Below are 57671 nucleotides of genomic sequence, written 5' to 3' on the forward strand. Positions count from 1 at the left end.
ATGCTACTAATGCCCCAAGAAATTGTATACTAACAATACGATGAGAATGCCTCCTCTTACGAAAACTACTAGGCGAAAGATGAACATATTTAGTAAAGGTTTTCCCCAAATATGAACCGTCAGCGAATCCTGTTTTCAACGCAATATCCTGCAATTTGTCATTTGTTCCTAGTAGCAGAAGCTTTGCTTGATCTACCCGAATTTGATTCACATACTCAGCAAAGCTCCACCCTGTTTCCTTCTTAAACAGCGAGGAGAAATAGCTTTCGTTAAAGCCAGTCATATCGGCCATAAAAGAACGCGTTAGCGGTGCTGCAAAATGTTGTTTGATATATGTAACAGCCTGTTGTATTGCTTGATCGTTCGTCACAAAACTGTTATCAATACTCTTTCTTTCAAAAATGGTATCGAGTAATTCGTGCAGAAGCAAATGAAGCTTAGGGGTTGTATTTAGGTTTTGCGTTTGCTGGAACTGTTCCAGCAAATTTTTAAGCAAACCTTCTGCATACCGAGGAAATTCCATGATCTGCCCATGTGCAGGCAAATGCGTTAAATCAATCACATATAACAGCTCATCCTTCTCCCGTTTTGCCAACCGGTAACTAGTAAATGAGATGCTGTAAACAGGTGCAAAGCCCTCACTAGCGTTTGGAACTAGATAGATATCCTGCTCTTGGTGTAAAAGCAAGACAAATTGCCCTTTACCTATTCGATAAATACCTTTCTCTGTTCGAATAGATACGGGCTGTGTCGGAATGATAACCATAGGAAATGGGCCTGCCAGCACAACAGGGCTAATCGTTCCCTCGTCTGCTAGAAGCATTGTGTCCAGAAGCTCATATGTCAACATTTCATTGAAATCCCCCATTCTATTTTTTGCAAAACAATCTTTATGTACAGTGTTGTCAGACAGCAAGTGTGACCCAATCATTGAGGCCTAACCAACTAAATTGTAATCTACCATAAATAAAACAAATCCAAAAGGGGTTCCAAACTAACTTAATTAGCTCATTTACAGTTTCTCGCCCATCTATTTTAATTGATCTTGTTATTCATTTTATAAGAAAAAATTGCGTTAGCTTATATAAGCTTTGCTCCAATAATCAACTCAAAAAAGCCCAAGTCCCGTCCTGAACGCGAGCCTGGGGCTTATTAAGCCTAATCAAGTTCATGCTTTATCTGAAATGCAAATTCTTCAATCGTTTTTCGATCTTGATAAATGGTAATTCCAATCCCAGAACGAGTAGATCGACTTGACATATATTCACCAGCATCTATCCAACATTGAAATTGGTAAATTTGTTCTTCAATCAACTCACTTTTGTTTGCCGAGATAGACAATGAAAAGGAAGGATCCGTTGAATCCCATACTCCTGCTTCTAATAATTCTTCCCAATTTCTTAGAATTAACGTATGTAACATCATCAGGTCACTTCGTAAAACGAAAAATGTATAATCCAAATGATGATTACCACAATAAAAATGAATATTAATTGTACTAGAAACAGCATCCGTTTCCACTATCTTAAACTCCATACTTGTTCTCGAGGCACTAAATGATCTATCTTTTATAATGGCCATTCATTTTCACTTCCATTACTAGTATAAATTTTAAAGCAATCACTCCAGAATCAAGTTTACCACTTTTGGAATTTTCTACATAAAGGAAATGAAAATTTTATCTTTGTATAAGTATACTTGTCCATAGATTTTTCGACCCTCTGCGACCTCCTGATAAGAACTGTTCATATTCATTTACTATACATAAAGTTCACCACTGCTAGAATTATCTAATTTCTACACATACACAAAAACAACAATATAAATTAATATGGCAGGAATTACGTAAGAGGAAATACCCATCAAATTCCATTTGTCTTCATCAAGTGACCAAAGATAAAGAAATAAAGTTATCATCGTAATCCCAAAAGCGCTCATAAGAATATTTAATAATCCAATAATCCCCATCCCCTTTTCTATCCTTTACATTACATCTAGTATATTCTTTAACCATTTAGACCATGCTACCCGTCTTTTCATATTCGAAGCATCCTTTACAATAGTGTTCCAGCCAATTTTGACATATGTCTCTTGCCAATTAATGAATAATGTCAGTGCTTCCATGGATATACATGCCCATTCACTCAACTTCGTGCTGCTATCTATTTTTATAACAAAAAAGTATTTGTCCTTTTACACCAATATTATAATACAAAAGAAAAACTGCCTATCACGACGCAGCCTATAATAAACATACTATTTTCCAAGTGAGTCTAATTTTTTGAGCGTAAGTAATACTTGCTAAATAAATGACGTTCCATTATTATAAAACGCTTGTTGAAAAAATTTGAAATAAACGAGGGATATTTAATTGGATACGTTAAATAATATCTTTAGGAGGTGTCAAAAATGAAAAGAGATAAGAAAAATACAGAATTTGCAACCGATGAGCCAACAAAACAAGCATTTTCTAGGGAAGCAGATCCAAGCAATATGAAAGAATCTAATGGGCGTAAGGGATCTACTGAACTCCCTCACCCAGATAAAGAAGACCTTATTATTGATGAGAAAAAAGGTAAGTCCACTTCATTATAATTTAAGACTATTTAACGTTTTATCTATTCAGACCGCTCATTTGAAGTGGTCTTTTTTTTATACTAGTTTTTAGTTTTATTAATGAGTCAAAGAATCCTACTAATGACAACAGACATTGACCATAGCAAGTTGCCATAATAGATTGCTGTCCACCTCAGTAAGAAGTTCAATCTCCTTCAATTTACTGGTTTGCCCCATTGACTGACCAATATGGGAATGAAGAAATAGGAGAAGTGTAATGGTATTTTCTTTGATACCGAAACCTTTAAAAAAGTTAATTGGGATAACTATGAGAAGTTAGATTTAGAAGCGATTGCTCCAGGTTACAAACAGCATGAATCATTGAAAGACTAAGGTCACTCAAACGAGTGGCTTTTTAATTATCAAAAATAACCGATTATTATCATGGTAAATAAGTACCATAATGGTTAAAGTTGTTTTTATAGGTTATTTATAATAGCCTTGTTAATTTAAAGGAGGATACATAAGTGGTTAATTTATTAAAAAAGAGTTTTATTTATTTAACGTTAGTGCTGCTATCATTAGTTAGCTTTAGTGTTGAAAGTGCATCTGCAGCAGAAGTAGTAGATTATGAAGAAGGGGTAACTAATTTAAATAATACACCTGAAAACAGTGCGGTAATCGGTGATCAGTTGCTTAAACCTGAAAAAGGATGGAAGCGATATGATGATTCAAACCCATTAATAAATTATTCAAACATGTATCGATTTTCGCACGAAGACTTGTATAAAAAAAGTCGAGTACAAGGTTATAATAAAGATATGAGTTTAACCTTCTATTTTGTGGGAACTAAATTTATGTTATTAGATTACATTGCTTATAATAGGGTGGATTTCACAATTACTATTGACGGTGTTTCTGAAGCAGCTACGGCAAAAGGTTATGGTATAAAAAGTCAGTCTATATACTATAAAAAAGTAGATTTACCTTATGGTAAACACAAAGTAGAGATAAACATAACAAATAATGTAAACAACGATACTTTTGCTCTAGATGCTATTGATGTGGACGGATTTTTAATATCAGAAAATGATGTTCCGAATATTGAATCCATAACTTTAGACAAAAATAATCTAGAATTACTTGAAGGTAGCCAAGATAAGCTAATAGCAACAACTACACCTGATACTGCAAAAGTAATCTGGTCATCAAGTGATGAAACAATTGCTACTGTAGAGCAGGATGGTAATGTTACGGCCCTTCATGAAGGTGAAGCAATAATTACTGCCAAAATTGAAGGTACTGATATTACAGCCACTAGTACAGTAATTGTTAAGAAACCAAACAATGAATTTTCAAATGCTATTTTAAGCATTACATTAGTAAACGGTATAACAAAAGAATATGATGTTACAAATACCGTTTTAAACAACTACTTAAATTGGTTTGAAAGTGCACAAGGTACATCAACATTCAAATTTTCTAAAACAATCTCACCTTATAAAAAAGTAACAGAATATATTGTACATGATAAAATTGCTTCTTTTGAAGTAAGAGAATATTAAACAAAAATTGACCAGGTACTCATCTTCCATTGAGCGCATGGTCTTTATTTTGGTGACTGATTAATAATTTTTCTACCTGAGTTTTCAAAGCCATATTAGCATATCTGAGTACCACATCATTACCTCCGTTGCAATTTGGACATCGCTAAAGTATTCGTCTATCTTTTTCACTTTTACTAATCTTATTTTTTCTTTTGCTAACAGTCTTTTCGAATCGTAATAATCATGTGTTATGTCTTTTAGTAATCTTTCAAGTATGGGTAAATAAACTTTACTCATTTTCAAATTTTCAATTACGGAGAAGTCACGTTGCAATGATTGAACTGCCATTTCTAGTATTAAAAATTTATGAAATAGTCGCCGTTGTTCAGGATTCAACATACAACTTCTTCCCCTCAACAAGAACGTTCGTTTGTATTTTTTCAGAACAATTATTTGCATTTTGACAAGTATTAATTTGTGGAAATAAAAAAGCCCAGGCTCAAATTAATGAGTACCTGGGAATCTTTCTATTATTCAGCTATTCCGCTTTAGATATTTCTTTAATATTCTCATCAAATTTAACTGGTGAAAGTATTAGACCACCGTTTTCATCAAATAAATAAGAAGTGTTATCGCCCCACCCATAAACATTGCCACTTTCTCCTAATGCAATTACAAATTGTTCACCAATAATAATATCAATTACTGGTTCTGGGATTGATATTTTCTCTTTACTAGTGATTGTTCTTTTTTTAGTATCACCTAAGCCTAGTTGTCCGTATTCATTACTTCCCCAACCATAAAGGTCTCCGTTTGCTTGTAACTTATAAAATGCCTTGTTACCAACAAACAATTGAGATATTGTTTGTACAGGTTTCTCAGGCTCCACTGGCTCTTCCTGCGGTGGTAGTAATTCGCCGTTTTCATCAATATCTAATGCATCCAAGTTTATACCTTTTGAATAACCTTCTGCTACTCGGATTATAGCACTATGTCTTTTATTTTCTAAACCTGTGACTTCAGCTATTAACGTCTGATTTTGTGTTGGTCCATGTATAGAAAATGTTTGTTTTACTTCTCCATCTATAACCAATTCTACTTTTTCAGCGTAATAATTACTTGTGTTCCATCTACGCACGATAATTCGAACTTTATCTCCTGTGAAATCAAATAATACAGGTTTATCATTTGCAGATGTATAAGAATAGCTACCGTTATACGGAGCACCATCTTTTGTGCTTTCGTATCCTTTTTTTATAATAGCTGGATGAGAATCGTCGTATCTTTTCCAACCAATTTCCGGTTCCTTTAATTGTTCTCCAATAGACGCTGCTTTAGCTTTGTTTCCCTCGATATCTAGAAGTGAGAAACTAAATAGTATAGCTATAGCTGCTGATACTATCATTAAAATCTTTTTCATAGTAATCCTCCAAAGTGATATTAATAGATTAATTATCCTATTTTTAAAATAATATAATTGACTTAATTATTATTCATTTTATTACATATTTCAACATATATTTCATCATATAACAAATGCATGTTAATACTTTTAATTAATACGCTGAGCAATAATGATTTTCAAACCTTCAAAATCACCACTTGTCATCGTGCCTTGGTCGAATTTATCAAGCCACGACTTATCAATTTTCTTTTTATCCACTGATTGTTTAATGTAGTCACGTACAGCAGCCTTCGTTGTGTCATTAGTGAATAACATTTTATCATCATCCTTTGCTATTGGTTTAGTTGTATTGCCTTCCACAATTAATTGCACTTGGTATTTACTATTGATTGGAATAATCACTTGTCCTTCAATTTTGTACCCCTTTGGCATAATCCAAGTTTGGCTTGACCCCGAAATGAGGACGATCAATATTACCTGTCCAATCTCCTCCCCATGTGGTGCCTAGATTACGTGCAATAGCACCTACTCGGCTTAGGGTTGCTACATCATATAAATCCTGTGGAGGACCAACAGCAATATCCCACGCTAATCGTGACTTATGATTGCTGTCTAGTGTCCAAGTAACAATTTGTCCCGGTCGAGTTCTTCCCTGTGCAAAAAGGTACTTCTGTCGTTCCTGTGAGCGATATGTTTCAGTAATAAAGACGTTCTTAATGCCTGCCTTAAAGCACTCTTGGAATATCAATCGACAGGCTGTTTGTGCAGCTGGTAATAGTTCAGAAATCTCTCGGCAGGTTGTTGTAATGCTTGTCATTTCACATCCCCCTTTGGTTTGTCATAATTCAATGCTTGCTCGCTGTCTGAGGTACCTTTGGTAGTCGGGTCGATAATAATACCGAGTAAACCTAAAATGCTTAATACAGTTTCTGAAATGGCTGTGATTTGAGCATTGTAAATCGTAATATCGACATTAAAAATGCCCGCTGTTTGATTAGCGAGTACTAGTAGTAAAGCGATTAATGACACCCAAAATTGTTTATGTTGTAAACGAACTTTCCAATTAATTTTCATGCTGATTCCTCCATTTATAGTTTCATAAAGTTTAGTACAAGGGCAATGATTGCTATTGCCCAGCCACCTCAGTTCTGTATAGCTTCTAGTACTTTGTTTTTACCAATGGAAACAGCTTCAATCTGCACCATCAATTCTTTAACTTGATCAACCTCAAGTTTTAATCCTTGGTACTCTTCACGCAATCCATTGTACTGTTTTATCAAATTACGAGTCTCTTGCATTTCCCCACATAAAGCATTTATTTGTTCGAATAATTCTTTATTCGAATACCATTCTTCCCCCATCTTTGACACCTACCTTACAAATAAAAATAGCACTGTTCGGCACAGTGCATTGCTTTGGTCTTGTTGTATAAAAATAGCCCTCCACAATTATCTGTGGAAGGCTTTAAAAAAGATTCACCACCAAATGGTGAGGTTTAATAATTAGTTGTCAACATTTATTACGTACCTACCTGTAACACCCTTACTATCTATATAATCTACTGTTATTACTGAACTTCCAGTTGATACCTTATTTATCTTTAGTGCAGCACCATTTTCTAAAGATACTGTTACTACTGATGAATTCGAAGATGTTGGATTTCTAAATGTAACGGTCCCTCCTGAGTTTTCAAATATTATTGCTTCTAAATAATAAACAGTAACACTATTTATGGACATAGAACGTGCATGTCCACTCTCAAATCCAGGCATTATTGTTACATTCGGTGTTGATGGTTCGCTATTCTCGTCTTATACCATTTTATCTCGGTTTTATAACGAGCCTTCACCGAGCAGGCGACTTTCATCGCACACGGCGATCCGTCAACAATAAATATCTAAAACTTATTTCCCCACTTTAACTATATGCATATCTATAAAAATAAAATATTGAGGAATGTTAATAAGTTTTTCAAAAATGTTAGTGGTTTAGATATAAAAAATAACGCTAGCTAATGCTGCGTTTACTTGTAAAACATGATTATGTATGTAAAAAAGAAAACGGCGAACATTGTACGCCAAATGTCATTAAATATAATACTAGTAAAATAAGCGAAAAGATAAATATTAGTTTTAACTTTCATTCCTTACGCCACACACATGTAAGCAACAGCTTAATCCAAAACGGTACATCTGTTTAACAGTAGAAAAAAGATTAGGACATAGTCGAACTGCAGTAACAGAAGATCGCTATGTCCACCTCAGAGAGAAAATGGTCAAGGGTGCTACATACTCTTTGACTCATTCGCTCACGCTTTATAAAAATTACTAGTGGTAGACCCACTTTACTGATAAAAAAACACTCGTTTTATTCAATGCTGTTAAACCAATATTACTTCGTATCATCCATCTTCAGTACAGCCATGAATGCCTCTTGTGGGACTTCGACTGAACCTACTTGTTTCATACGTTTTTTACCTTCTTTTTGTTTATCAAGAAGCTTGCGTTTACGTGAGATATCCCCACCGTAACATTTTGCTAAAACGTTTTTACGGATCGCTTTAATTGTTGAACGTGCCACAATTTTTTGGCCAACTGCTGCTTGAATTGGGACTTCAAATTGTTGACGTGGGATTAATTCTTTTAATTTTTCAACGATAATTTTACCACGATCATAGGCAAAATCACGGTGTACGATAAAGCTTAGTGCATCGACTTGCTCACCATTCAATAAAATATCCATTTTCACTAATTTTGATTGCTGGTAACCGATTAATTCGTAGTCAAATGATGCATAGCCTTTTGTATTTGATTTCAAATAATCGAAGAAATCATACACGATTTCTGATAGAGGCATTTCATAAATAATACTTACACGAGTTGTATCGATATAATCCATTGTCATGAAGTTACCACGTTTCATTTGACATAGCTCCATGACCGCTCCTACATAATCATTTGGCACCATAATTGTTGCTTTTACATATGGCTCCTCTACACGATCAATTTTTTGTGGATCTGGCATAAAGGAAGGATTATCTACTTTGATGGAAGAGCCATCTGTCATATGGACTTCGTAAATTACCGAAGGCGCAGTTGTAATTAGGTCAATATTAAATTCACGCTCAATTCGCTCCTGAATAATCTCCATATGTAGTAATCCTAAGAATCCACAACGGAAACCAAAACCAAGTGCTTGAGATGTCTCAGGCTCATACTGTAGAGCCGAGTCATTTAACTCTAATTTTTCTAAGGCTTCACGTAAATCATTGTATTTGGCTGTATCGATTGGGTATAAACCACAGTATACCATTGGATTTAAGCGACGGTACCCTGCTAGTGGCTCAGTAGCTGGACGGTTTGCATAGGTTACTGTATCCCCTACTCGTGTGTCCCCTACATTTTTAATAGATGCTGTTAAATAGCCTACATCCCCAACCGTTAATTCAGATTGTGGCACAACTTTTGGTGTATGTACCCCAACTTCAATGACTTCGAATTCCGCTCCTGTTGCCATCATGCGGATTTTATCTCCAGGCTTGACAGTCCCGTTGATAACACGAATGGAGATGATAACGCCTTTATAGGCATCATAAATTGAGTCAAAGATTAAGGCTTGTAGAGGTGCATCTGGATCACCTGTTGGTGCTGGTACCTTTTCAACGATTTGCTCTAAAATATCCTCAATCCCAATTCCTGCCTTAGCAGAAGCTAATACTGCTTCTGATGCATCTAACCCGATGACATCCTCCACTTCTTGACGTACGCGTTCAGGATCTGCTGCTGGTAAATCAATTTTATTAATAACAGGTAAAATTTCTAGATCATTATCAAGAGCTAAATAAACATTTGCCAGTGTTTGCGCTTCAATACCTTGTGCAGCATCCACTACTAAAATGGCGCCCTCACAAGCAGCTAAACTACGGGAAACCTCATATGTGAAATCGACATGTCCTGGTGTATCGATTAAATGAAATGTATATACTTCACCGTTTTTTGCTTCGTACTTTAATTGAACTGCATTTAATTTAATCGTAATGCCTCGCTCACGCTCTAAATCCATTGAGTCGAGGAGCTGTGCTTTCATTTCACGGGATGTTAATGATTTTGTTTGCTCTAAAAGACGGTCTGCAAGCGTTGATTTCCCGTGGTCAATATGTGCAATAATAGAGAAATTTCGTATATTCTCTTGTCGTTTTAAACGTGCTTCTCGGTTCATCTTTTCCACTCCTAATTAAACTATAATGAATTATACTATGAACGCTACTCAAAGTACAACAGCAACTAGACTAGAAAGCCTATAATATCAATACTTTCAATGTTCGCTACCGCAATTAAATTTCATATTTTTAAGTATATAAATACAGTGGGATTAGACTCCTTAATAAGAATTGATTGAAAAAAATATTATATTCTACGAAATAAAAAAAGTCAGCTACACAGACAAAAGCTGTATATACTGACTTTTTTATTCATTTATTTGTTGATGGATTGTTGAATAAGATTTGTTAAAACTTCTACACCCTTTTTCTCTAAATGAACACCATCTGGAGCGAAGTACTCTGGATGATTAAGGGCTGCCGCATGCCAGTCAATGAGTGTAATATTTTCATGTTCCTCTGACTTTTGGAGTAAAGACGCATTCACTTTCCCTTCCCATGAACGAGGCACACGTGTATTTACTAAATAAATATCTGCATGAGCAAATGCAGCAAGAAGTGTATCTATTTGGTCATTCGTAAAATAGCCATTTGTCCCTAATTGGATGATTATCGCATTATTAGATTGATTAAAACTCGCATAATTTGGTGCTAGCTTGACAGCTTGTGAAACTTGACGACCTATCTTCCCATCAATTGTAATGTTCGGAAAAACCTTATGTAAGCTCGTTGCTATATCGATCATAACAGAATCACCAATTGCTAGTATGTTTTGATAAGCATCCTCTTTCTCAGGCACAACATTTGTTTCATTTTCTTCTGGCTTTGGTGTTTCTATATCTGGAACCTCAACTACTTCTTCCTTACTAGGTGAAGGATTGTCAGTCGTTTTGTCCGTTTCTTTTATTGGATTAGCAGTAGGTTCATTACCATTAATTTTAATGGCAGTTGGATACGAATCCTTTGAACTTTGCTGGCCTTCTCCCACGACCCCTGTAATCCCTGTGAAAAATACAAGAAGGAAAAGTGGAACCATGACAGTAGATACTTTTCTTGAAAATGTGAGGCTTCCCCATTTCTTTTTATTGAATACGAAATATTTCCGATAATAGGCCCAGAACCCTTCTTTACGAATCGGCATTTCAATAAAGCGATAGGAGCATTCTGCAATCGTCACGATGAGTACTAGCTGAAGTGCAATTCGCCAATAGGAGGGGTTTCCAATTTCATGAATAGGTGTGCCTAATACCATGACGGGGTAGTGCCAAAGATAAATACCGTAGGATCGTGAGCCAATCCAACATAGTGGTTTCCACGCAAGTATTCTTCCTAAAATACTAACTGGGTGACAAACACAAGCAATTAATACGGCTGCATTCAAGCAAAATAGGAACATTCCGCCTCTATAAAGGAACGTTTGAAATTCATCCACATACATAATGCTGACAAGAAAAATAGTAAACGAAATAAAGCTAATACTATTTAATTTCTTCATATGGCTAGTTGATAATTTTTGTGATGATAGTCTTTTCATTGGCCAAATAAGCGCTAACCAACAGCCAATTAATAATTCAAAACAGCGTGTGTCCGTTCCATAATATACACGACTCGGATCAGCACCTGGCTGGTAAAGTATCGCCATTAATAGGGCCGAGCAAATAGCTCCAATAAAAACAACCTTTGCTAGTTTACTTTGTTTTTTTACAACATACAGTCCTATCATTAAAAGCAATGGCCAAATTACATAAAATTGTTCTTCAATAGCTAATGACCATAAATTCTTTAAGGGTGATGGAGAACCGAAACTATCAAAATAAGAAAGTTTATGAAAGATGAACCACCAATTACTTGAATAGAAAATAGAAGACAGTGCATCTCCACGTAATGTATGAAGGAGCTCTTTATGAAAGAGCATGGCCCAAACAAATGATGTAATAATCATAACGTAGGCAGCCGGTAGTAACCGTCTAAATCGTCCAATCCAAAATTTCTTTAGACTGACTGTTAATTGGTTGCCCTTTAAAGGTAACATGGTAGAGGTGATTAAATAGCCTGATAGTACAAAAAAGATATCAACTCCTAAAAAGCCACCTCTAGCCCAACTGAAGTTAAAATGATAAGCAATAACTGCTAATACAGCTAATGCTCGAATCCCGTCTAGTCCAGGAATGTAACGATGATTTAATGACTTGCCTGACATACTATTCCTTCCTTCAATAATCTATAAAACCCATTGTCAAGTAATGTGAAACCTTGATTAAAACCATCCCCTCTCAAATGATTAGTTTGTTCACTTATATGTTTGACGTTTGAGAAACGATAAAAGTTTTAGAGAAATATTGAATGTCATTACTTTTCTAGTCTCTTATAAAATTCATTCTCTACATATGTATTTCTAAAAAGTCATTTCCATAAATGGTAGATACTACAAAAGCTCTTTCACCCTGTTAGCATATGCCTTCATTCATTATAAAATCGTGAGCCAACTTGAAAATTATAAGGCAAGAATTGAGCAATGGAAAGCCCAATAATTAGATTTTTTTCTGGAAATTTTTATTATAATAAAATATCAAAAAGCGAGCCTATAGGAGACTCACTTTTTGATTACTATGTTTATTTTTTTGAATCATTAACAAATGCCTTTGATATGGCTTTCCCGATGACTGCAATCGTGCGATTTACCTCTTCTTCTGTATTGCCAATCCCACCGATTTCAATAATCATCATTTGCTTAGCTAAATCTTGATTATATCTCCCATCGACACCATCTCCACTTTTGGAAATAACACCTTTTGATATTTTCGGAACGATGGCATTCAATGTGGAAGATAAACTTTCTGCATAAGCTGTGTTCCAGCGGTAATTAGCATGCTCTGCCCCAACGACGATAGCGATTTTCGCGTAGTTTTCCCCATTATAGGAGATCGTTGTAAGATCATGTTTTAAGGAATCACGATGTAAATCTAGTATTAAATCATAATTATTGGTTTCTAAATGTTTACTAAGAAAAGGTCTTATTACATCATAGGATTGATGATAGCCCTTCCCCTGTGCTTGTAATTCCTTCATAGTATCTACATCAAGAATATCCGTCTTTAAACCATTGACATTAAAATGATTCACAATCTTATCCTTCAAGCTCATAATGTTGACCGTTTCATGAGAAGTCGCTACCTTACCACTCACAGCTTTCACCATCGGTTCGTATGCTTCATGAGTATGCGTAAATAATACTAACACCTTAAACGGATCTAAATCTGGTTCGGGCTCTTTCGTTTGTTCAAGTACATTCTGTTCTTCTAAATTAGTAGCGGCAAACACGACTTGTTTATCTTCAGGTTGTTTAATCGGAGTCGATGCTTGCTTGTTGAACGGAAGTTGCCCAGCAATGACAGGTAATACGAAAAAGAACAATAATATACCAAATGACCATTGTAGTTTTTTTAGCAAAGTCACACCCTCCTCCCCATATCGTATGGAGGGGGGGTGTCATTTAGAACGTAAAAATTTTTCCTGATTTATGCATAATGGTAGCTAATTTTTATAAGTCACTGGCCCAGTTCATTAGCATTGAAGCGACTAAATTTGCGTAACGATCAATCCAGTAATCCGCTTCTTTAGGCGTTACCATCAATTGTCTATGTGAGGCAGCAAAGGTTTCTTCAAACAATTGCTGACGTTCCTCTCTCGTCCATGTTGCCCATTCCCCGAAAATAGGTTCTACCAATGACATATCTAGCTCCTTGTCGATATTCGGCTGCCATGAGGATAATGATAGCTTCGATGAAGGATTACTACGTTCAGCTACGCGAGCCGCTATTGATCGCAGCATCACTTCTACCGCATCAGCAATTAAAACAGGCGCATCTACCACTGTCGGTATACCAATGGCTGTTACAGGAATGCCAAGCATTTCATAGGAGATTTCTTGCCTTTGATTCCCTACACCTGACCCTGGATGTATACCAGTATTCGTTAATTGAATGGTTTTGCAAAGTCGATTACTAGCTCTTGTCGCAAGCGCATCAACGACAATGACTAATTTTGGCTTTAATCGCTCAGCAATTGCGGCTACAAACTCTCCCGTTTCATAGCCCGTTTGTCCAGTGACACCTGGGGCATACATAACAAATTTATCATCAATCACATCTAAACTATGCAAATGATCAATTAGATACGGACCAATCGCATCAGGTGTAATCGTGCGATTACCCAAACCAATAATTAAAATTTTATCGTCCTCTTGCCAGGAGAGCGATTCATGTAATTTTTTAAAATTCTCTAGCAATTCTTGCTCCAGCTGTACAAATCCGTCCTGATCTTCTAATGTCAGTGTCGGAACAGAAAGGGTAATATATTGGCCTTCTTTTTTGCCAATTTGCTTCTCCCCTTCACCATCCACTAGCACATCCGTAATTTTCACTCGACCGGCTGTTCGGTCTTCAATTTGAACGCCACTCGATTGTTTAAGCTTTTCTTTTTGCTCCTTCGTTTGATGGACAACTACCTCTTCAGATTCATCGATTAAATCTGTCCGATACCAGTTAAAATTTTGCATACAAATCACCTCAAGCAGTAGTTTGTTCAAACTGTCAAGTAAATATTCTTTGCATTTATCTATTGCAATTTAGCCAAGCGTTTGTTAAAATGATTTTTGTTGTATTGACACAAGAAATCAATGAGAAGATATCATCTCGTACCTAATTTAGGAGGTGAAATATATGCCAAACATTAAATCTGCGATTAAACGCGTAAAAGTTAACGAAAAAGCTAACATTGCTAATTCTCAAGCTAAATCTGCTATGCGTACTACAGTGAAAAAAGCTGAAAACGCTGTTGCTGACAATGCTGAAAACAAACAAGAACTTTTACAAGCAGCTTTCAAATCATTAGATAAAGCAGCTTCAAAAGGACTTATCCACAAAAACGCGGCGGCTCGTAAAAAGTCTCGCCTTGCTAAAAAAGCGTAATTGTTTAAAGGATCAGATACTCTATTAAGAGTAGCTGGTCTTTTTAATTTTTATAGAAAATATAAAAGCTGTCCGCTATTGGACAGCTTTTGTATTAAAGTTGACGAAGTAAAAAGAGCTCCAAATATCGTTCGCGATTACCACCTGTTGATTTCAACTGTAAATCTACCTCCGCTAGTTGATATAAGGCTCTCAGTAAACTTTCTTCTGACGGACGATTACGTTGCTCCGTCATTAATTTGACACGATACGGATGTATTTTTAAATTTTTGGCGATTTGCTGCGGATGGTACCCTTTTTTCAATAAATAAAAAACATTCGACATCGTGCGAACATTAGATGCCAGTAGTCCAACAAGCATAATCGGCTCTTGCTTTTGTCGCAATAAATCATGATAAATCGACAAAGCGCTGACCGAATCATTAGCCAAATAGGCGTTGAGCATTTTAAAGGCGTCCTGCTCCAATGTTTTTGCTACTAAATCCTCCACTAGCGATACCGTAATTTCTCCGCCTTCACCAAGATAAAGGGTAAGCTTGTCTATTTCCATTTGTAATTGAAGCATGTTCGCCCCAACCATCGTCACAAGAAGCTCGATCGCATCCTGTGTGATGCTATTGCCCTGTGCCTTAACATTACTTTGAATCCAAACAGCTAAATCCTGTTCTTTAGGTGTTTCTGCTTCCACCAGTAATGCATGCTCTTTCATCATTTTTGTCACTTTTTTACGCTCATCTAACTTTTCATATGGAGCAATAAAAACGGTTACGGAAAAATCAGAAGGGTTGGACAACCATGCCTCCAGTCGTTTCACATCATGGTCAATCTTTTCTTTTCCTTTTTCTGTTGCCTTTAAAAACGAAGCATTTTTGGCAATAATGAGCTTTTGCTCAGAAAAAAAGGGAATGGTATCCGCTTCATCCATAACTGCATCAACAGGCACTTCATCTAAATCAAAAGTGGTCATTTCCAGCTCATCTTCTGGTCCCATCGCTTCTTTTATACGCTTAATGGTTTCATCTATAAAATAGCTTTCTTCACCAACTAGTAGATATACTGGTGCCAGCTCACCTTTTTTTATTGTTTTCCAAACCGTTGAAATCATAATTTTCCCTCCATCTAGCAATACTATAAGTATACATGATTTTATCTGCCTTGAGCAGGCTACAGCCTTGATAGATGCCATACTTATATGCCTTTCATTTGGTAAGCCAATCCAAGATTACATTTCTATCGAGCAATCACCAAGCTATCTTAGGTGTCCTGTAGTGAGTTTGACCGAATTGTGTCGATTCCTTGCCAGACAGGGAATTCTCCTTTTCGATATAGCTTTTATGTACATGTTGTCTTATAATAAATAACAGAATTGGAGGGATAACAATGAATCCATTTGAAGGAAAAAACATACAATGTCGACGTAACGATGCAATCGATTCTGGTGTTGGTTTCGGTGTATCATTTGGCGTTTTCACACTAATGTTTATTATCGCCACAATAGTAGAGTTCGTATCACAGTAATCAGACTTAAATACGAAGGAAAAAGACCTTGATCATTGGACAAGGTCTTTTTCTTGTGATGTAACTGTCAAACGATTCCCCCGAATACGTACTTCGATTGTGCCATCCACCCCCGTTGTCCAGGTAGCTAAATTACGATTGACAAATCGCTCAACTACCTCTTCATGTGGATGACCATAACGATTTTGAAGCCCCGCACTGAAAACGGTGAATTGAGGTTGTACGAGCTCTACAAATGATTCGATACTAGATGTTTTACTGCCATGATGACCAGCCTTCAAAAGGGTTATATTAGCTATTAGAGGTCCATAATGCATCATTAGCTGTTGTTCGCCATATTTCTCTAAATCACCTGTAAATAACGCTGTAAACGCCTTCTGACGCATGTATAAAACAAGGGAGTCATCATTACCTTCGTAATAGGTATCTTGAGGCCATAAATAAGAAAAGCTAGTCTCGCCTTTCTGCCATGAAGTGCCCTTCATCTTTTCTTTTATAGGAACGTTTTGCTTTTGGGCTTCCCTTAACAAATCCCTCATAATAGGCTGTCCCAACGAACCAGGTGTAACGTGAATTTCTTTCATCCCAATCTCTTGTAAAATTTCCTCGGCTCCTTCCACATGATCAGCGTCTGCATGCGAAACAATAAAAATATCAATGGTTCGTATTCCCTTCCCTTTCAGAAATGGGACTACCACTTGTTTCCCCACCTCGTAAACTTTATTTGGCTTCTTCCATTGCTCTTGTTCAAAGCGTAAAAGGCCACCAGCATCAATGACATATACAGCCTCCCTAAATGGCAATTCAATCACAACGCAATCACCCTGCCCTACATTTAAAAACGTTATCTTTGTGTCACTATAAAGCATTGGATAAAAATGAATCCAGATCGCTGGGATGACTAAAACAACAATCGCATGCCCAAAACGTTTTGTTTCTAAGAAATAGAAACACGCGAGAACGCTTAGCATCGCTAAACAAAAAAGCCAGATGGATGGTTTACCGGGTGACCATAATTGAAAAGGCAGTGCTTGTATTGAAAAAATGACATTCGTTAGCCCATTTCGCAGGGGCTCGTAGCCTGCAAATAAAAGGTTTGCTAATGGTAAGGAAATATACGTAAGAACTAACGCTACAATATTAAAAGGTAAAATAACGAAGGAAAACAATGGAACGAAAATAATATTGACAAAAAACGAGGAAATGGAAAGTTCATAAAAATGATGAAGTAATAAAGGATAGACGAGTAGCTGACAGACGAATGTGACGAAAAAAGAACGGGATATCCAATTGCCAGTCTGTTTAAAAATAAAACTCGAATAAACAAGACTAGCCGCTGCTAAATAGGACAGTTGGAAACCAATTTGAAAGATTATTCCCGGTTCAAGTAAAACAAACCCTATAAAGCTAATAGCAAGTGCATCATCAATTGACAGCGTCCATTTCAAATAACGGAGCAACATCATTAATTCTACCACTGAAACGGCTCGCCATACAGACGGGGCACCCCCTGCAATGACCCCGTAGATTGGTAGTAAAATGAGCAAGGCCACAGTCGCCATCTCTTTACGAATACGAAGGCGTAGTAAGCCTTCAAAAAATAACCATGACACCAGTGCTACATGTAAACCAGAGATTGCAAATAAATGAGTGATTCCTAGCTTTTGATAGGCTCGTTGTAGCTCATCATCCATATGATCCTGCTCTCCAATGAGTAGGGCTTGAGCCTCCGCTACTAGTGTTTGGGGAAATGTCATTTCTATATGCCTTTTCATCTGTTGTCTCAGTTTAGCGAGAAATAGGGTGGGGGAACTGCGCTTCTCCATAAAGGTCCAACTAGTGACTTCAACGATACCAGTTGCTCCCTTACTCGTTAAATAAGTTGACATGGAGAAGGCGTAATCATGGGCTGATGGAGAAGGAGTCACAAGCTCACCTTTCGCAAGATACGTCATTCCTGCTATAGATGTATGTTCATAATTAACTTTTTCTTGTTCTGAGGAAAATGTATATACTACATATAACTTTTGACCATTTGTAGTTGTAGCAAATCCACGGAGCTTTTGGCCACTTATTTTATAGTCGTTTGACCAAGTTAAAGGGAAAGAGGAGGGCATTGGGGAAGGTGCTGTTAATTGAATTGTCACAAAAAAAATATGCGATAATAAGCCACCTATTAACACAATGATCACTAAGAAACGTGACTCACCCTTTATGATGAGCCACAGGGCTAAAAGAAGTACTAATACGAGTAGCCATGCCGACTTGTGAGCTGCTAAGGAAGCGACAAGTACAGCGAGAGCTATATAAATCCATTTATGCTTTAAAGCTTTATACCAAATAGTGCGCTCACCTTCTGTTCATACGGAAGCAATTTTTCTGCTGGCAATCCGTTCTCGCGAAGCTCATGAAGCATCTCTGTATACAAGGCTAGTTTTTCATCTCGTAAAAAATCGATTTTCCGTTCATCAAATGGTACGTGGACGACTGTCACACCTGCTTTTTCAAATAATTCCTGAGCATATGGATTATTTTTATAATCAGTTGCATAACAAACACGCTCAATGCCTGCTTGAATAATAGATTTTGTACAAGGGAGACATGGGAAATGAGTCACATATAAATCTGCACCTTTTGTTGGTGTGCCGTATTTAGCACACTGTAGCAACGCATTCATTTCAGCATGCACCGTACGCACACAATGGTTGTCCACCACATAGCAGCCTTTTTCGATACAATGCTCATCACCCGTAATGGACCCATTATATCCCCCTGCTATAATCCTCTTATCGCGGACAACAGTCGCTCCTACCGCTAGTCTTGTACATGTACTACGCAATGCGAGTAAATGGCTTTGTGCCATAAAAAATTGATCCCAAGTAATTCGCTCCATATGACTACCTCCAAAATTTTGCCTTACAAGTTTTTCGATCTTGTTGCTTTTCTACTATAGTGTAGCCCTTTTGGAAAAGGGGCGTCAATATGTCATATGCTATTAGCTTTATTTAACTGTAATAGAATCCTTTAATTTCTCAAATGTTTTCTCACCAATACCACTAACATTTCTTAAGTCATCAATAGTTTGAAAGCGTCCGTTCTCCTCCCGATAACTAAGAATACTTTGAGCTTTTGACGGGCCAATTCCTGGTAATGTGGCAAGAGTCTCCGTATCAGCGATATTGATATTAATTTTTTGATCCTTATTCTCGCTCTCTATAGGTGAAATGAGCAGATTTATAGTTGCATCTTCAAGATGCTCACCCTTGATGGGAATATAAATGACCATTTCGTCCTGAACTTTTTGCGCATGATTAACAAGCTGCGTATCCGCATTTTCAATATAACCACCTGCAAGCTGAATGGCATCGATAATACGATTATCTGGCTGAAGCTCATAAACGCCCGGATACATAACAGCACCCTTTATATCAACAAATATCTGCTGCTGGACCGCCTCCTCCACAGTAGATACCACTTGATTTATTTCTTCAATAGGTTGGATGGTTTCGATGAGCTCTTCTTGGGGAAGTGAAGAGTCAGAACTCGAAAAATAGAAGTAAAAAAATAGTCCACTGATTACTAGTACGCCAGGGATTAGCATACCTTTTTTGTACTTTTGCCATAAAGATTGCAACATAGTACCATCCTTTCAATGCAAAAGGTCATCATATGGAGGTACCCTCATCATACACTAACAAACCTGAAATGCAAACCTGAAAGCAGGAACGAAAAGCTCTCATTTGATCGCTCAATTGGTTATTTTTGTAGTTCCATCCGTCATGCTTGTTGATCTATCCGCCACTTTTGCGGTTCTATCCGTCACTTTCGCTGTTTTATCCGTCACTTTCGCTGTTTTATCCGTCACTCTCGCCATTCTATCCGTCACTTTGATTACTTTATCCATCGCTTTCGCTTTATCCTTCACCTTGCTGCTTTATCCGTCACTCTCAATGCTCTATCCATCACTCTCGCCATTCTATCCATCACCCTCTATGCTCGCTCCACCAGCTCTACAAAAAAAATCCACACTACCAATCGGCAGTGTGGGTATTTTCCCATATTTATTTTACCGCACGGATGAAAATGCGTTCGCTTTCATATTCGGGTGCTTTGTCTGTAAAATCTGCTGTTACTTCCACATCACTAAAGCCGATGTCGCGAAGCCAAGTCATATATTGTTCGATAGAAAACGTGCGTTGAATATGTTCCTCGTCGAAGCGTTCATATAAATCACTTGTAGCATCACGCACATAAAAGGTCATTTGATGGATAATGGAATGCTCAAAGTCTCCGGGCTCAGTATGCCATACATAACTAATGTCTCCATCGTCATACGTAAATGGACCCTCTAAAAAGATTTCCGTCATTTTAAATAGTGAATGGACATCAAAAAATAGCTGGCCCCCATCTCGCAATGCTTGATAGATCCGTTCTAATGTCGTATAGACTGCTTGCTCCTCTACAACATAATTCAAAGAATCAATGGCAATTGTGACCACATCTACTTCCTCAAAGCCATCGAGTTCGTCCATGGACATACAATAAAACGGAGCCTCGTAACCTGCATCAGTAAAACGTTCAGTCGCAATGGAAAGCATTTCTTCTGATAAATCAACGCCGCTGACTTTGTAGCCAGCCTGTGCAAATAACAAGCTAAGCACACCCGTTCCACAACCAATATCCAATAGCTTTTTGTATTGGCCGATCTGTGCATGCTGTACAACCCAATCTACATAAAGATTGTAAGGTATATCAGTTTGTAGCTCATCATAGACATGGGCGAAGCGTTCGTAACTACTCACTTAGGCCTCTGGCATGTCTAATTGTGGTGCATCGCCCCATAGACGCTCTAAATTATAATAAGCACGCTCATCTTTATGGAATACGTGTGCTACTACATCTCCTAGGTCTACTAGAACCCAACGAGCTCCATCAAATCCTTCGACACGGCGAATTTCATAGCCATCTTTTTCGGCTACATCCTGTAATTCGCGTGCAATTGCTTGCACCTGACGATCTGAGTTACCATGGGCAATAATAAAGTAATCTGCTAAAAGAGAAATTCCTTGCATATTTAAAACGACAATATCCTCACCATGTTTGTCGTCGATCGCTTTGTAAGCTGCTTGTAATAAAGTTGAAGTCATCCTTCACTATCCTCTCTGTTCATCATATCGTTATAACATTCTATTGATAACGGATAAATAGGCTGCTTTGTGTCGATTAAAAATGCCAATGTATGACGGACACATGCACTCATGGCCTTATCCAAATTTTTTTGCGCCTTTTTGCGCAGACGATCCACACCATCAAATTGGCGATTGGGTTCAATCATATCTGCGACAAAAATAATTTTTTCTAGACGACTCATATTAGGTCGTCCTGTCGTATGGAAACGAATAGCATTCAACAGCTCATCATCTTTGATGCCAAATTCACTTTCTGCAATATATGCACCAACTGGGCCATGAAGTAGTTCACTGCCCCAGCCAATGAGACGTTCATCTAACTTTTCTGTTCGGACGATTTGCTCCATCCACTCTATTTCTGCATATTTAGCAATATCATGAAGGATGGCAGCTGTCTCAGCCTTTTTCACATCCTCGCCGTACTTTCGTGCAAGATCGATGGCCGTTTCCATAACACCGATTGTATGAATATAACGTTTTTCCGGCATTCTGGGCTTAATCGCCGCTAAATACTGTTCGCGTTCCATAAAGACCTTCCTCTCGTATGAACGACTCTACCGCTTCTGGTAGTAAAAGGGTCACCGTTCCTCCAGTCGCGAGGCGTTGACGAATCAGCGTGGACGATAAATCGATTTGAGGCACCTCCACCATGCATATAGGGTACTCTGTAATGGCGGCCGTTCCTGGACGCTTGACACCAACAAATTGGACAAGCTCTACTAAGTCATCTATACAATGCCATGTATGTAGCGAATCAATCATGTCGCCACCGATAATAAAGTAGAATTTTACAGAAGGTTCCTTTCTACATAATGCCGAAAGTGTCTCATAGGAATAGGATACGCCACCCTTGTCTACCTCATACGACTCTACCGAAAAATAAGGAAATGGGCGAATTGCACGCTCCACCATTTCAAGTCGCTCCACATTACTGGCATCATACCGTGCATGCTTATGTGGCGGTATGGCATTCGGCATAAAGCGTATTTCATCGAGTTGCAACGCATGAAATACCTCATTTGCCATTAATAAATGCCCCATATGTGGAGGATTAAACGTACCTCCTAGTAAACCGACCCTTTTCATCGTCTCACCTTATTTCGTTGCTTTTGGTAATGCAATCTTTTTTTGATTGCGTGATTCTTTATATAAAACAACTGTAAGGCCGATTAATTGGACAAGCTCTGCATGTGCACCTTTGGCAAGTGCTTCTGCCACTTCATGTTTATCCTCTTCACAATTATCTAAAATACGCACTTTAATTAGCTCACGTACTTCTAAAGCCTCACGAATTTGCTTAGTCATTTCATCATTTACGCCGCCTTTTCCCACTTGGAAAATTGGTGATAAATGGTGTGCTTCTGCACGTAAAAAACGTTTTTGTTTACCTGTTAACATAAAAATTAGTTTCCTCCTAATTGCGCCTTTAGCTGCGCAATCATTGAATTTGTATTTGGATAGTTGCCTAACCAGTGCTCAAAAGATATGGCTCCTTGATGCACAAACATCCCTAAACCTGTCACAATTGTTGCCCCTTTTTCTTCAGCCGCTTGTAAAAAAGGCGTCATTAATGGATTATACACAATATCCGCAACAATTGCTCCTTTCTCAAGACGATTTAAGGAAAATGGCATTGAAAAATTGCCCGTAGCAAGACCTGCCGAAGTCATTTGCACAATGATGCTGAAATCAGCCAATGTTTCTTCCGCTTCCTTTAATGAAATGGCATGGCCAATACCCATTTCATCCACAATAGCTTGGGCATTCGCTACAGTACGATTGGTAATGGTCAAATCATTATAGCCTTGCTGCTGCATAGCAAATGCTATACCTCGGGCAGCGCCACCTGCACCAACAAGTAATACAGGCTTGTCTTTATGAGATGAACCTACCGCTTCTTCTAGTGAACGCACAAAGCCGACACCATCTGTATTAAAGCCTTTCAGCTTTCCATCTGTTGTTCGTACAACTGTATTCACTGCTCCCATTTTTTGCGCCAACTCATCTAGCTCATCTAAATAGGGAATGATTGCTGTTTTATGAGGAATTGTTACATTCCAGCCACTTGTCCCTAAAGTTTTCAAGCCAGCAACTGCTGACTCTAATTGCTCAGAAGATACATGTATTGGAATATATGTCGCATCTATGGACATTTCCTCAAACCAAGCATTGTGCATGGCTGGTGATTTTGAATGTTCGATCGGATCACCAATAACTGCAAACCACTTCTTCATTTCCTAGTCCCTCTTCTCTCCTTCATCCTTCATCTTCTATATAAGTGATGGACGTATTGAAACTTGTACACCTTTAGGCGCGTATGCTGCTACTACGACATTTGCATGCTGTACAGTAATCCAACCTAGCCCAGAAAATACAACATCTGTTTTAGCTTCTTTGATGGAAAACTCATGGCGAACTAAAGGTGGAAGTTGGTCAATAAACTCTGCAGTCGGTGGTGCCAAAAGTTCTCCCTTATGTTCTGCATACAGCAAATCTGCCTTCTCAAGCTTTGTTCGGTGAATCGGTAAATCATTTGCCACATGGATGGTAAAGGCAGAACGGTCTCCTTGAATAAAATCAAATCGCGCCAATGCCCCAATAAATAAGGATTGTCCCGCATTTTGTTGGTAGACTTTCGGCTTGATTTCTTTTTTTGGCATAATGTATTTTAATTCACTTGAATCAATATGATGGGCCATTTGATGGTGATTAATAATACCAGGCGTATCATATAATGCACTTCCATCATCCAATGGAATTTCAATCATATCTAATGTAGTACCTGGGAAATGGGATGTAGTAATAACCTCACCCTCTCCAGTTGCCTGTTTAATAATGCGGTTAATGAATGTGGATTTCCCTACATTAGTACAGCCCACAACATAAACATTTTGCCCTTGTCGGTATTCATCAATGGCTTCCATTGCTTCGGCCATACCCTTACCTTTATGGGCACTTACTAACAGCACATCAACAGGCTGAAGTCCTAACGCTTTCGCTTCTCGTTTTAACCAATTGATAACTTTTTTCGGTTTAACCGATTTCGGTAATAAATCAGCTTTATTCGCAATCAAAAGCACAGGATTCTTCCCTACAAAACGGTGTAGGCCAGGTAGCCAGCTCCCATTAAAATCAAAAATATCAACAATTTTTACGATTAAGCCTTGCTGTGTACCAAGGCCATTTAAAATGCGTAAAAAGTCGTCATCAGTTAATGACACTGGTTGAATTTCATTGTAATTTTTCAAACGGAAGCAACGTTGGCAAATGACCGCATCCTTTTCTAGTGATGATGGGGGTGCATACCCAACTGCTGTTTTATCTTCTGTTTGAATTGTTGTACCACAGCCAATACAATTTGGCATTTCAATCATTCTTGTTCCTCCCAAGTTATAATTCCTTTTCGTTTTAAATCATTAAACACTCGACGTTCAATGAATCGATTCAGTTTTGTTACAAGGCCATCAGACTGTGCAACAGGTTTTACTAGCACTGTATGCAAGCCTAAGCGATTCGCACCCATTACATCTGTAAGAAGCTGATCGCCTACCATGACTACTTCATTAGGACGCAAGCCTAATTGAATAAGGGCATTATAAAAAGCATTTCGCAAAGGCTTTTTTGCCTTATGAATATATGGAATACCTAAAGGCTCTGCGAAGCGTTTAACACGTGCCTCATTGTTATTAGACGCAATAATAACACGAATACCGGATTCCTTCATGATGCGCAGCCAGATAATCAGTTCCTCTGTTGCATCCTCACGATCCCATTCCACAAGGGTATTATCTAAATCTGTAATGATCCCTCTAATACCTAACTCTTGTAGTTTTTCAGGTGTAATTTCGAAAATATTCGTCACAAATTCGTTTGGTAATAAAAAATTATACAAAATAGCGACCCCTAATCTTAACGTATTATTCGACCATTATAGCATATTTGCAAAGGCTTCACCCATTCGAATTGGGTTGCCCTGAACAACATTTTCCGTAAACTCAATCGAATCCTTTTCAAACAGCATCACAACTGTTGAACCAAATGAGAAATAACCGACTTCCTGCCCTTTATACCAGTGTATTGTTCTATTTGTGAGCACAATGGAATTCACGAAGGTCGCACCCACTTTTATAAACGCTACTTGCTGATTATGTGCAGTTTTCAACTCTGTCACTAAACGGTAATTGTGGGAAATTGGCTTTTTACCGTATGTAAGACCGATTTGATTCACAGGATAAGATTTCTGACCAAGCGTATACTGTCTTAGTACTTCCCCATCAATCGGGCTGTGAATACGGTGATAATCAGCAGGACTTAAATAAAAGACAATAAAATGGCCGTCTACATAGTTGGCTGCTCGCTCCGAATGACCAAGTAAATCCTCAAGTGCATATGGCTTACCCTTTACAAGGAAAGTCATATCCCATTCAATCCTTCCAAAGGATTCTACCTTGGCATCTACAGGGCTTACATACACCATCGGATTTTTTTCAATCGGTCGTGCTTCTTCTAAAAGCTCTCTTGTAAAAAAATCATGTAAACTTGCAAATTGTTGTTGTTTTTTTGAAACTTCTTCAAGGTTTATATCGTATAACTTCATGTAGCTTGGAATTATACGTTTACTCCACTTAGCTTTCGCAATAACTTGCAAAAGGTTGGAGGATTGCTTACCATTCGTTAGTTCTATCAAGCGTTGATATAGTTTTTCTTTCATTAGTAAAAACCCCTATCCATTAATTTAGACTGTCAATTTTTTCGCATTCGAAGTATAATGGTACAATATCTTAAGTGCAAAGGAGTGATCCCCCTTGTTTTTTTATCACAAGTTGGTGGATACCACGGTTAAGAAAATGAAATCGCACGCAGCTAACTTCATTACAATTAGTAATATGTCCTTTGGAGGCGCGGCTATTATGGCCACTTTACATGAATACTATAGCTATAGTGTCTTGTTTATCTTTATTGCAGCTCTACTTGATCGCTATGATGGCAAGGTAGCTAGAGCACTCGGACAAGTGTCTGAGTTAGGTAAACAATTAGATTCTATGAGTGATATTATATCATTTGGCGTGGCGCCTGCATTATTAATGTACGAAGTTGTTCTAGTTGATTTTGGTTTTGTCGGCATGATGATGGCCGTCCTGTTTATCGTTTGTGGTGCGATGCGATTAGCCCGCTTTAATATTAGTGAAGCAAATGGCTATTTCACAGGTTTACCTATTACAGCTGCTGGTACGTTCTTAACTTTAACGTATTTTGTAGCGACTACGTTCCATCCGGCCTTTTATCTTTTCCTTTTTCCAATTTTAGCTTTCCTCATGATTAGTACATTTACGTTAAAAAAAGTGTAACAGCACAATTGCTGTTGCACTTTTTTCATTTCCCACAGCTTTGAAACATATACTGTCGAAAAATGGGGAAAGGATGAAATCATTCAATGAGCGGAATTTTTACATCAATGTTGCAGTTATGGCTTGAGATCCCAGCGTTACTTGGCTATTTAAAGGGGCAAACATTCCATAAACCCTTTTCAAAAGAAGAGGAAGCTGCTTGTATTGAACGATTTTTAGGTGGCGACGAGCAAGCACGCTTGGACCTAATAGAACGCAATATGAGGCTCGTCGCGCACGTCGTAAAAAAATTCCATCCAAAACATGAACAACTTGATGATTATATTTCCATCGGGACGATCGGGCTAATGAAAGCAGTAGAAAGCTATACCCCGGACAAAAAAACAAGACTTGCCACATATGCAGCTCGATGTATTGAAAATGAAATTTTGATGCATCTACGCACACAGAAAAAAGTGCAGAAGGACGTCTCTTTATTTGAGCCAATCGGAACAGATAAAGATGGCAATGCCCTTCAAATTCGAGACTTACTCCAATGTGATGAAGAAAGTGCAACCGAGAAAATCGAACATAAAGAGCATGTGGCACAGCTATATCATTACTTGCATATGCTTGATGAACGAGAACTAGAAATTGTGACACTTCGCTATGGATTAAATCAACAAGATGCCCTCACGCAAAAGGAGATTGCAGCTCGCTTAAATATTTCTCGAAGTTATGTATCTCGGATTGAAAAACGGGCACTCATTAAACTCTATCAATTATACAAACGAGACCAAAAGTCAATTGAGTAATATATTGTAAAATGTTCACTAGGAAAATTCAATGTATCTTTGGCGGAGAATGTGCCGATTTTATGGCGTAAAAAAAAAGCCCTTTGCGACATTGCTATGTCGCAAAGGAACTTTTTACATTTTATGAATGTGCTGATTCTGATAGTTCTGCCGTAATCAATGTACCTATTAAAGTAGTGATAATCACTACACCTACTGTTAATAATAGCATCATGAATGCCTCCCATTCTAATATGAAGAGATTTATTACAGCTAGTGTAGCATTTATACTATTTAATCACTGTGATTTTTCTCACATGAGAAACAACACATTTTGACCGTTTTGTGTATTATAATGAGGCGATCGCTTGTAAGACAACTTGTGTCGAGTGTTTTGCAGCAACGGGTAAAAACTCATCAAAGCTAATGTTTGACTCTTTACCTGCAATATCTGATAAAGCACGAATTACTACAAAAGGTGTAGCAAATTGATAACAAACTTGTGCAACGGCAGCCGCTTCCATTTCCACCGCTTTCATTTGAGGGAAATGATGACGAACTGCTTCTACACGCACAGGATCATTCATAAATGCATCCCCAGAGCAAATTAGACCAATACCGTATTGATGCTCTCCAACTGCCTTAACAGCTTCCTCAGCTACTTTCATTAATCGTTCATCTGATTTATAAGCTGCTGGCATACCAGCCATTTGTCCAATTTCATAACCAAAAATTGTGACATCCACATCATGGTGACGGACTTCATCTGAAATGACTACAGCTCCCACCTCAAGGGCTTCGTCGTAACCACCTGCAGAGCCTGTATTAATCACAACATCGGGCTTAAACTCATGCAAAAGAATGGTAGTGGACATAGCCGCATTGACTTTACCAATACCACTTTTTAATAACACGACTTCCTTGCCTTCATATGTTCCTGTTGTATATTCACTACCTGCTATCGTTGTACTTTGTGCATTGCTTAAAGATGCTCGTAGTAATTCTACTTCCTGTTCCATTGCCCCAATTACTGCAATTTTCATGTAATGTTACTTCCCTTCTTTATCAACTCTATTAAAAATAATCAAAAGAGTGATTTTCGTCAATAGGCGCCTTCTAATGTATTTAGCTGCTCAAGCTTTACAGGCAACCATCCTTCATTATCCACCCATTCCATACTGACTCGGTACATCTGTGTCTTATCTTTTGTTGAAACTGTGGCAATTGAAGAATTAGCACCACCATTATTTTGCATACGCCAAATAATCATATTATCTTGATTAATACCGGTTACACCTGTAACAGTTGCTACTTTTTCAGACCAGTCTACGGATGAAGAATCGTAGGAAGACACATGCTGTCCCGTTTGAGTAGTAGGTGTTGGCTGCCAATTTTTATTTGTGATAACTTTCTCTACGTTTGGATTGTCTGAAGTTGATTCTTCTGGCACACCTTGCTCCTGCTGATTTTCTTCAGGTTGCGATCCATCCTCTTCCTCTGAAGCTGGATCTTCTTCTACAGCCAGATCCTTTTCATCCTCTTTCACAGGCTCTTTATCCACTTCTTTGTTGTCGTCTTTTTCCTCTTGAGCCGGTTCATCTTTCACTGTTTGTTCTGCATCATCTTGCCATTTAAACACATAAGTTGCTGTGATAATAATTAGTACAACTACTACACCAATTAAAACATTCAATAGTTTATCTAGCTTTTTATTACGAGATGGCTGCAAATGACGACTACTACGAGTTTGTCGTTCACTCATATTTCCTCCCCCTCTCTAGCAAATATTCTATCAAGTTCGACAGCACTTGCAAAACAATTATACTCATTAATTTATTTCGTGGCATTTCAGCCTGAAATATAAAAGCAGCTAGCCTCCCTGAATTAGAAAGACCAGCTGCTTGTCCACTTACACATTATTTAATTGAAACAATCTTAACTTTCATTTCGCCACCAGGTGTTTGGACAGCTACTTCTTCACCCTCAGCGCGGCCAAGTAAGCCCTTCGCAATTGGTGATTCGTTTGAAATACGGAACTCCATTGGGTCTGCTTCAGCCGAGCCTACAATTGTATAAGATTCTTCATCAGTTGATGGTTTACCATTAATAATTTCTACAAATGTAACCGTTTTCCCCAGTGATACCACACTGTTATCTGTTTCATCCTCAGAAATAATCACTGCATTGCGAATCATTGATTTTAAAGTTGAAATACGACCTTCTAAAAAGGCTTGTTCCTCTTTTGCTGAATCATACTCAGCATTCTCAGAAAGATCACCAAAATCACGTGCTATTTTTATACGTTCAACGATTTCTTTACGTGTTTCAGTTTCTAATTTCACTAATTCTTCTTCTAATTTACGTTTTCCCTCAGCTGTCATAGGGTACTGTTTTTCATTTGCCAAAGTCCTTCACTCCTTGTTTCATCAATATAAAAACATAAAACTCGACTAAATGCTTGGTAGGTGCATTTAATCGAATTTTATTATTTTTAAACGTTTTTCAAATTACGCTTTGACCTAATAGTATGCATGCTTTTTTTTAATATGCATGTAAATATTGTCAATACCACTCTATCTTATTACAATACGTTGTCGGTTTCAAGAATAGTTTTAATTTTCGTTACCATTAAATCAATCGCTACCTCATTATCCCCACCTTCAGGAATAATGATATCAGCATAACGTTTTGTAGGTTCAATAAATAAATTATGCATGGGTCGAACCGCTGATAAGTATTGATCGATAACGGAATCTGTTGTACGTCCACGTTCTTTAATATCACGCATAATACGACGAATAATTCGTAAATCAGAATCGGTATCTACAAATAATTTAATATCCATTAAATCACGCAAATCAGCATCTTCTAACACGAGAATTCCTTCTAGAATAATAACATCTACTGGCTCAACATGAATCACTTCTGCTGCTCTAGTATGCTGCACATAATCGTAAACTGGCTTCTCGATTGGCTGCCGCACTAAAAGTTTCTTGATGTGCTGTATTAATAAATCATTATCGAATGCTAACGGATGATCGTAGTTTGTTCCTAATCGCTCTTCAAATGTTAAATGACTTTGATCTTTATAATAAAAGTCTTGTTCAATAACAACAACTGAATGCTCTCGGAAAACATCATAGATGGCGCGCGTCACACTCGTTTTACCTGAGCATGAGCCACCAGCGATACCGATAACAACAGGACGCTTCACTTCCATTAGTTATTCTCCTTTCGCATCATGTTATGCGGCATTAATGGTGTGTCACATTTAAATTTAACTATTTGTAATGGATGACGTGCTGCATCTAGGCTATTGCCATCTTCATCCCAAATTTCTCCCATTGTCAGACGGAAATTCTCGATTTCTGGGCCAAAGAACTCTACTTCGTCACCAGGTTTAAAATAATTTCGTTGCTGCATCGTAACCATTTTTGTTTCTGGATCATGTTCTAAAATTAAACCAGCAAATTCATATGTTGTTTTTCGGCCATGAATACCAAACATTTGCTCCTCTGAGCCAGGTGCATCATGGAAGAATGCTTCAGCCGTATCACGGTTTGCACATTTATCTAGCTCCTCTAGCCATTCACGTTTAATTTTAAAATTATCAGGATCAGCACAGTATGCATCGATAACTTTGCGGTATACGGATACAACGGTTGCCACATAGTGAATCGATTTCATACGCCCTTCTACTTTTAATGAATCGATACCAAGCTCTATCATATGTGGAATCGCTTCGATTAATTTTAAATCTTTCGGGCTCATAGCAAAGGATGCGTGATTATCATCAAACAGTGCTTTTTCTTCCCCATCCTCTAATTCATATAAATCGTAATCCCAACGGCATGATTGGCAGCAACCGCCACGGTTAGAGTCACGAGCAGTCATATGGTTAGATAGAACGCAACGGCCAGAATAAGCAATACACATGGCGCCATGAACGAAGGCCTCGATTTCAATATCGACTTTTTCCTTCATCATTTTCATTTCTTCTCCGCCTACCTCACGTGCTAATACAACACGATGTAAGCCTTCTTCCTTCCAGTACTGCACTGCCTTCCAGTTGGACAATGACTGCTGTGTAGAAAGATGAATTTCAAGTTTAGGAGCAGCTGTACGACATGTTTCGATAATTAGTGGGTCCGCAACGATAATACCTGTCACACCTGCCGACTCAATATCTTTTAAATATCGCTCCAAGCCTGCCATATTTTCATTATGTGCAAATATATTTGTCGTTACATAAATTTTCGCACCATATTGATTAGCAAACTCAACCCCTTCACGCATTTCATCTATAGAAAAATTATCTGCATTGGAACGTAGACCAAACTCTCGTCCCCCAATAAATACAGCATCCGCTCCATAATGCACGGCTACTTTTAATTTTTCTAAGCTACCTGCTGGGGCAAGTAGCTCTGGTTTTTTTGTAATGACACGTTTACCGTCGACAATGTCACGGATTTTGTCATTTTGTTCTAACGCTAATGCCATGTTATTGCCCCCTCTTAGTAAACGGTTTCCTTGAAGATAAAGCCTGTATCTAATGGTCTAATGGCTGGTTGAATATCTTCAATTTTTGCTAATAATTCATCTTTTATGTCATCATATGCTTCTTCGGATTCGTCAAAATATGCATCGATGGCTTTGCGATAGGCCTCCGTCACAGTTACCACATATTCTGGAGTATGAAGCACACCCTCAATTTTTAGGGCATCGATGCCACCTTCGAATAATTCGCCAAGTTCATCAATAACACACATGTCATTAGGACTAAAAATATGAGTACCGTTTACATCTTCGTAAATTGGATATTTATTATTGCGCTCATCATCATGTAGGAACATGTTACGATTATCTTTACGATTTTCAATTTCCATCACTTTATCTTGATATAAGAAATAATGGCCAAGAAGCGGGCGTTTTGATTGGAACATACAAGTCATACCATGTACTTGTACTTCAATTTCTAATTCCGCACTTTCTTTAATTTCTAAAACCTCATCAAGAGAAAGCTCACGTGCTAACACTGCGCGAGTCGCACCGCGTTTTCCCCAGTAATTAGCCGTAAACCAGTTTGTTGCAGTCGTCTCAGGATTCCAATGCAATGGAATTGTTACGCCTTGCTCACGACGAATAATTAATACTGCTGGGTCGCCATAAATTAAACGATCCACACCGATACGTTGCATTTCTTTTAAATAGTCGGCAAGTGCCTCCAGTTTTTCATTATGGAAAAGGCCATTCACTGCAACATAAACCTTTTTACCCGCTCCGTGAATGAGCTTCGTTGCCTCTTCCACCTCATCTACTGAGAATTCTCCTGCTAGACGTAGACCAAATTGTTGTTCACCAATAACAAAAGCATCCGCTCCAGCGTCTAAAAGTGCTTTAATATGTTCTAATGATTGTGGTGTCACAAGCAATTCTGGTTTTTTCATAGTAGTCACCTCTTCAAGCATAGTAATAAACCGTCACCTACTGGTAAAAAAGCACTGGTGTAATCTGGGTGCTGCATTATCCATTCTGTGAAGTTTTTTAAATTGCGGATCATTGTACGTTTTCGACGTGGGACATCCTTCAAATCTAGATCTGACAAGCCATGCATATACATATTGTCGATATACAAGACTCCGCCTGATTTTACGAGGGGCGCATACTTTTCAAAAAAGCGCTGATATTGTCCCTTTGCGGCATCGATAAATACTGCATCGAACTCTGTGTCAATGGCCTTATCATCTACCTCTAAAGCGTCGCCTTCAATGACCTTAATTCGATCAGATACGGTTGAGCGTTCAATATAGGCTTTAGCTTTTGTCACACGCTCTATATCGCGTTCAATCGTAACGATATGGACATTTGGTAAAGCTTCTGCCATGCGAATAGCAGAATAACCAATTGCCGTGCCAATTTCTAAAATTTTTTGCGGATTTTGAATGCGCAACAATTGATTTAAAGCATCAATACCTGCAAGTTGCATAATCGGTACATGATTCTCCTCCGCATATGCTTCCATTTCTAAAAGCAATTCATTACGTGGCTGTATAAATGATTGTATATATGCATCTGATAATTCCATTGTTCCACCCTCAATTAAAAGGCAACGTGCATGTAGCCGTTGTCCGTACTTCATCATTTATCAACAAAAAGAAAAAGACCAAACGTGATGTCTTGGTACTTTGCCATACAAAAATGAGCAATTGTTTTTGACATGCTCAAACAATTGCCACCACGCATATTTGTCCCGAATAAACGGATTGATCAAAAATCACACTTTATAATAGCATGAAAATAGAAGGAAAGCTATTTTTCTTTCCTTCTACTTCCTATGTTTGCTCTATGCCATTTACTCTTTTCTAACGCTTATTCTTCTTTTCGTAAATATTTTTCTACTTTCTGTAAATGTTCATCATATGTTTTCGAGAAGTGGTTGACACCCTCTTTATCTGCTAAGAAATAGAAATAATCTGTTTGACTAGGGTTTAATGTCGCCTCAATAGAAGTCTTTCCAGCACCCGCAATTGGGCCTGGTGGTAAGCCTTTATTTTTGTAAGTATTATAGGCATTATCTACTTCTAGGTCTTCATACAGGACACGATCTTTATGATCACCAAGCGCATATAAAACAGTCGGGTCTGTTTGTAGTGGCATCCCTTCATCAATACGATTATAGAAGACACTTGCTATTGTCTCTCGATCTGTTTGAGCAGTAGCTTCTTCTTCCAATAATGATGCAAATGTTAACAGTTGGTGAACGGACATTTGTTTTTCCACTAAAACATCACTGTAATTTTTCACCACATTGTTCATAGCCCCTATCATTTCTTCAACAATCGCTTCTAGAGATGGTTTCTCCTCATAGTACGAGTAAGTAGCTGGATATAGATAGCCTTCTAAATCATAGCGAATATTGTCAGCTAACACTGCATCCGTTACGAGCTCAGGGTAGTTGGCCATCATTTGTTGAACAAATGCGTCACTCGTTACTAAATCCATAAATTCCTTTTGTGTATATGGCGTTTTCTTTTCAATAACTTTCCCAATTTGCTCAATTGTTAAGCCTTCAGGAATCGTCATTGTAAAGACAGGTTTTCGGTATACCTTCCCTGTTTTTAAGCTTTCAATAAGTTCATCAAATGTCATCGCTTGCGTTAAATCGTAATTCCCTGCTTGGAATTGAGATTCGTTTTTAAATTTTGCATAGTATTTAAAAACACGCGCATCTTTAATAACACCTTTTTTCTCTAATAATGTAGAAATAGAACTCAAGCTAGAACCGATTGGTACTTCTACTACAATTGCTTTTGTCGCGTCAGGATCCAGTGGTTTTAAAGCACCCTTAACATAATTGTACCCGAATAAACCGACAATCCCTATGACGAGGACAAAAACAATTGCCACAATGGCAACGATTTTTCTCACGATTTTTACCTCTGATTTTTTTTCCTGCATTTTTGAAAACATTTCTTGTTTTTTAGTACCGTTATCCACGGGTTTCCCCCCTATCACTATCCAATATCATACTAGAAATCAACTATCACGACAAACAGAAATCGACAATTCAGGAGAATTTGCATAAATAAAAAAATCTGCCAGCTATTTTTGCCAGCAGATTGTCTTGCTAAAAGCTTTGTGAAATAGCTTTAATATAATCACTTTACAATACTATCAGACTGTCATACTTGCTCTTCTAAGATGTTCTTTTAATGTAATAGAAATATCTAAACTTGATGGCAAGATTCTTTACTAAAACTAAAAAACTCCGAGTGGCTCCTAACCACTCAGAGTTCTTATAGTTCGTTTAATATATCTTCAACGTACACCCATTCTTCATCTGTTTCTATTGGTAATAACTCTTCGATGGCACCGTCATTTCCAGCCAGATACTGAGCCGCAAAAATTTCACGCTCATCCATTGGCTCATCTGTGGCAGGCACATATAATACATACGATTTACCAAATTGCTCGGATGCAAAAGTATGAATTACCTCACAAACTTGATCCGTTCCATCTTCATTTGTCACGGTAATAAGCTGTGGCTCTTCTTCAAATTCATCTAGAAGTGTTAATACCACCTCATTAATCATTTCCCATTCAGCTTCTGTTTCGACAGGCTGTAGATTGGTCATCTCGCCATTGTTATCGTCATAATCGAAAGTCATCGCTGATAGATCTCCTGGAATTTCTTCACCATTGGCATCCAACAAAGAGAATAGCACATAGGATTTATCCTCTGCATCAAATGTAAAGACCACATGGCAACGTTGTTCCTTCCCATTTTCATCGATTATTATAAATTCTTGCGTTTCTTCATTCATTCGATTATCCCCTTCTGACAGTTTAATGTCGTTTACTAAGTAGTTACTTCTACACGTACTAAATATCTTCGAGCAGCTTCTCACCATTATTCGGATATTTACATATTTTCAATAAAAAAGGAACAAGGACTGCAAGCTGCGATCCTTGTTCCAAGCTTTAAGAAAGAAGATTATTCTTATTCTTCGTCTTCATCTTCTAAAGCGTTTAATACGTCTTCTACCATATCCCATTCTGCTTCAGTTTCAATAGGTGTTAGTTCACCATCTTCACCGTTATCAGACGGTACGAATGAAGAAACGAAAATTTCAACTGAGCCATCTTCATCTTCTTCTGCGCCTACCATTGAGTAAAATACGTATGATTTTCCAAATTCTGGAGATTCATGTACGTGAATCACTTCACAAAGCTGTTCGTTTCCGTTTTCATCAATCACTGTAATGTGTTGAACGTGTAATTCTTCTTCATGGTTATGCTCGTTTGCCATGTATAGTCACCTCATCAATTAATTTTTGCTATCTAAATAGCCTTGTAAAATCATCACAGCTGCCATTTTATCAATGACTTGCTTGCGCTTTTTGCGACTCACATCTGCTTCGATTAGCATACGTTCTGCTGCCATCGTTGTTAAACGTTCATCCCATAATTTAACCGGTAGTGAGAACGTTTCTTCCAATAACGTTTTATAGTTTTCAGAAGCCTCTCCACGCGGTCCAACCGTATTATTCATGTTTTTCGGGAAGCCTACAACAAATTCTGTTATTGCATATTCCTTTACTAGCTCAGCGATACGATCGATACCGAACTCGCCATTAGCCTCATCAATTTTTACGGTTTCAATACCTTGGGCAGTCCAGCCAAGTGCGTCACTAACAGCAACGCCAACGGTTTTCGACCCAACGTCTAATCCCATAATTCTCATTTCTAGTCCTCGTTATTCTTTTTGATATAAAATTTAACAAGCTCTTCTAGAATTTCGTCACGCTCAAGCTTGCGAATTAAATTACGAGCATCCTGATGGCGAGGAATATACGCCGGATCACCAGAAAGTAAGTAACCAACAATCTGATTGATAGGGTTATATCCCTTTTCCTCTAATGAAGAATGAACTTTCAACATTACCTGCTTGACTTCCTGTTCCATTGATTCTTCTGGAAAATTAAATTTCATCGTTTGATCAAATGAACTCATGACCAGCACCTCGCTTTCAGAAATAAGGAGATGTGCGAACAAGCTCATCTCCAATTTCTCTTTATTATAACATGTTTTGGTGAATTAATTAAATGGATTTAACATAATCATACACAGAAAGTAGTGCTTCATCAAGTTTGGAAGCTTCTTTAGCTCCTGCCATCGCCATATCAGGGCGACCGCCACCTTTACCACCACAAGCTTCTGCAACCATTTTCACGATATTTCCAGCATGGTAATTGCCACCAACTAATTCTTTGGATACTCCAGCACATAGCATAACCTTATCGCCATCTACTGCTCCAAGAACGATAACCGCCTTTGGCATTTTCGCCTTCAAATCATCCATCATCTGACGCAGTTGGTTATTGTCTTTTGCTTCTACCTTTGTAGAAAGAACTGTGACATCTCCAATTGTTTGTGCTGCATCAACAATTGCCCCAGCCTGAGCATTGGCAATTTTTTGAGATAATGCTTCATTTTCACGTTGTAATTCTTTGTAGTCACCTTGTAAGGCTTGTACTTTTGTTACGATATCTTTAGGATTTGCTTTTAACAATGCTGCTGCATCATTTAAAAGAGCTTCTTCTTCTTTGACTACTTCATAAGCCACTTTACCTGTAACAGCTTCAATACGACGAGTACCCGCACCAATTCCACCTTCTGAAACAATTTTAAAGAAACCAATTTCAGAAGAGCGTTTTACATGAATACCACCGCATAGCTCGATGGAATAGTCTCCGATTGAAACGACACGCACAACATCGCCATATTTTTCGCCGAATAACGCCATTGCACCCATAGCTTTCGCTTTATCAATGGCCATTTCTTCAATAACGACCTCTATATCATCCCACACTTTTTCATTTACAATACGTTCAATTTGCTGTAATTCCTCTTTAGTCACTTGACCAAAGTGAGAGAAGTCAAAGCGTAAACGATCAGGGCCTACATATGATCCAGCTTGGTTGACATGATCACCTAATACATCTTTTAACGCACGTTGCATAATATGTGTCGCTGTATGGTTTTTAATAATTAAATTGCGATCATCACGATTAACAATTGCTTGGACAGCATCTTCCACATGCATTTCACCTGATTCAACAACTACTGTATGGAGTGGCTGACCATTTGGTGCCTTTTGAACATCCTTTACTACAGCGGTGAAGCTATCATTAGAGATGATACCGCTATCGGCAATTTGACCACCCATTTCAGCATAGAATGGTGTTTGAGCTAAAATAACTAAAGCTTCTTGGCCTTCAGACGCTACTTTTTCTACTTGACCATTCACAATCATTGCAGCAATTTCAGTATTAGCTACTAATGTGTCAAAGCCAACAAATTCGCTGGCAACCGTTAAGTTTGCTAATACTTCATTTTGTACTTGCATAGAGTCAACATCTTGACGAGCCGCACGCGCACGTTCACGCTGTTCCTCCATCGCCGTTTCGAAGCCTTCATGATCGACTTTCATCCCTACTTCTTCTGCATATTCTTCCGTTAACTCGATTGGGAAACCGTAAGTATCATATAAACGGAAAGCATCTGCTCCTGGGATAAAATCATGACCAGCCGCTTTTTGTGATTCTGCTACTTCATTAAAGATTGCAAGACCACCATCTAATGTTTCATGGAAACGGATTTCTTCATTTTTAATAACGCGTTGAATAAATTCACTTTTTTCCGTTACCTCTGGATAGAAGCCTTCCATGATTTTGCCCACTGTTGGGACCAATTCAAACATAAATGGTTTCTCAATACCAATTTGTTTTGCATAGCGTACAGCACGACGTAGTAAGCGACGTAATACATAGCCACGGCCTTCGTTTGAAGGAAGCGCACCGTCACCAATAGCAAACGCAACCGTACGAATGTGGTCTGCAATAACTTTAAATGGCGTATTTATATCTTCTTCAGAGCCAAAGATTTCATTTAAATCTACTTCACTTGGGCGTTTGTATTTACGGTTGGCAAATTCCTCAATTTTTTCAATGATAGGCATGAATAAATCCGTATCGAAATTCGTTGGTACATTTTGAACCACGGAGACAATACGTTCTAGTCCCATACCAGTATCAATATTTTGCTTTGGTAGTGGTGTATACGTACCATCAGGATTATGGTTGAATTGAGAGAACACTAGGTTCCAAATTTCTAGATAACGTTCATTTTCCCCGCCTGGATACATTTCTGGGTCATTTTCGTCTGAGCCGTATTCTACGCCGCGGTCATAGAAAATCTCTGAGTTTGGACCAGATGGACCTTCACCAATATCCCAAAAGTTCCCCTCTAAACGAATTAAACGTTCTTCAGGAATACCAATTTCTTGATGCCAAACATTATATGCTTCCTGATCTTCAGGATGGATTGTGATAGATAATAATTCAGGATCAAAACCCATCCACTTTTTATCCGTTAAAAATTCCCAAGCATAATGAATAGCTTCTTTTTTGAAGTAATCCCCAATAGAAAAGTTTCCTAGCATTTCAAAGAAAGTATGGTGACGAGCTGTTTTACCTACATTTTCAATATCGTTAGTACGTATAGATTTTTGTGCATTTGTAATGCGAGGGTTGTCAGGAATAACACGACCATCAAAATACGGTTTAAGTGTAGCAACACCTGAGTTAATCCAAAGTAGGGATGGATCATTGATTGGCACTAGAGGCGCAGACGGTTCATGGTGATGCCCCTTTTCTTTAAAAAATTCCAAATACATTTGACGAATATCTACTGCTTTCATTGGATAAATTCCTCCTAGTTTATATTGTAAAATCACGATATGAATCAGACCTTGCCGACCCATTTATTCCCTGCAAACAAATATTGGTACCAACCACTATAATTGGAATTATTTTACTAAATGAAAATAAAAAAGCCCTCATCCCCAAAAAGGGACGAGGACTTATTATCTGTCTCGCGGTACCACCCTAGTTGTAAGTAAAAATTCTTACTTACCTCTTTAGCACTTGTAACGTCAGTGAACGGCAGGGATTAACTGCACTCCGGAGTAGCTTTCGGTATTTGCAATGTGAGGATTTTTTCAGCCAAGAAATCCCTTTCTTCTACACGGGCAATTACGTACTTTTTCCATCGTCGTGTTTACTTTTTCTAACGAAATTATAAGAAAAATCTATTCACCTGTCAATTGGCACTAATACGACAAATCATACCTAAGCAATCATTCTTCTGAAGTATGCCCACATTCCCCATGTAAATAACACTAAAAAGGCACTCAATGCAATCGTTGTAATAGGTGATTCTTGATAAGGTAATGGTACATTCATGCCAAAGAAGCTAGTAATAACAGTTAAAGGCAACATAATTGTAGAAATAACGGTTAATAAGTTCAGCTTTTCAATAGACTTGCCACTAATAATGGAGTAATACGTATCTAATGTGCTGTTAACTAAGTCTCGATACGTTTCAGTGGAGTCGACAATCCGTTCAAGATGATCATTTAAATCCTTATAGAAAGGGATATTTTCCTCTTGTATATCAAATTTCCATTGGCCATTTATTGTAGAAAAAATTCTTCGTTGCGGCATGATAGTCTGACGAATTAAAATAATTGTTCGTTTTAATGAAAGGAATTCTTCTGTTACTACTTTTGGTTGATAATCATAAACTTCTTCTTCTAGCTCATCAATTCGTGCTCGAATTCTCTCTAATACAGGGAAATACTCATCTGTAATTCCATCAATAATCGTATGCAATAAAAAATCGGTGCCTTTTTCCAAATATTTCGCACTATTTAAACAAACTTTTTCTATATGGCCAAGCCATTGTAATTTTTGTTTATGGACCGTAACAATATAATTGGGTCCCATAAAAATATTTAACTCGACCGTCGTAATTTCATTGTTACTTTTTTCATTGTAGATAGGTGCATGGAAAACGAAGAATTTATAATCCCCATAACTATCCATTTTCGGGCGTGAGCCTTCATGTAAGCAATCCTCCACTGCTAGTGGATGAAAGCCAAATACATCTGCTATATTATTTAATTCATTATGACTATACGCATATAAATCCACCCATAATAAATCCTCGCTATGAATGGGAAGTCGTAAATCATTCATATTGAAATCGTGTTGTACTGTTTTGCTATTGTGATTGAAATAGTGAATTTTAATCATGTTACTTCACCTCGTGTTTTATTATAAAAAGTAACAAAAGGTCATTGTTTAAAACCTTCTGTCCGTGCCGGCGATAAGAAACGACGGCTGTCTCCATAAATGCTGACTACCTACCTCATGCTTACTCGGTTCAGGACTACTATCCATTTCTCATCACCTTCCTTTCATAACAAAAACACGCCTTCTACGAATGAAGGCGTGTTGAATACACATATCAAAAAATAGCAAAAAAACTTTGCATATTTGTAACCTTCAAACGTTGAGTTTTAGCACTATGCGGCATAGGAAATTATCCAGCTACGTTAAAAAACACCTTATTTCGATGATTTCTGTTGACCCATTGGCGTCTCTCGACATTTTTGGGTAGTAGCGTATCTCCACATAGGAGCCTCACCTAACGAAGGGAGTCTTATTTTTTTATTCCTGTACATAATAACGGATAGTTTCACAACTGTCAAACTTTTAATCAATCATTTTTCAAAAAGTCTTCTACTCTTTGTACTAAATGATCGCGCTTATACGATTGATAGAGTAGGCTTGACAGACGAACAGGATCGCCAAAGAAAAATCGTTCATACAGCGTTTGCCTTGTGCCAAAACTGCTCATCGTTAAATCCCAAGCTAAACGGAACTTTTTCACCCGTTCCTCCCCTTTATCTTGAAATGATTGCAGATAATGATCAAGATCTCCATCATCTGTTGCAAAAGCTTTTGCACTCGGGATGGACATTAATCCACTTGCTCCAAGTAGCTGGATGATATCTGTAAAGGTAGGATATACTTTCGGGAAAACATGAATAGCAACCTGTAATGTCGATAGGTCTGGTCTTATAAAGCCAAAGGAATCCCTTTGTGCCTCAATTTCTGATTTTAATTGCAGTGCTTTCATCGTTTCTAATGCTACGATGACATCTACCACTTTTTGATGGACATGCTGATAATCCCCGATATTTATGGTATCTACAATCGTTTGTACAACCCCTAGGATGAACTCGGTCTTAGCAATTTGACGTGACAGCACATGATGCAATGTATACGCTTGGAAGCCACTAACATTCATAAATTGATTGGCTACTTCAACATTTTCATAATAAAATACACGCTCCCACGGAACAACTACATCATCAAAAACAACAATCGCATCCATTTCTTCAAAGCGTGCACTTAAAGGATGATCAAACCTAGAATCTCCTCCGACAAAAGATTGCCGACATAAAAACTTTAAGCCTTTTGTGTTACTCGGTATAGAAAAGCCAAAACCTTTTCCTTCATCAAAGCCATTTGTTGATAGAACAAGAAGTTCATCTGTAATTCCTCCCTGTGTAGCTAGTAATCTAGCTCCTTTAATGACTAAGCCTTCACCCGTTTTTGCAACAATTTTAGCAGCGATTGTTACTTCTTCATCCTCATAGTAAAAACGCTTGCGGTTTACTTGCGGCTCTATAAAAGTATGTGTCATGGAAATATCATTTTCACGGGCATATTCATAAAACTTCAGCAAATGGTCTGGAAAACAATTCGGCTTATCTTTCAAAAAGTTCGATGCTGATGCCAAAGCCATCAATGTCGTATTCATGTAGTCAGGACTTCTTCCCATCAAACCGTTTGTTTGTAAAGCCCATTCTCTTGCGGCCATACGTCTTTTTACCAGATCCTCGGGACTCATGACTTGAAGGAAAGACATGCCGACTCTCTCTTTGCTAGTTGGCGATTCATATGTCATTTTTTCAAGATATGCTTCTTGATGTTGTAAATTAAAAAGCTTTGCCTGACTTTGCATGATTCCCTTAAATGCAGGATGCTCTGACACCTTGCCCGTCACAACTTCCCCATCAATCGAAATATACGTATTTAAAGCATCGATACGTTCCACATACTGCTGTCCTGTCATTATTGGCATGTTGTCACTCCTAAACATTTCCTATGTTTTTGTACTTATGTAGTATATGAAATGTCCAAATATTAGGTGACGATACAGCGCATTAGAAAACCCGATTAGGAAGAATCTAATCGGGTACAATCGTTACTTTTCCAAAAAATCATAGGGGGAGACATCATCCATACCAATCATTGGATGAATATAAGGAGCTGTTTCTACTGTTAATTTAGGGTCCTCGATAGCCGCTTCTTGCACAACCTCTTGTTTTACTGGAACTGCCTCGACTTCAACAATGACTTCTTCGACATCCATTGGATTTAATCGAGCGCGCAACGAAGTAAAACGCTGTAAATCGTCTGTACGCTGCAAACCATCTGCCAGGACATCGGGTTCCCCACATAAAATCAAAAAGTTTTTCGCTCTTGTAATACCTGTGTACAAAAGATTACGCCGCAGCATTTTAGAATACCCTTTGACAACAGGCATAATGACGGTTTGAAACTCTGAACCTTGAGATTTATGAATGGAGCAACAATAAGCTAGTGTCAATTGATTGAGGTCACTTCGTTGATAGGTCACTTCAATGCCATCAAAGGAGACAATCAGTAAATCTTGTTTTTCTATTGTCTCTTTTGCCTTAATAATACTAATGACTTCTCCCATATCACCATTAAAAACATTACTTTCAGGCTGATTGACGAGCTGCAGAACTTTATCCTTTATTCGATACGTTACGTCCCCAAAGACAAGTTCCTTCCTTGTCCCTGTATCATTAGGATTAATAAGCTCTTGAATCATTTTATTTAAATTATCAATACCAGCAGGACCTTTATACATCGGAGCTAATACTTGTATATTACGAATTTCTTGCCCCTTAGCAACAGCACTTTTTACTACCTGTGTCACAACATTTCCAACCTGATCGACGGATGATTTAATAAACGAGCGATCCGTAGTTTTCGATGTTAAATCTTTCGGAATGGTTCCTTTTTTGATTTGATGGGCTAGTTCAATAATTGTAGAGCCCTCTGCTTGTCGGTAAACATCTGTCAATTCCACCGTTGGAAGCTGCTTGGATGCTAATAAATCCTTCAACACCTGTCCTGGTCCTACAGGCGGTAATTGGTCCTGATCCCCTACAAAGACAACCTGTACATCCTCATGTAAAGCTTTTAATAATTGATGAGCAAGCCATGTATCCACCATTGACATTTCATCTACAATAATAAGCTTACCTGTGACCTCTCGTTCAGTCTCTTCTTCTTTTTCTTGACCAGTAAAGCCGAGTAAACGATGAATAGTCATAGCTGGTAGTTCAGTCGATTCAGCTAAGCGCTTCGCAGCTCGCCCAGTGGGTGCACAAAGGATAATAGGAAAAGGCTCCTCTTTTTGAGCATATTCTTTTGGATTTAATGATAAGCCATGAAGCTTCGCATAAACTTCAACAACTCCACGTACAACAGTCGTTTTACCCGTACCAGGTCCACCTGTTAAAATCATTACGGCTGAATTTAAAGCCTGTTCAATGGCATTTGCTTGTGTTTCAGCATAAGTCACATGGAGTAGTTCCTCAGTTTCACCAATCGCTTTACGAATCTCATCTTTGCTAAAATGCTCAGCCTTGCTATTTCGTTCAACAAGCGTCAATATTTTGGAAGCGATTCCGACCTCAGAAAAATAAAGGGAGGGTAAATATAATCTTGTTTCTTCCCCACAAATTTTACCTTCTTCTCGCAGCTCGATACAGGCTTTAGAAATATCCTCGAACGGTATCTCCTGTCGTTGACTTTGTTCAAGCATTTCCTTTACAAGTGGTAGAACATGCTCCGCATCTAGATAAACATGCCCATCAGATAATGCAGCCGTATTTAAAATATGGAAAATCGCTGCTTTAACACGGTCAGGATGTTTTCCGGTAATGCCTAATTTGGCACCAAGCTCATCTGCTCGAAGGAACCCTACCCCTTCCACATCTTCTATTAAGCGATATGGGTTTTCAGTTAGTAATTCAATGGCTTCAGTTCGATAGGTTTGATATATTTTCATTCCAAGCTGTGGACCAAAGCCCCATTCATTTAGCTGGATCATTACCCGTTCTAAACCAAGGTTTTGCTCAATCGTGCGATGGATCACTTCTTTTTTTTCAGATGATAAACGTGGAACAGCATCCAGTGCACTTGGATCTTCTAATATAAGACGCAATGCATTAGCTCCTAGTTTTTCAACAATGGTTTCAGCCGTTTTTTTCCCGATTCCTACAAATAAGTCACTAGATAAATAATGAATAATTCCTTGTTCAGTAGCGGGTACCTCTTTTGTAAATGTCTCGATTTGGAATTGTGCACCATATTTAGGATGCTGTTTTAATATACCTGTAAAACGGTATTGCTCATCCATTTGTAACGGTGGAAAATAGCCAACAACAATAATTTCTTTATCTTCATATTGTAAGTTTGTCTCTTGAATTTTCACTCGTATAATGGAATACATATTTTGTGTGTTATGAAAAATAGAGACAATCGGACGTCCGAGAATAAAAAATTTATTGAGTTCAAATAAATCGAGATGCTCTGTCATATTCGGTCCGCCCTTTCTAATTGTTTTCAATCTTTTTATTTTACCATAGACCTTTCGAAATATCGTTGATAAAAATATTCCCCCTTATTATTTTTACATTATTTCGACAAATGACAATTCTCAGCTTTTATCCATATTTCCATGCTATGATAAATAAGAATGAGTGGCACGGAAGGATCGTGAAGTTATTGGAATTTAGACCTTGCATCGATTTACATGAAGGCAAAGTAAAACAAATTGTCGGGAGTACTTTAGGTACGACCAATCAAACAGTCGTTGAGAATTTTATTTCTAGTTATGATTCTAGCTACTATGCACAAATGTTTGCACAGGATCACTTAACAGGTGGACACGTCATCATGCTTGGTCAGGGCAATGAAGATGCTGCTCTAGCTGCTTTAGCGACATTTCCACAAGGGTTACAAGTCGGTGGTGGCATTACTGCTGCAAATGCCCAAAAATATATTGACGCTGGTGCCTCACATGTGATTGTCACTTCCTATATCTTTCATGATGGCAAGCTAGATTTAGAACGTTTACAGCATTTAAACAAATTGATCGGTAAAGAACATCTTGTCATTGATCTAAGCTGCAAAATGCGAGATGGTAAGTGGTTTGTCATGACGGATAAATGGACAAAGTTTAGTCACTTCGAAGTCAATGCGGCCTCGATTCAAGATATTGAGAATTATTGTGATGAACTGTTAATTCACGCAGTCGATGTAGAAGGAAAAAAAGGTGGGATGCAGGAAAGCTTGGTACGAGATCTTGCAGCCTGGACCTCCATCCCAACCACCTATGCAGGAGGCATTCGTTCAATAGAAGACTTAGAAAAGTTTAACCAATTAACCAGCGGAAAGCTTCATATCACAATTGGGAGTGCTCTCTCTATTTTTGGAGGAGAGCTGCCCTATACAGATGTCGTGAAATATTGTAAAAAAGGCGGGATTATGTGAACCTCATTTATAAAGATTATATTTTTCCATTTCAAGAAACAAATTTAGAACGTATCATTGATGGCAAGTATTTCAAAGTAAATAAAAAAGATCATTCTCTTGCCATTCATGTTCAACTTGATAATGAGCAAATGCTACTAGAGTTTTCTAAATCGTTAAAGGCTACTTGTGGTTTCCTACGCGATCAAGAAACAGAGCCCTATATAGGAACCTATATTGACTTACAAATATTTGTGGATGAGTTTAATAAACGGTATAACTTAAATGCTGAAATTATTAGTTAACACAGAGGGGTAATTTTCTCCCCTTTGTTTGCAAAAATACGCCCCCTCCTTCACCTTTTACAATCCATTTTAGCCCTTTTGAAACCTTTTACCTCTTATGTGAGTTATATATGATGTAGAAAGGTTTTATCCTTATGAAAAACGATCCTAATATTTAAACCTTGCCGATCTTTGGCTGCTATTTTATTGAGATGAAGGACTATTCTACATAGAATGAGGAGTGGAACATTATTAAGTGTCCACAGACATATGGGAAAGGATTTTTTAAATATGAAAACCGAACTCGAAGTAAACTCTTTAAAATCATTTCAAACGGAGTTAACACGCTTCTTTTTAGCTTATAAATTTGCTTTACAGGAAGTGGAAACGAAAATTAATATTTTGCAAGAGGAATTTAAGCTTATTCATGAATATAATCCCATTGAGCATATTTCAACACGCGTAAAGTCACCGAAAAGCATTTTAACAAAGATGTTAAAAAAGGAACTTCCTCCTACGATGGAAGACGTACGCGAAAACATTCGTGATATTGCAGGTGCCCGCATTACTTGTTCATTTGTCGAGGATATTTATAAAGTGAGTGCCATGTTGCAGGCACAGCATGACATTGAGGTTGTAGAGGTGAAGGACTATATTGCTAGTCCTAAAGACAATGGCTATCAAAGCTTACACCTTATTATAAAAATCCCTATTTTCATGTCAGATCATATGGAGAAGGTCTATACAGAGATTCAAATCAGGACCATTGCGATGGACTTTTGGGCCAGCCTGGAACATAAAATTTATTATAAATATAATAAAGAAGTGCCCGAACATATTCGTGTTGAATTAAAAGAAGCGGCACTACAAGCTGCTGAGTTAGATCGAAAAATGGAGCGACTCAATAAAGAGATTAATATATTAAAGGAAAATGAGGCCGAGCCCACTTTATTAGATAGTACACCTATATCACAGCTAGCTAAATATTTTGCACAACTTCCAAACCTGAATCATCCTGATTAATTCCTCTTGAACAAAAAAATCCACCTTGCTCCAGCAAAAATGTCTGCTTGGAAGTAAAGTGGATTTTTATTCATATTTAAGCCTTGTCTTTGGATTTCGTCACAATAAAGAAAGATAAAATAAGGGCACAAATGGCAAAAACTAAAGTTGTAATATACACATAGCTTACACCATTCGCAATGGTTCCCTTTAAAAAGCTTATTTCTTCTAGACTAAAGCCGCCTTTTGCAAATTCACCATTAAGCTGAATTTCTCCTTTACCTAATGAAGCCATTTTCTCACTCGTTGCAAGGTTAAAAACCATCCCAAATAGCGCTGCACCTACCGCTTGACTAAATGTATTGGTGAAGGAATTGAGGCCAATTGAAATACCCAGTTGCTTTGGATTAGCCACCTTTTGAATGGAAATCATCAACATTGGCATAATAAAGCCCATACCAAGCCCGATTAATGAAGAGCCAAGATACACGCTTAAATCACTAGAGCCTGAGGATAGTCTAGCCAGCATAATCGTTCCCGTAACTAATAAAATCGTCCCCATTTGGATAATTCGTTTATTCGTTAAACGTCCGATTAAATAGCCTGCTGCAATGGAATTCATCGTCCAGAAAATGGACATGGGTGTTAGAAGTAGGCCAGCTTGCGTGGCATTTTTTCCAAGAACACTTTGCGCATATATCGGAATATAGACCGTCACACCAATGACAATTGACATCGTACTTAATGTAAGTGAATTAATCACCATGAGACGACCATTTTTAAATAATGTTAATGGAATAATCGGCTCTTCTGCACGGAGCTCCACCCATATAAAAACGCCTAAAAATACAGCTGCAACGGCATACATCATGAGCGATTGACTCGATAACCATGCTTGTGTCTTACTGTTTTCGATAATGACATATAGGAGTGAAACCATTCCGACCGTAAATAGGCCAGCACCTAAATAATCAATTTTCCGCTTCACTGCCTCAAGCTGTTCTTTATAATGTTTAACAATAAGATAGATAGAAGCTAAACCAAATGGTACATTAATGAAAAAGATAAAGTGCCATGATACTTGGTCAACAATAAAACCTCCAAAAAGTGGCCCAACTACGCCTGATACGCCCCATACCATGCTTAAATAGCTTTGTCCTTTAGCACGTGCTTTTTCAGTCGTAAATAGTTCACCAACCATCGTTAATGTAATTGGTAAAATCGAGCCTGCACCTATCCCTTGGATCGCACGAAAGACAATTAATTGTTCCATTGACTGTGCTAACCCACATAACATGGAACCTAATAAAAAAATAATAATACCCGTAATAATCATCCGTTTTCGCCCAAATAAATCGGCTAGCTTACCAAAAATAATCGCAGCGATAGCAGAGGCTAATAAATAAGCGGAATAAATCCAGCTTATTAAGTCTACACCTAATAAATCTGCTGTTATACTTGGAATAGCTGTACTAACAATCGTTCCTTCAATTGCCGCAAGCGCTGTTACAAGTAATAGTGCCATAAATACTTTATTCATCGTGTCACCTATTCCTTTCCTGCATGACATACACTAACAAATTTAACCTAAAAATAAAAGAGGATAGGATAATTTTTATAAAAAATATCGAATGACCATAAAAATTTGATCCACAATCCATCGACACCCACCCTACTATAGAACTGCATAAAAAAGCAGCAAGTTCAGCCAATCACACTTGCTGCTTTTATCTATTAGTTAAATCGCTGAGCAATCATATCATAAATATAACGAGCTTGATCGTATTCTGGCTGTAAGGTAAAGGCCTGTTTTAAATGATACATCGCATCCTCGGTTTGCTCTGTAGACACTGCATACAGTACACCTAAATTATAGTGGGCATCTGCATTGTTCCAGTCCTGTTCAATTAAAAGATCCAGTTCCTTCTTCCCTTGCTCAAACATCTCTAATGCACATAGTACAATTGCATAGGCTAATCGAATCTGTGTATCTTCAGGAGCAATTTCCACGGCTCTTTGTAAATAAGGCAATGCTAATTTTGGATTCTCCATACGCTCAAAGCATTTCCCCATCATATAGTACACATCTGCGCCTTCGATATGATGCTTAAGTGCTTGTTCATAAAGCTTTACAGCCTCAGCATAGCGTTCCGCATTGTAATAAAGATTTGCTAAGCCATAATAAGCTGTAGCTGCTGTCTCATCTACCGTAATAGCCTTTTGGAAAAAACGCTCTGCACGTTCTGTATCCTCTAAGACTGCTAATAAATTGCCGAAGTTTACATAACCAATAGCATTTTCCGGCTCAGCTTCTATCGCCTTTGTAAATAGTTGTGCAGCCTCTTCATAACGCTTATCTTGAAATGCTTGAATGCCCTGTTCATTATAATTCATTATTTCTTCACCTCTATGTAGCGAAAGACTGCTTCCATGAAGCAAAGCAGTCTTAGCGCAAGTTATCCAACATATGTTAGTTTTTCATTACTTTTAAAGACTTCATCAATCGTTCCACCACCAATACATTCTTCTCCATCATAGAGAACAACTGCTTGTCCTGGAGTGATAGCACGGACAGGCTCTGCAAATGTAATATGAGTACGACCATCTGCTAATATTTCAACTTCTACTGGTGTATCCGTTTGACGATAACGGAATTTCGCCGTACAAGAAAATTTCCCAGGCAATTTTTTTGTCGAAGTATAGTTCATTTTTACAGCAGATAATGAAGTAGAATATAAATGCTCATTGTCAAAACCTTGTCCAACAAGTAGAACATTACGCTCTAAGTCTTTCCCTAACACAAACCACGGCTCACCATCTCCACCAATACCAAGACCATGTCGTTGCCCAAGAGTATAATACATTAAACCGTCATGTTTTCCCATGACAACGCCATCCATTGTTTCCATATTGCCTGGTTGAGCTGGTAAAAATTGACTCAAAAATTCTTTGAAATTACGTTCCCCAATGAAACAAATCCCTGTAGAATCTTTTTTCTTCGCTGTTGCCAATCCTGCTTCTTCAGCAATTTTACGCACTTCTTTTTTCTCCATATCGCCAATCGGGAACATCACATGAGCCAATTGCTCCTGTGATAGTTGATTTAAAAAGTAAGTTTGGTCTTTGTTATTATCTACACCGCGTAACATTTGCACTTCTCCATCACCGCTACGATCGATACGTGCATAATGACCTGTTGCTAAATAATCAGCGCCAAGGCTCATCGCATGCTCTAAAAACGCTTTAAATTTAATCTCTTTGTTGCACATTACATCAGGATTTGGTGTACGTCCTGCTTTATATTCTTCTAAAAAGTATGTGAAAACTTTATCCCAGTATTGTTTCTCAAAATTTACAGCATAATAGGGGATGCCGATTTGATTACATACTTTTATGACATCATCATAATCTTCTGTTGCTGTACAAACACCATTTTCGTCAGTATCATCCCAGTTTTTCATAAAGATCCCGATTACTTCATACCCTTGTTGTTTTAACAAATATGCAGCCACCGACGAATCTACCCCACCAGACATGCCGACAACAACGCGAATTTGAGAGGGGTCACGTGTTTCTTTCATTGTGGTCACCTTTTCTTTTATCTATTTACAGTTAATGCTTCATTAATTGTAGAAACCTAACATGTTCTTCACAAATTATCTTTTAGCTAGTTTTTTCACTATTTGTGCTGTTTTTTCAGCGGCGTCACGTATATCTTTTTCCGTTAAATCCTGACCAAAGCTAAATCGGATCGAGTTTCGTAGTTCCTCTGTACCTTGCCCAAACATTGCTACTAACACATGTGATGGATCAATCGACCCAGCGGTACATGCAGAACCACTAGATACACAGATTCCTGCCATATCAAGATTCACTAAAAATGATTCTACTTCCATGCCCTCAAAGCTAATATTTAAAACATGTGGCAATGACTGCTCTTCATCACCATTAACATGGAACGCTAATTTTTCCTGTGAAAATACATCCAGCATAATTTGCTTAAAGTGATTGTATAGTGAACGCTTTTCTTCACGCAACTTATTTGCAACTTGTACAGCCGTCGCAAAGCCAATAATTGCTGGTATATTTTCAGTTCCTGCACGACGTTTTTTTTCTTGTGCACCGCCTAATGCATAAGTAGCTAAAGGTGTTCCAGCCTTTTGGAAAAGGAACCCCACTCCTTTAGGCCCATTAATTTTATGAGCGGACACACTCAATAAATCTACTTTCAATTGAGCCACATCAATTTGTTCTAAACCATATGCTTGAACGGCATCTGTATGGAAGGTAGCTTGATGTCCTTGTAGTAGCTCTCCAATTTCTGCAATAGGCTGAATAGTACCCACTTCATTATTCCCATACATAATTGTCACTAAAATCGTATCATCACGAAGTGCTTTTTGGACATCCTCTACAGCTACACGCCCTGCCTTATCCACAGGTAAATAAGTCACATCAAAGCCATCTCGTTCAAGTTTTTCACATGTATGTAACACCGCATGATGCTCTACTTGTGTTGTAATGATGTGCTTTCCCTCTTTAGCTCGTGCATAGACAGTCCCCAGAATGGCCGTATTATCTGCTTCAGTACCACCACTTGTAAAGATTATTTCTCCCGCATGGGCACCAATAGACTTGGCTAAAATGTCGCGAGCATCATCAAGATATTTACGCGCCTCTCGACCTGCCCCATGGATACTGGATGCATTGCCAAATACGTGTTGCATAGCAGACGTCATCGCTTCTATAACTTGGCCATTCATCGGTGATGTGGCAGCATGATCGAGATAGATATATGAATTCATGTTGAAAAACTCCTTTTTAATAAAAAACGCTGGAACCCACATTATTTACCATAATTATGAAAAACATTCCGCATGAAATTCAATGCACACAGCTAAGTGTTTTGATTTCATCGTTTATTTTTCAATTCAACTATGATACGTACGGGGAGCAGCGCTTTAGCTTAAACATTTTAAATATAGAACATATAGCCTTCTGCTACATTTTCTTCTGTGTATTGTGCTAAATCTTCTATTGTTGTTGTATCTAACACATTTTTTACTGCGTCACGAATGCGCAACCATAACTCACGTTGTGGTGCTTCCTCGTTTTCAATACCCTCTACTGGTTGAATTGGCCCTTCTAGTACACTAATAACATGGGCTGCAGAAATTTCGCTCGGTGGATTTGCTAGCATATAACCACCATAAGCGCCACGTACACTTTTTACTAAGCCTGAATTACGAAGCGGTGACACTAATTGCTCTAAATACGCCTCTGAAAGCTCCTTTTCGGCAGCAATTTTACGTAAAGGAATTGGACCCTCTCCGTAATGCTTTGCTAATTCAATCATAATCGTAAGCCCGTAACGGCCCTTTGTTGAAATTTTCATTTTATCACCCTCAATTAGTCTAGTCAAAATTACTACCAACAGTATATCATAATCTCCTCTTGATGAACTCGGAAATACACCTAGAAGGATATGATATACTAAATAATGCGATTCAACATTGTTCAACGATCCACTAGTAGCGCTGAATTTTAGTGCAAATAAATGGATACATAAAAAATGTCAACGACTGAAAGGGGGATTTATTTTGCACAATGAACCACTTGCTTTTCGAATGCGTCCTTTAACACTTGATGAAATTATAGGTCATCAAGATTTTATTGGTCCAAACACAGCTCTATATAAAATGATTCAAAATGAACATGTCCCTTCCATGTTGCTCTACGGAGAACCCGGCATCGGCAAAACCTCTATTGCAAATGCAATTGCAGGAAGCTCTCAGCTCCCTTTCTTTGCACTCAATGCGACACGAGCTGGCAAAAAAGATGTGGAAGATATTGTCCAAGAAGCTAGAATCTCAGGAAAAGTTCTACTTTTTTTAGATGAAATTCATCGCTTTAATAAATTACAGCAAGACACTTTGCTACCACATGTGGAAAATGGCTCGATTGTCTTAATCGGTGCAACAACTGAAAATCCTTACCACGATGTCAATCCAGCGATTCGTTCTCGCTGTGGTGAGATTTATCAACTTAAACGATTAACGAAGGAAAATCTAATGGAGCTTGTAGAGAAAGCACTTGCAGATGAAAAACGAGGTTTAGGTAAATATCATTTTGTCTTAACACCCTCACAAATTGAGCATATTGCAGAGGCAGCTAACGGAGATGCACGAAAGGCATTAACGTTACTTGAATCCATTTACTACGCAAGTGATGATGTAGAGGGGCAAACGATTGCAGCCGACCATATTATTGATCACTTAATTAGTCGAATTGGTGTTTATGGTGATAAAAAGGGCTCACATTTTTATAATTTACTTTCTGCCTTGCAGAAGTCTGTCCGTGGCAGTGATACGAATGCCGCGCTATATTATTTAGCACATTTATTAGAAACTGGTGATTTAGTGGCTGTCAGCAGACGTTTACTTGTCATGGCGTATGAAGATATTGGACTTGCCAACCCTGAGGTGGGTCCTCATATGCTCGCCGCGATACAGGCAGCAGAACGTCTTGGATTACCAGAGGCACGCATCCCACTTGCAAGTGCAGTTATTGAAATGTGTTTAGCATCAAAATCTAATTCTGCTATCCTAGCAATCGATGACGCGATAAAGGCGATTCATGAGGGTAAAACGGGTGATATACCTCATCATTTGCGTGATGCTCACTACGCTGGGGCAACAGATTTAGGTCATGTTGGATATCAATATCCTCATAACACACCCATCGGAACATTCGGGGGCTGGGTAGATCAGCAATACTTACCTGATAAGCTGGTAGGAACCGAGTTTTATAAACCTGTTATTGCTGGTGAGGAAAAACGTATGGCTAGTATCTATGAAAAACTTAAATCTTTTCATCAAAATATAAAGTAGCTTTCCTAGAGCAAAGTCATTACTTCTACCGTTAGAAGAGACTTTGCTTTTTTTAGCGATACCATAAAAAAGAACCCACGAAACTTTAATGGGCAAATACATCCACTTTCCAACACTTACCACAGTTGAAAAACTAGAAATAATTACAAAAGTTCACGCAGATTCCTATTATATAGTCTATTTTCAGACAATAGAGTGTCTTCCACTGTCTAGATATTCAATTCATGATCAACAAATAATTTAAACTGTTGAAGGCATTGCTTCACATCACCCTTTTGTACAAGCACTTCATTGCGCAAAGTAGTCACTTTTTCTTTATCCTCTACGACTTCAGCCATGAGGGCAAAAATATCTGTTAATAATTGCTCATTTTCCTCTTGATCGATACTAGGTAAGGAAGTAGCAGCAATATGTAATAACTTCTCGATTTTGCCTGGCGTCTTTTGTAAAGCATTAGATGAATAGAACGTTGAAGCCGCTAAAAAATAACATAACTTGGCACTACAGTCGATAAACAAATGCCAATACGTATTGGCACTAGGAATCTCCCCTGCCCGATGATCGATATATTCCTTATAAAAAGTTGTTACTTGTATATATAAAGGATTTAATTCTCGCATCGCTTTCGGATAATTATCAGATGTGTCTAAGTAATCAAATACAATGGCATTCATTTTCTCTTGAAGCTTGACAATATCTAAATGATCTCGAATAATTTGAATTTCCATTTTCCCACTCTCCCATTTGTCATTTGTTGATTCCGCACTTAATGGCTATTTTTGATTAGCTCAAAGCATCCCAAACAAACTGATCGATTATCTATTGGAATTATTCAAATTATAGCAATAAACCAATTAGAGTAGTGGAGACATGAAAAAAATAAGACAATTTCGTGAATTAATAGCATTTTATGCACATAAGAAGAACTATTTTGGTAAAATTATACCCTTTGTACATAATCGTCAAATAACGCTTGTTCCATAGTTTGATCAACAATTTCCACAATGCTTCCCTGGACATATTTTTTAATACGTTTATTAGGGATATAAAAATAGGCATTGTTTTTTATTAACCATTCACTTAATGTAAGGTCGCTATCAGCTTGTTGATTCGTTAATATGTTCTTATGCCGCAAAATATCGGCCATTTTATAAAAGCCATCTGACAATTCATAGGCAGATACATCAAAATTAAAAATGGGGCTTACAACCTGTCCAATATCATAAATATGTATCGTTTGCTTTTCTTCATCTATAGCTAACTCGACAGTGCTTATTTCATCGAAAAGATTTAAACCTCTATACTCCATTTGATAAATTTTATCCATCTGTATACGCCTCCTTTTTATAACGGTCTTATTGTAACATAGAAAAAGTAGCCCCCTACAAACAATAAAGGTGGCTACTTCTATGAATTCGATTCATCATGCTGTTTTGTGAAGTCCTATAGACTAATAACCTTGTACGCGTGTGATTTTCACATCTTTTAAAATCGTATTAACAACCCAGCTTGCTGCAATTAAACCAGCTACTGATGGCACAAAGGCATTGGAAGAAGGCGGCATCTTCGCTTTACGAATGGCAGCATCTGGCTTCCCTACATGTTCAACAACATCTGGACGTACGACAATCGGACTTTCATCTGAAAACACAACCGTCACACCTTTATGAATGCCTTCTTTACGTAACTTTGTACGGATAATTTTTGCTAGTGGATCTGTGTGTGTTTTAGAAATATCTGCTATTTGGAAGCGAGTAGGGTCCATTTTATTCGCTGCACCCATACTAGCAATAATAGGAATATTACGCTTTAAGCATTCTTTCATAATATGAATTTTATACATGACTGTATCACTTGCATCGATTACATAATCAATGCCTTGTGCAAAAAATTCTTCATACGTTTCTTCCGTATAAAACATATGCATATCAATGACTTCACAGTCAGGGTTAATATCTGCAATGCGCTCTTTCATAATAGCTGATTTAGATTGTCCAACTGTAGATAGATACGCCACTAATTGTCTGTTCACATTAGTAATATCTACATTATCCTTATCGACTAATATAATTCGGCCGATACCACTTCGTGCACATGCTTCAGCAGCAAATGAACCGACGCCACCTACACCAAGAATAGCAACCGTTGTATTTTTTAATTTTTCGAGACCCTCTGTTCCTATAGCGAGCTCGTTACGTGAAAATTGATGTAACATCCTGACACTCTCCATCTATGAAATTTTATTAGTAAACCTAGTTAAATACTAAGATAAAATCAAAACCTATATTACATTTTATCATGTTATTCATCAAGTGAAAATTATAAAGAAAAAAATAGAGCAATTGAATCGATTCAATTGCTCTATACTTCATTATACATAATTTTTTTGAAAGGTCTCTACAAAAGAACTACTAAACTGGACATTCATTTGTTGAAGGGCCGCAATAACAGCTCCTCCTATAGGGGGTAATGCAGGGGTCTTAAAACGGAACGGTAATGTCTCCTCCATTGCCATCGCTTGAAGACTTGGAACAAAATAATTTTCATGCGTAAACACGCCCCCACATAGGACGACAGGTACGTCTTCTTGCCCCCACACCATTCGTAAATAACATGCTTTAATGGCCTTAAAATAGTTTTGACAGGCTTCTTCAATAATTCTCTTAGCTACTAGATCACCATTATCAGCCGCTGCGACAATATAAGCACTCAATGGCGCGATAACTGTGCGTGGATGCTCTTCTCCATAAACAGAGGCGATTAATTGTGGCACATGTTCTATAGAGAAATGCTTTAGCACAGCTTCTGTCAATATAGTACTTGGTGCTCTGCCATCATAGCTTTGTAGCACAGCCTTTAGTAACTGGACACCTAAATCATAGCCGCTTCCTTCATCATCAAAAAGATACCCCCAGCCACCTACTCGATGAAAATGCTGCTGCTTATCATATCCCATCGTTATAGCGCCTGTCCCCGCAATT

At 37.9% G+C, this 57671-nt stretch carries 62 protein-coding genes, 1 pseudogene, 1 riboswitch and 1 other annotated feature (2 of these 65 running past the window's edge); of the genes and pseudogenes, 10 read left to right on the plus strand and 53 right to left on the minus strand.

Annotated elements, in window-relative coordinates; all coding sequences use genetic code 11:
- The 4 genes from AC07YC_RS08375 to AC07YC_RS08390 form a co-directional block, all read right to left on the minus strand.
- Window positions 1-850, minus strand: partial view of a helix-turn-helix domain-containing protein gene (locus tag AC07YC_RS08375; protein WP_494919037.1) — the 5' portion only. It extends 785 nt beyond the left edge of the window; 850 of the gene's 1635 nt are visible here — the first part of the coding sequence; its start codon is at window positions 848-850; its stop codon lies beyond the left edge, outside the window.
- A 308-nt stretch (window positions 851-1158) separates the two neighbouring features.
- Window positions 1159-1536: a hypothetical protein gene (locus AC07YC_RS08380; RefSeq protein WP_494919038.1), complete on the minus strand. Its 378-nt coding sequence runs from the start codon at window positions 1534-1536 to the stop codon at window positions 1159-1161.
- Window positions 1537-1797: 261 nt separating this feature from the next.
- Entirely contained in the window at window positions 1798-1938 is a 141-nt protein-coding gene (locus AC07YC_RS08385) for a hypothetical protein (protein ID WP_494919039.1), read from the minus strand.
- 45 nt (window positions 1939-1983) lie between these two features.
- Entirely contained in the window at window positions 1984-2124 is a 141-nt protein-coding gene (locus AC07YC_RS08390) for a hypothetical protein (RefSeq protein WP_494919040.1), read from the minus strand.
- Between the two features lie 285 nt (window positions 2125-2409).
- Between AC07YC_RS08390 and AC07YC_RS08395 the strand changes: the two genes are divergently transcribed.
- Entirely contained in the window at window positions 2410-2595 is a 186-nt protein-coding gene (locus tag AC07YC_RS08395; protein ID WP_494919041.1) for a hypothetical protein, read from the plus strand.
- 488 nt (window positions 2596-3083) lie between these two features.
- Complete coding sequence (locus tag AC07YC_RS08400; protein WP_427485592.1) at window positions 3084-4121, plus strand: Ig-like domain-containing protein; 1038 nt, start codon at window positions 3084-3086, stop codon at window positions 4119-4121.
- An 84-nt stretch (window positions 4122-4205) separates the two neighbouring features.
- Here AC07YC_RS08400 and AC07YC_RS08405 read toward each other — a convergent pair whose 3' ends face one another.
- The 10 genes and pseudogenes from AC07YC_RS08405 to gpr form a co-directional block, all read right to left on the minus strand.
- Entirely contained in the window at window positions 4206-4502 is a 297-nt protein-coding gene (locus tag AC07YC_RS08405; RefSeq protein WP_494919042.1) for a YhjD family protein, read from the minus strand.
- 139 nt (window positions 4503-4641) lie between these two features.
- Window positions 4642-5523 carry a hypothetical protein gene (locus AC07YC_RS08410; RefSeq protein WP_494919043.1) on the minus strand — a complete coding sequence of 294 codons (882 nt, stop codon included), beginning with the start codon at window positions 5521-5523 and terminating at the stop codon, window positions 4642-4644.
- A 132-nt stretch (window positions 5524-5655) separates the two neighbouring features.
- Window positions 5656-6325 (minus strand): annotated as a pseudogene (locus tag AC07YC_RS08415) (M15 family metallopeptidase).
- On the minus strand, window positions 6322-6582 hold the full coding sequence (locus tag AC07YC_RS08420; protein ID WP_089987110.1) for a phage holin: 261 nt from the start codon (window positions 6580-6582) through the stop codon (window positions 6322-6324). The pseudogene AC07YC_RS08415 and the gene AC07YC_RS08420 overlap by 4 nt, the downstream one beginning before the upstream one ends.
- A gap of 68 nt (window positions 6583-6650) precedes the next feature.
- Window positions 6651-6869, minus strand: coding sequence for a hypothetical protein (locus AC07YC_RS08425; protein ID WP_494919044.1), 219 nt, complete (start codon window positions 6867-6869; stop codon window positions 6651-6653).
- 141 nt (window positions 6870-7010) lie between these two features.
- The gene (locus tag AC07YC_RS08430; RefSeq protein ID WP_494919045.1) at window positions 7011-7280 is read right to left on the minus strand and encodes a hypothetical protein; all 270 of its coding nucleotides are present in this window, start codon (window positions 7278-7280) and stop codon (window positions 7011-7013) included.
- 619 nt (window positions 7281-7899) lie between these two features.
- A complete protein-coding gene (lepA, locus tag AC07YC_RS08435; RefSeq protein WP_025114334.1) occupies window positions 7900-9726 on the minus strand; it encodes a translation elongation factor 4 in 1827 nt (608 codons plus the stop codon).
- A 257-nt stretch (window positions 9727-9983) separates the two neighbouring features.
- On the minus strand, window positions 9984-11867 hold the full coding sequence (locus AC07YC_RS08440; RefSeq protein WP_494919046.1) for an acyltransferase family protein: 1884 nt from the start codon (window positions 11865-11867) through the stop codon (window positions 9984-9986).
- Window positions 11868-12280: 413 nt separating this feature from the next.
- A complete protein-coding gene (gene spoIIP / locus AC07YC_RS08445; protein ID WP_225316126.1) occupies window positions 12281-13123 on the minus strand; it encodes a stage II sporulation protein P in 843 nt (280 codons plus the stop codon).
- Window positions 13124-13208: 85 nt separating this feature from the next.
- Entirely contained in the window at window positions 13209-14225 is a 1017-nt protein-coding gene (gpr, locus tag AC07YC_RS08450) for a GPR endopeptidase (protein ID WP_008180896.1), read from the minus strand.
- Between the two features lie 163 nt (window positions 14226-14388).
- Here gpr and rpsT point away from each other — a divergent pair, with 163 nt between their 5' ends.
- A complete protein-coding gene (rpsT, locus tag AC07YC_RS08455) occupies window positions 14389-14637 on the plus strand; it encodes a 30S ribosomal protein S20 (RefSeq protein ID WP_008180898.1) in 249 nt (82 codons plus the stop codon).
- A gap of 94 nt (window positions 14638-14731) precedes the next feature.
- On the opposite strand, the gene holA is transcribed toward rpsT, so the two are convergent.
- A complete protein-coding gene (holA, locus tag AC07YC_RS08460) occupies window positions 14732-15742 on the minus strand; it encodes a DNA polymerase III subunit delta (protein ID WP_494919047.1) in 1011 nt (336 codons plus the stop codon).
- A gap of 275 nt (window positions 15743-16017) precedes the next feature.
- Between holA and AC07YC_RS08465 the strand changes: the two genes are divergently transcribed.
- Window positions 16018-16155 (plus strand): YqzM family protein, encoded by a 138-nt coding sequence (locus AC07YC_RS08465; RefSeq protein ID WP_004226902.1) that lies wholly within the window; start codon window positions 16018-16020, stop codon window positions 16153-16155.
- 32 nt (window positions 16156-16187) lie between these two features.
- On the opposite strand, the gene AC07YC_RS08470 is transcribed toward AC07YC_RS08465, so the two are convergent.
- From AC07YC_RS08470 to AC07YC_RS08530, 13 genes are all read right to left on the minus strand, one after another.
- Window positions 16188-18302, minus strand: coding sequence for a DNA internalization-related competence protein ComEC/Rec2 (locus tag AC07YC_RS08470; protein WP_494919048.1), 2115 nt, complete (start codon window positions 18300-18302; stop codon window positions 16188-16190).
- Window positions 18303-18478: 176 nt separating this feature from the next.
- Entirely contained in the window at window positions 18479-19048 is a 570-nt protein-coding gene (locus AC07YC_RS08475; RefSeq protein ID WP_008180909.1) for a ComE operon protein 2, read from the minus strand.
- Window positions 19049-19156: 108 nt separating this feature from the next.
- Window positions 19157-19792, minus strand: a complete 636-nt coding sequence (locus tag AC07YC_RS08480) for a helix-hairpin-helix domain-containing protein (RefSeq protein WP_494919049.1) — start codon at window positions 19790-19792, stop codon at window positions 19157-19159.
- Window positions 19793-19903: 111 nt separating this feature from the next.
- Complete coding sequence (locus tag AC07YC_RS08485) at window positions 19904-20080, minus strand: hypothetical protein (protein WP_494919050.1); 177 nt, start codon at window positions 20078-20080, stop codon at window positions 19904-19906.
- Between the two features lie 136 nt (window positions 20081-20216).
- Entirely contained in the window at window positions 20217-20957 is a 741-nt protein-coding gene (locus tag AC07YC_RS08490) for a class I SAM-dependent DNA methyltransferase (RefSeq protein ID WP_494919051.1), read from the minus strand.
- On the minus strand, window positions 20958-21302 hold the full coding sequence (rsfS, locus tag AC07YC_RS08495; protein ID WP_008180916.1) for a ribosome silencing factor: 345 nt from the start codon (window positions 21300-21302) through the stop codon (window positions 20958-20960).
- Window positions 21299-21871 (minus strand): bis(5'-nucleosyl)-tetraphosphatase (symmetrical) YqeK, encoded by a 573-nt coding sequence (gene yqeK, locus AC07YC_RS08500; RefSeq protein WP_494919052.1) that lies wholly within the window; start codon window positions 21869-21871, stop codon window positions 21299-21301. Before yqeK ends, rsfS begins: the two co-directional genes overlap by 4 nt.
- Window positions 21840-22430 carry a nicotinate-nucleotide adenylyltransferase gene (locus AC07YC_RS08505; protein ID WP_427513967.1) on the minus strand — a complete coding sequence of 197 codons (591 nt, stop codon included), beginning with the start codon at window positions 22428-22430 and terminating at the stop codon, window positions 21840-21842. The genes yqeK and AC07YC_RS08505 overlap by 32 nt, the downstream gene beginning before the upstream one ends.
- A 9-nt stretch (window positions 22431-22439) precedes the next feature.
- The gene (gene yhbY, locus AC07YC_RS08510) at window positions 22440-22742 is read right to left on the minus strand and encodes a ribosome assembly RNA-binding protein YhbY (protein ID WP_144787388.1); all 303 of its coding nucleotides are present in this window, start codon (window positions 22740-22742) and stop codon (window positions 22440-22442) included.
- 5 nt (window positions 22743-22747) lie between these two features.
- Window positions 22748-23578: a shikimate dehydrogenase gene (gene aroE / locus AC07YC_RS08515; protein WP_494919053.1), complete on the minus strand. Its 831-nt coding sequence runs from the start codon at window positions 23576-23578 to the stop codon at window positions 22748-22750.
- Between the two features lie 36 nt (window positions 23579-23614).
- Window positions 23615-24718 (minus strand): ribosome biogenesis GTPase YqeH, encoded by a 1104-nt coding sequence (gene yqeH, locus AC07YC_RS08520; RefSeq protein WP_336635784.1) that lies wholly within the window; start codon window positions 24716-24718, stop codon window positions 23615-23617.
- The gene (locus AC07YC_RS08525; RefSeq protein WP_036127255.1) at window positions 24715-25236 is read right to left on the minus strand and encodes a YqeG family HAD IIIA-type phosphatase; all 522 of its coding nucleotides are present in this window, start codon (window positions 25234-25236) and stop codon (window positions 24715-24717) included. The genes yqeH and AC07YC_RS08525 overlap by 4 nt, the downstream gene beginning before the upstream one ends.
- Before the next feature lie 36 nt (window positions 25237-25272).
- Complete coding sequence (locus tag AC07YC_RS08530; RefSeq protein WP_336635785.1) at window positions 25273-26055, minus strand: phosphatidylserine decarboxylase; 783 nt, start codon at window positions 26053-26055, stop codon at window positions 25273-25275.
- 136 nt (window positions 26056-26191) lie between these two features.
- Here AC07YC_RS08530 and pssA point away from each other — a divergent pair, with 136 nt between their 5' ends.
- Window positions 26192-26692 carry a CDP-diacylglycerol--serine O-phosphatidyltransferase gene (pssA, locus tag AC07YC_RS08535; RefSeq protein WP_008180930.1) on the plus strand — a complete coding sequence of 167 codons (501 nt, stop codon included), beginning with the start codon at window positions 26192-26194 and terminating at the stop codon, window positions 26690-26692.
- 86 nt (window positions 26693-26778) lie between these two features.
- A complete protein-coding gene (sigK, locus tag AC07YC_RS08540) occupies window positions 26779-27486 on the plus strand; it encodes an RNA polymerase sporulation sigma factor SigK (protein ID WP_008180932.1) in 708 nt (235 codons plus the stop codon).
- Window positions 27487-27815: 329 nt separating this feature from the next.
- On the opposite strand, the gene mtnN is transcribed toward sigK, so the two are convergent.
- The 16 genes from mtnN to recD2 form a co-directional block, all read right to left on the minus strand.
- Window positions 27816-28508 carry a 5'-methylthioadenosine/S-adenosylhomocysteine nucleosidase gene (gene mtnN, locus AC07YC_RS08545; protein ID WP_036127262.1) on the minus strand — a complete coding sequence of 231 codons (693 nt, stop codon included), beginning with the start codon at window positions 28506-28508 and terminating at the stop codon, window positions 27816-27818.
- 59 nt (window positions 28509-28567) lie between these two features.
- Entirely contained in the window at window positions 28568-29227 is a 660-nt protein-coding gene (locus AC07YC_RS08550) for a YrrS family protein (protein WP_336635786.1), read from the minus strand.
- Between the two features lie 154 nt (window positions 29228-29381).
- Window positions 29382-29870 (minus strand): transcription elongation factor GreA, encoded by a 489-nt coding sequence (gene greA, locus AC07YC_RS08555; protein ID WP_008180941.1) that lies wholly within the window; start codon window positions 29868-29870, stop codon window positions 29382-29384.
- A gap of 176 nt (window positions 29871-30046) precedes the next feature.
- The gene (gene udk / locus AC07YC_RS08560; protein WP_008180943.1) at window positions 30047-30685 is read right to left on the minus strand and encodes a uridine kinase; all 639 of its coding nucleotides are present in this window, start codon (window positions 30683-30685) and stop codon (window positions 30047-30049) included.
- Window positions 30685-31965: a peptidase U32 family protein gene (locus tag AC07YC_RS08565; protein WP_008180945.1), complete on the minus strand. Its 1281-nt coding sequence runs from the start codon at window positions 31963-31965 to the stop codon at window positions 30685-30687. Before AC07YC_RS08565 ends, udk begins: the two co-directional genes overlap by 1 nt.
- 14 nt (window positions 31966-31979) lie before the next feature.
- Window positions 31980-32912 carry a peptidase U32 family protein gene (locus tag AC07YC_RS08570; protein WP_336635787.1) on the minus strand — a complete coding sequence of 311 codons (933 nt, stop codon included), beginning with the start codon at window positions 32910-32912 and terminating at the stop codon, window positions 31980-31982.
- A gap of 5 nt (window positions 32913-32917) precedes the next feature.
- Entirely contained in the window at window positions 32918-33550 is a 633-nt protein-coding gene (locus AC07YC_RS08575; protein WP_036221292.1) for an O-methyltransferase, read from the minus strand.
- Between the two features lie 284 nt (window positions 33551-33834).
- Window positions 33835-34962, minus strand: coding sequence for an endolytic transglycosylase MltG (mltG, locus tag AC07YC_RS08580; protein ID WP_336635788.1), 1128 nt, complete (start codon window positions 34960-34962; stop codon window positions 33835-33837).
- 299 nt (window positions 34963-35261) lie between these two features.
- Window positions 35262-35789, minus strand: coding sequence for a DUF1292 domain-containing protein (locus AC07YC_RS08585; RefSeq protein ID WP_494919054.1), 528 nt, complete (start codon window positions 35787-35789; stop codon window positions 35262-35264).
- A gap of 176 nt (window positions 35790-35965) precedes the next feature.
- Window positions 35966-36274 carry a DUF1292 domain-containing protein gene (locus AC07YC_RS08590; protein ID WP_008180955.1) on the minus strand — a complete coding sequence of 103 codons (309 nt, stop codon included), beginning with the start codon at window positions 36272-36274 and terminating at the stop codon, window positions 35966-35968.
- An 18-nt stretch (window positions 36275-36292) separates the two neighbouring features.
- Window positions 36293-36709 (minus strand): Holliday junction resolvase RuvX, encoded by a 417-nt coding sequence (gene ruvX / locus AC07YC_RS08595; protein ID WP_008180957.1) that lies wholly within the window; start codon window positions 36707-36709, stop codon window positions 36293-36295.
- 2 nt (window positions 36710-36711) lie between these two features.
- Complete coding sequence (locus AC07YC_RS08600) at window positions 36712-36978, minus strand: IreB family regulatory phosphoprotein (RefSeq protein ID WP_004226839.1); 267 nt, start codon at window positions 36976-36978, stop codon at window positions 36712-36714.
- An 88-nt stretch (window positions 36979-37066) separates the two neighbouring features.
- Window positions 37067-39727 carry an alanine--tRNA ligase gene (alaS, locus tag AC07YC_RS08605; protein WP_494919055.1) on the minus strand — a complete coding sequence of 887 codons (2661 nt, stop codon included), beginning with the start codon at window positions 39725-39727 and terminating at the stop codon, window positions 37067-37069.
- Window positions 39728-39874: 147 nt separating this feature from the next.
- Window positions 39875-40090, minus strand: a binding site (T-box leader).
- Window positions 40091-40157: 67 nt separating this feature from the next.
- Entirely contained in the window at window positions 40158-41123 is a 966-nt protein-coding gene (gene corA, locus AC07YC_RS08610) for a magnesium/cobalt transporter CorA (protein WP_336635791.1), read from the minus strand.
- Between the two features lie 244 nt (window positions 41124-41367).
- Window positions 41368-41532: riboswitch (M-box (ykoK) riboswitch) on the minus strand.
- A gap of 57 nt (window positions 41533-41589) precedes the next feature.
- Entirely contained in the window at window positions 41590-43023 is a 1434-nt protein-coding gene (hpaB, locus tag AC07YC_RS08615) for a 4-hydroxyphenylacetate 3-monooxygenase, oxygenase component (protein WP_494919056.1), read from the minus strand.
- Window positions 43024-43146: 123 nt separating this feature from the next.
- Complete coding sequence (gene recD2, locus AC07YC_RS08620; protein ID WP_494919057.1) at window positions 43147-45579, minus strand: SF1B family DNA helicase RecD2; 2433 nt, start codon at window positions 45577-45579, stop codon at window positions 43147-43149.
- Between the two features lie 188 nt (window positions 45580-45767).
- On the opposite strand from recD2, the gene hisA reads away from it, so the two are divergent.
- From hisA to AC07YC_RS08635, 3 genes are all read left to right on the plus strand, one after another.
- Complete coding sequence (gene hisA, locus AC07YC_RS08625) at window positions 45768-46535, plus strand: phosphoribosylformimino-5-aminoimidazole carboxamide ribotide isomerase (protein WP_336635794.1); 768 nt, start codon at window positions 45768-45770, stop codon at window positions 46533-46535.
- On the plus strand, window positions 46532-46819 hold the full coding sequence (locus tag AC07YC_RS08630; RefSeq protein WP_375134640.1) for a hypothetical protein: 288 nt from the start codon (window positions 46532-46534) through the stop codon (window positions 46817-46819). Before hisA ends, AC07YC_RS08630 begins: the two co-directional genes overlap by 4 nt.
- A gap of 270 nt (window positions 46820-47089) precedes the next feature.
- The gene (locus AC07YC_RS08635; RefSeq protein WP_494919058.1) at window positions 47090-47821 is read left to right on the plus strand and encodes a GTP pyrophosphokinase; all 732 of its coding nucleotides are present in this window, start codon (window positions 47090-47092) and stop codon (window positions 47819-47821) included.
- A gap of 76 nt (window positions 47822-47897) precedes the next feature.
- Here the strand turns inward: AC07YC_RS08635 and AC07YC_RS08640 are convergent, their stop codons facing one another.
- The 5 genes from AC07YC_RS08640 to cymR form a co-directional block, all read right to left on the minus strand.
- Window positions 47898-49340, minus strand: coding sequence for an MDR family MFS transporter (locus tag AC07YC_RS08640; protein WP_036221271.1), 1443 nt, complete (start codon window positions 49338-49340; stop codon window positions 47898-47900).
- Between the two features lie 194 nt (window positions 49341-49534).
- Window positions 49535-50194 carry a tetratricopeptide repeat protein gene (locus tag AC07YC_RS08645; RefSeq protein WP_069482099.1) on the minus strand — a complete coding sequence of 220 codons (660 nt, stop codon included), beginning with the start codon at window positions 50192-50194 and terminating at the stop codon, window positions 49535-49537.
- A gap of 62 nt (window positions 50195-50256) precedes the next feature.
- The gene (mnmA, locus tag AC07YC_RS08650; RefSeq protein WP_494919059.1) at window positions 50257-51381 is read right to left on the minus strand and encodes a tRNA 2-thiouridine(34) synthase MnmA; all 1125 of its coding nucleotides are present in this window, start codon (window positions 51379-51381) and stop codon (window positions 50257-50259) included.
- Window positions 51382-51456: 75 nt separating this feature from the next.
- Window positions 51457-52605, minus strand: a complete 1149-nt coding sequence (locus AC07YC_RS08655; protein WP_008181124.1) for a cysteine desulfurase family protein — start codon at window positions 52603-52605, stop codon at window positions 51457-51459.
- Between the two features lie 170 nt (window positions 52606-52775).
- Complete coding sequence (gene cymR / locus AC07YC_RS08660) at window positions 52776-53195, minus strand: cysteine metabolism transcriptional regulator CymR (protein WP_008181126.1); 420 nt, start codon at window positions 53193-53195, stop codon at window positions 52776-52778.
- 205 nt (window positions 53196-53400) lie between these two features.
- Here cymR and AC07YC_RS08665 point away from each other — a divergent pair, with 205 nt between their 5' ends.
- A complete protein-coding gene (locus AC07YC_RS08665; protein WP_494919060.1) occupies window positions 53401-54690 on the plus strand; it encodes a replication-associated recombination protein A in 1290 nt (429 codons plus the stop codon).
- Between the two features lie 209 nt (window positions 54691-54899).
- Here AC07YC_RS08665 and AC07YC_RS08670 read toward each other — a convergent pair whose 3' ends face one another.
- The 4 genes from AC07YC_RS08670 to AC07YC_RS08685 all read right to left on the minus strand — a co-directional run.
- Window positions 54900-55418, minus strand: coding sequence for a hypothetical protein (locus tag AC07YC_RS08670; RefSeq protein ID WP_336635799.1), 519 nt, complete (start codon window positions 55416-55418; stop codon window positions 54900-54902).
- A 212-nt stretch (window positions 55419-55630) separates the two neighbouring features.
- Window positions 55631-56017 (minus strand): hypothetical protein, encoded by a 387-nt coding sequence (locus tag AC07YC_RS08675; RefSeq protein WP_494919061.1) that lies wholly within the window; start codon window positions 56015-56017, stop codon window positions 55631-55633.
- 123 nt (window positions 56018-56140) lie between these two features.
- Window positions 56141-56905 carry a tRNA threonylcarbamoyladenosine dehydratase gene (locus tag AC07YC_RS08680; RefSeq protein ID WP_008181132.1) on the minus strand — a complete coding sequence of 255 codons (765 nt, stop codon included), beginning with the start codon at window positions 56903-56905 and terminating at the stop codon, window positions 56141-56143.
- Window positions 56906-57061: 156 nt separating this feature from the next.
- Window positions 57062-57671: the 3' portion of an N-acetylglucosamine kinase gene (locus AC07YC_RS08685; RefSeq protein ID WP_494919062.1), read on the minus strand. It continues 404 nt past the right edge of the window; the window shows 610 of its 1014 coding nt (coding positions 405-1014); the start codon falls outside the window, past its right edge; it ends in the stop codon at window positions 57062-57064.

The sequence above is a fragment of the Lysinibacillus sp. GW247-5R2A genome, assembly GCF_059424475.1.

Bases quoted from the DNA above. Each gene is read 5' to 3' on its own strand.
- AC07YC_RS08380 (WP_494919038.1), bottom strand. From the start codon at position 1,536: ATGGAGTTTAAGATAGTGGAAACGGATGCTGTTTCTAGTACAATTAAT.
- AC07YC_RS08385 (WP_494919039.1), bottom strand. From the start codon at position 1,938: ATGAGCGCTTTTGGGATTACGATGATAACTTTATTTCTTTATCTTTGG.
- AC07YC_RS08390 (WP_494919040.1), bottom strand. From the start codon at position 2,124: ATGGAAGCACTGACATTATTCATTAATTGGCAAGAGACATATGTCAAA.
- AC07YC_RS08395 (WP_494919041.1), top strand. From the start codon at position 2,410: ATGAAAAGAGATAAGAAAAATACAGAATTTGCAACCGATGAGCCAACA.
- AC07YC_RS08405 (WP_494919042.1), bottom strand. From the start codon at position 4,502: ATGTTGAATCCTGAACAACGGCGACTATTTCATAAATTTTTAATACTA.
- AC07YC_RS08410 (WP_494919043.1), bottom strand. From the start codon at position 5,523: ATGAAAAAGATTTTAATGATAGTATCAGCAGCTATAGCTATACTATTT.
- AC07YC_RS08420 (WP_089987110.1), bottom strand. From the start codon at position 6,582: ATGAAAATTAATTGGAAAGTTCGTTTACAACATAAACAATTTTGGGTG.
- AC07YC_RS08425 (WP_494919044.1), bottom strand. From the start codon at position 6,869: ATGGGGGAAGAATGGTATTCGAATAAAGAATTATTCGAACAAATAAAT.
- AC07YC_RS08430 (WP_494919045.1), bottom strand. From the start codon at position 7,280: ATGCCTGGATTTGAGAGTGGACATGCACGTTCTATGTCCATAAATAGT.
- lepA (WP_025114334.1), bottom strand. From the start codon at position 9,726: ATGAACCGAGAAGCACGTTTAAAACGACAAGAGAATATACGAAATTTC.
- AC07YC_RS08440 (WP_494919046.1), bottom strand. From the start codon at position 11,867: ATGTCAGGCAAGTCATTAAATCATCGTTACATTCCTGGACTAGACGGG.
- gpr (WP_008180896.1), bottom strand. From the start codon at position 14,225: ATGCAAAATTTTAACTGGTATCGGACAGATTTAATCGATGAATCTGAA.
- rpsT (WP_008180898.1), top strand. From the start codon at position 14,389: ATGCCAAACATTAAATCTGCGATTAAACGCGTAAAAGTTAACGAAAAA.
- holA (WP_494919047.1), bottom strand. From the start codon at position 15,742: ATGATTTCAACGGTTTGGAAAACAATAAAAAAAGGTGAGCTGGCACCA.
- AC07YC_RS08465 (WP_004226902.1), top strand. From the start codon at position 16,018: ATGAATCCATTTGAAGGAAAAAACATACAATGTCGACGTAACGATGCA.
- AC07YC_RS08475 (WP_008180909.1), bottom strand. From the start codon at position 19,048: ATGGAGCGAATTACTTGGGATCAATTTTTTATGGCACAAAGCCATTTA.
- AC07YC_RS08480 (WP_494919049.1), bottom strand. From the start codon at position 19,792: ATGTTGCAATCTTTATGGCAAAAGTACAAAAAAGGTATGCTAATCCCT.
- rsfS (WP_008180916.1), bottom strand. From the start codon at position 21,302: ATGACTTCAACTTTATTACAAGCAGCTTACAAAGCGATCGACGACAAA.
- yqeK (WP_494919052.1), bottom strand. From the start codon at position 21,871: ATGGAACGCGAACAGTATTTAGCGGCGATTAAGCCCAGAATGCCGGAA.
- AC07YC_RS08505 (WP_427513967.1), bottom strand. From the start codon at position 22,430: ATGAAAAGGGTCGGTTTACTAGGAGGTACGTTTAATCCTCCACATATG.
- yhbY (WP_144787388.1), bottom strand. From the start codon at position 22,742: ATGTTAACAGGTAAACAAAAACGTTTTTTACGTGCAGAAGCACACCAT.
- aroE (WP_494919053.1), bottom strand. From the start codon at position 23,578: ATGAAGAAGTGGTTTGCAGTTATTGGTGATCCGATCGAACATTCAAAA.
- yqeH (WP_336635784.1), bottom strand. From the start codon at position 24,718: ATGATTGAAATGCCAAATTGTATTGGCTGTGGTACAACAATTCAAACA.
- AC07YC_RS08530 (WP_336635785.1), bottom strand. From the start codon at position 26,055: ATGAAAGAAAAACTATATCAACGCTTGATAGAACTAACGAATGGTAAG.
- pssA (WP_008180930.1), top strand. From the start codon at position 26,192: ATGAAATCGCACGCAGCTAACTTCATTACAATTAGTAATATGTCCTTT.
- sigK (WP_008180932.1), top strand. From the start codon at position 26,779: ATGAGCGGAATTTTTACATCAATGTTGCAGTTATGGCTTGAGATCCCA.
- mtnN (WP_036127262.1), bottom strand. From the start codon at position 28,508: ATGAAAATTGCAGTAATTGGGGCAATGGAACAGGAAGTAGAATTACTA.
- AC07YC_RS08550 (WP_336635786.1), bottom strand. From the start codon at position 29,227: ATGAGTGAACGACAAACTCGTAGTAGTCGTCATTTGCAGCCATCTCGT.
- udk (WP_008180943.1), bottom strand. From the start codon at position 30,685: ATGGAAGTGAAGCGTCCTGTTGTTATCGGTATCGCTGGTGGCTCATGC.
- AC07YC_RS08565 (WP_008180945.1), bottom strand. From the start codon at position 31,965: ATGGCATTAGCGTTAGAACAAAATGACAAAATCCGTGACATTGTCGAC.
- AC07YC_RS08570 (WP_336635787.1), bottom strand. From the start codon at position 32,912: ATGAAAAAACCAGAATTGCTTGTGACACCACAATCATTAGAACATATT.
- AC07YC_RS08575 (WP_036221292.1), bottom strand. From the start codon at position 33,550: ATGGAATTATCAGATGCATATATACAATCATTTATACAGCCACGTAAT.
- AC07YC_RS08585 (WP_494919054.1), bottom strand. From the start codon at position 35,789: ATGAATGAAGAAACGCAAGAATTTATAATAATCGATGAAAATGGGAAG.
- AC07YC_RS08590 (WP_008180955.1), bottom strand. From the start codon at position 36,274: ATGGCAAACGAGCATAACCATGAAGAAGAATTACACGTTCAACACATT.
- ruvX (WP_008180957.1), bottom strand. From the start codon at position 36,709: ATGAGAATTATGGGATTAGACGTTGGGTCGAAAACCGTTGGCGTTGCT.
- AC07YC_RS08600 (WP_004226839.1), bottom strand. From the start codon at position 36,978: ATGAGTTCATTTGATCAAACGATGAAATTTAATTTTCCAGAAGAATCA.
- alaS (WP_494919055.1), bottom strand. From the start codon at position 39,727: ATGAAAGCAGTAGATATTCGTCAAATGTATTTGGAATTTTTTAAAGAA.
- corA (WP_336635791.1), bottom strand. From the start codon at position 41,123: ATGATTAAAATTCACTATTTCAATCACAATAGCAAAACAGTACAACAC.
- hpaB (WP_494919056.1), bottom strand. From the start codon at position 43,023: ATGCCAATAATGACAGGACAGCAGTATGTGGAACGTATCGATGCTTTA.
- recD2 (WP_494919057.1), bottom strand. From the start codon at position 45,579: ATGACAGAGCATCTCGATTTATTTGAACTCAATAAATTTTTTATTCTC.
- AC07YC_RS08635 (WP_494919058.1), top strand. From the start codon at position 47,090: ATGAAAACCGAACTCGAAGTAAACTCTTTAAAATCATTTCAAACGGAG.
- AC07YC_RS08640 (WP_036221271.1), bottom strand. From the start codon at position 49,340: ATGAATAAAGTATTTATGGCACTATTACTTGTAACAGCGCTTGCGGCA.
- AC07YC_RS08645 (WP_069482099.1), bottom strand. From the start codon at position 50,194: ATGAATTATAATGAACAGGGCATTCAAGCATTTCAAGATAAGCGTTAT.
- mnmA (WP_494919059.1), bottom strand. From the start codon at position 51,381: ATGAAAGAAACACGTGACCCCTCTCAAATTCGCGTTGTTGTCGGCATG.
- AC07YC_RS08655 (WP_008181124.1), bottom strand. From the start codon at position 52,605: ATGAATTCATATATCTATCTCGATCATGCTGCCACATCACCGATGAAT.
- cymR (WP_008181126.1), bottom strand. From the start codon at position 53,195: ATGAAAATTTCAACAAAGGGCCGTTACGGGCTTACGATTATGATTGAA.
- AC07YC_RS08670 (WP_336635799.1), bottom strand. From the start codon at position 55,418: ATGGAAATTCAAATTATTCGAGATCATTTAGATATTGTCAAGCTTCAA.
- AC07YC_RS08675 (WP_494919061.1), bottom strand. From the start codon at position 56,017: ATGGATAAAATTTATCAAATGGAGTATAGAGGTTTAAATCTTTTCGAT.
- AC07YC_RS08680 (WP_008181132.1), bottom strand. From the start codon at position 56,905: ATGTTACATCAATTTTCACGTAACGAGCTCGCTATAGGAACAGAGGGT.